The organism is Pseudomonas sp. Xaverov 259 (genome assembly GCF_019352915.1).
In the GTDB taxonomy this organism is placed as follows: domain Bacteria; phylum Pseudomonadota; class Gammaproteobacteria; order Pseudomonadales; family Pseudomonadaceae; genus Aquipseudomonas.
Window position 1 is genome coordinate 226748 of the sequence record NZ_JAAAFV010000040.1, and the last position, 53164, is coordinate 279911.

The 53164-nt window shown below is 61.0% G+C and carries 51 protein-coding genes; 23 read left to right on the forward strand and 28 right to left on the reverse strand.

What is annotated here, in order from left to right:
• Nucleotides 1-711: 711 nt before the first annotated feature.
• Nucleotides 712-1500 carry a helix-turn-helix domain-containing protein gene (locus K0H48_RS18090; protein ID WP_219268531.1) on the reverse strand — a complete coding sequence of 263 codons (789 nt, stop codon included), beginning with the start codon at nt 1498-1500 and terminating at the stop codon, nt 712-714.
• Between the two features lie 85 nt (nt 1501-1585).
• Between K0H48_RS18090 and K0H48_RS18095 the strand changes: the two genes are divergently transcribed.
• The 4 genes from K0H48_RS18095 (at nt 1586) to K0H48_RS18110 (ending at nt 4700) form a co-directional block, all read left to right on the forward strand.
• Complete coding sequence (locus K0H48_RS18095; RefSeq protein ID WP_219268532.1) at nt 1586-2584, forward strand: bile acid:sodium symporter family protein; 999 nt, start codon at nt 1586-1588, stop codon at nt 2582-2584.
• 86 nt (nt 2585-2670) lie between these two features.
• The gene (locus K0H48_RS18100) at nt 2671-3033 is read left to right on the forward strand and encodes a type 1 fimbrial protein (RefSeq protein WP_219268533.1); all 363 of its coding nucleotides are present in this window, start codon (nt 2671-2673) and stop codon (nt 3031-3033) included.
• Between the two features lie 111 nt (nt 3034-3144).
• A complete protein-coding gene (locus K0H48_RS18105) occupies nt 3145-4329 on the forward strand; it encodes a sugar transporter (protein WP_219268534.1) in 1185 nt (394 codons plus the stop codon).
• Nucleotides 4330-4343: 14 nt separating this feature from the next.
• Nucleotides 4344-4700, forward strand: a complete 357-nt coding sequence (locus K0H48_RS18110; protein WP_219268535.1) for a lysozyme inhibitor LprI family protein — start codon at nt 4344-4346, stop codon at nt 4698-4700.
• A gap of 203 nt (nt 4701-4903) precedes the next feature.
• Here the strand turns inward: K0H48_RS18110 and tal are convergent, their stop codons facing one another.
• The 7 genes from tal to K0H48_RS18145 form a co-directional block, all read right to left on the reverse strand.
• Nucleotides 4904-5827, reverse strand: a complete 924-nt coding sequence (gene tal / locus K0H48_RS18115; RefSeq protein ID WP_219268536.1) for a transaldolase — start codon at nt 5825-5827, stop codon at nt 4904-4906.
• A 23-nt stretch (nt 5828-5850) separates the two neighbouring features.
• Nucleotides 5851-6804 carry a sugar-binding transcriptional regulator gene (locus K0H48_RS18120; protein WP_200433604.1) on the reverse strand — a complete coding sequence of 318 codons (954 nt, stop codon included), beginning with the start codon at nt 6802-6804 and terminating at the stop codon, nt 5851-5853.
• A gap of 45 nt (nt 6805-6849) precedes the next feature.
• A complete protein-coding gene (locus tag K0H48_RS18125; RefSeq protein WP_219268537.1) occupies nt 6850-7650 on the reverse strand; it encodes an SDR family oxidoreductase in 801 nt (266 codons plus the stop codon).
• A gap of 20 nt (nt 7651-7670) precedes the next feature.
• Entirely contained in the window at nt 7671-8435 is a 765-nt protein-coding gene (locus tag K0H48_RS18130; protein WP_219268538.1) for an SDR family oxidoreductase, read from the reverse strand.
• A gap of 146 nt (nt 8436-8581) precedes the next feature.
• Nucleotides 8582-10090, reverse strand: a complete 1509-nt coding sequence (locus K0H48_RS18135; RefSeq protein ID WP_219268539.1) for a sugar ABC transporter ATP-binding protein — start codon at nt 10088-10090, stop codon at nt 8582-8584.
• 15 nt (nt 10091-10105) lie between these two features.
• On the reverse strand, nt 10106-11038 hold the full coding sequence (locus tag K0H48_RS18140; protein WP_219268540.1) for a sugar ABC transporter substrate-binding protein: 933 nt from the start codon (nt 11036-11038) through the stop codon (nt 10106-10108).
• A 50-nt stretch (nt 11039-11088) separates the two neighbouring features.
• The gene (locus K0H48_RS18145; RefSeq protein WP_056857913.1) at nt 11089-12093 is read right to left on the reverse strand and encodes an ABC transporter permease; all 1005 of its coding nucleotides are present in this window, start codon (nt 12091-12093) and stop codon (nt 11089-11091) included.
• A gap of 362 nt (nt 12094-12455) precedes the next feature.
• On the opposite strand from K0H48_RS18145, the gene K0H48_RS18150 reads away from it, so the two are divergent.
• From K0H48_RS18150 to K0H48_RS18160, 3 genes are read left to right on the forward strand one after another with little or no spacing between them, the layout of a single operon-like run.
• Nucleotides 12456-13292 (forward strand): transketolase, encoded by an 837-nt coding sequence (locus K0H48_RS18150; protein ID WP_219268541.1) that lies wholly within the window; start codon nt 12456-12458, stop codon nt 13290-13292.
• Nucleotides 13282-14214, forward strand: coding sequence for a transketolase family protein (locus K0H48_RS18155; RefSeq protein WP_219268542.1), 933 nt, complete (start codon nt 13282-13284; stop codon nt 14212-14214). Before K0H48_RS18150 ends, K0H48_RS18155 begins: the two co-directional genes overlap by 11 nt.
• Before the next feature lie 5 nt (nt 14215-14219).
• Complete coding sequence (locus K0H48_RS18160; RefSeq protein ID WP_219268543.1) at nt 14220-15695, forward strand: FGGY family carbohydrate kinase; 1476 nt, start codon at nt 14220-14222, stop codon at nt 15693-15695.
• Nucleotides 15696-15802: 107 nt separating this feature from the next.
• Here the strand turns inward: K0H48_RS18160 and K0H48_RS18165 are convergent, their stop codons facing one another.
• Nucleotides 15803-16747, reverse strand: coding sequence for an aliphatic sulfonate ABC transporter substrate-binding protein (locus K0H48_RS18165; protein WP_219268544.1), 945 nt, complete (start codon nt 16745-16747; stop codon nt 15803-15805).
• Nucleotides 16748-16942: 195 nt separating this feature from the next.
• Between K0H48_RS18165 and K0H48_RS18170 the strand changes: the two genes are divergently transcribed.
• From K0H48_RS18170 to K0H48_RS18190, 5 genes are all read left to right on the forward strand, one after another.
• Nucleotides 16943-18274, forward strand: a complete 1332-nt coding sequence (locus K0H48_RS18170) for an LLM class flavin-dependent oxidoreductase (RefSeq protein WP_219268545.1) — start codon at nt 16943-16945, stop codon at nt 18272-18274.
• Nucleotides 18275-18674: 400 nt separating this feature from the next.
• Nucleotides 18675-19733, forward strand: a complete 1059-nt coding sequence (locus K0H48_RS18175) for an ABC transporter substrate-binding protein (protein WP_219268546.1) — start codon at nt 18675-18677, stop codon at nt 19731-19733.
• Nucleotides 19720-20709 carry an ABC transporter permease gene (locus tag K0H48_RS18180; RefSeq protein ID WP_219268547.1) on the forward strand — a complete coding sequence of 330 codons (990 nt, stop codon included), beginning with the start codon at nt 19720-19722 and terminating at the stop codon, nt 20707-20709. Before K0H48_RS18175 ends, K0H48_RS18180 begins: the two co-directional genes overlap by 14 nt.
• Nucleotides 20703-21491: an ABC transporter ATP-binding protein gene (locus K0H48_RS18185; protein ID WP_219268548.1), complete on the forward strand. Its 789-nt coding sequence runs from the start codon at nt 20703-20705 to the stop codon at nt 21489-21491. The genes K0H48_RS18180 and K0H48_RS18185 overlap by 7 nt, the downstream gene beginning before the upstream one ends.
• A 150-nt stretch (nt 21492-21641) precedes the next feature.
• Nucleotides 21642-22994 (forward strand): Fic family protein, encoded by a 1353-nt coding sequence (locus K0H48_RS18190; protein ID WP_219268549.1) that lies wholly within the window; start codon nt 21642-21644, stop codon nt 22992-22994.
• 6 nt (nt 22995-23000) lie between these two features.
• Here K0H48_RS18190 and K0H48_RS18195 read toward each other — a convergent pair whose 3' ends face one another.
• Nucleotides 23001-23543, reverse strand: a complete 543-nt coding sequence (locus K0H48_RS18195) for an acyl-CoA thioesterase (protein ID WP_219268550.1) — start codon at nt 23541-23543, stop codon at nt 23001-23003.
• A gap of 106 nt (nt 23544-23649) precedes the next feature.
• Between K0H48_RS18195 and K0H48_RS18200 the strand changes: the two genes are divergently transcribed.
• Entirely contained in the window at nt 23650-24606 is a 957-nt protein-coding gene (locus K0H48_RS18200; protein WP_219268551.1) for a GlxA family transcriptional regulator, read from the forward strand.
• Between the two features lies 1 nt (nt 24607).
• On the opposite strand, the gene K0H48_RS18205 is transcribed toward K0H48_RS18200, so the two are convergent.
• Nucleotides 24608-25471 carry a LysR family transcriptional regulator gene (locus K0H48_RS18205; RefSeq protein WP_219268552.1) on the reverse strand — a complete coding sequence of 288 codons (864 nt, stop codon included), beginning with the start codon at nt 25469-25471 and terminating at the stop codon, nt 24608-24610.
• A gap of 102 nt (nt 25472-25573) precedes the next feature.
• Here K0H48_RS18205 and K0H48_RS18210 point away from each other — a divergent pair, with 102 nt between their 5' ends.
• The gene (locus K0H48_RS18210) at nt 25574-26572 is read left to right on the forward strand and encodes a quinone oxidoreductase (RefSeq protein ID WP_219268553.1); all 999 of its coding nucleotides are present in this window, start codon (nt 25574-25576) and stop codon (nt 26570-26572) included.
• Nucleotides 26573-26847: 275 nt separating this feature from the next.
• Here K0H48_RS18210 and K0H48_RS30970 read toward each other — a convergent pair whose 3' ends face one another.
• From K0H48_RS30970 to K0H48_RS18225, 3 genes are all read right to left on the reverse strand, one after another.
• Nucleotides 26848-27156, reverse strand: coding sequence for a hypothetical protein (locus tag K0H48_RS30970; RefSeq protein ID WP_307877375.1), 309 nt, complete (start codon nt 27154-27156; stop codon nt 26848-26850).
• Between the two features lie 145 nt (nt 27157-27301).
• Nucleotides 27302-28024, reverse strand: coding sequence for a pirin family protein (locus K0H48_RS18220; protein ID WP_219268555.1), 723 nt, complete (start codon nt 28022-28024; stop codon nt 27302-27304).
• 83 nt (nt 28025-28107) lie between these two features.
• The gene (locus tag K0H48_RS18225) at nt 28108-28530 is read right to left on the reverse strand and encodes a helix-turn-helix domain-containing protein (protein WP_138453781.1); all 423 of its coding nucleotides are present in this window, start codon (nt 28528-28530) and stop codon (nt 28108-28110) included.
• Nucleotides 28531-28665: 135 nt separating this feature from the next.
• Here K0H48_RS18225 and K0H48_RS18230 point away from each other — a divergent pair, with 135 nt between their 5' ends.
• Both K0H48_RS18230 and K0H48_RS18235 read left to right on the forward strand, forming a co-directional pair.
• Nucleotides 28666-30504 carry an amidohydrolase gene (locus K0H48_RS18230; protein ID WP_219268556.1) on the forward strand — a complete coding sequence of 613 codons (1839 nt, stop codon included), beginning with the start codon at nt 28666-28668 and terminating at the stop codon, nt 30502-30504.
• Between the two features lie 480 nt (nt 30505-30984).
• The gene (locus K0H48_RS18235; RefSeq protein ID WP_219268557.1) at nt 30985-31866 is read left to right on the forward strand and encodes a LysR family transcriptional regulator; all 882 of its coding nucleotides are present in this window, start codon (nt 30985-30987) and stop codon (nt 31864-31866) included.
• Nucleotides 31867-32005: 139 nt separating this feature from the next.
• Here K0H48_RS18235 and K0H48_RS18240 read toward each other — a convergent pair whose 3' ends face one another.
• The 6 genes from K0H48_RS18240 to K0H48_RS18265 form a co-directional block, all read right to left on the reverse strand.
• Nucleotides 32006-32953, reverse strand: coding sequence for a D-isomer specific 2-hydroxyacid dehydrogenase family protein (locus tag K0H48_RS18240; protein WP_219268558.1), 948 nt, complete (start codon nt 32951-32953; stop codon nt 32006-32008).
• A 13-nt stretch (nt 32954-32966) separates the two neighbouring features.
• Complete coding sequence (locus tag K0H48_RS18245; RefSeq protein ID WP_257627020.1) at nt 32967-34223, reverse strand: acyl-CoA dehydrogenase family protein; 1257 nt, start codon at nt 34221-34223, stop codon at nt 32967-32969.
• Nucleotides 34220-35560 (reverse strand): LLM class flavin-dependent oxidoreductase, encoded by a 1341-nt coding sequence (locus tag K0H48_RS18250; protein ID WP_219268559.1) that lies wholly within the window; start codon nt 35558-35560, stop codon nt 34220-34222. The genes K0H48_RS18245 and K0H48_RS18250 overlap by 4 nt, the downstream gene beginning before the upstream one ends.
• A gap of 14 nt (nt 35561-35574) precedes the next feature.
• Nucleotides 35575-36549 (reverse strand): ABC transporter substrate-binding protein, encoded by a 975-nt coding sequence (locus K0H48_RS18255; protein WP_219268560.1) that lies wholly within the window; start codon nt 36547-36549, stop codon nt 35575-35577.
• 98 nt (nt 36550-36647) lie between these two features.
• Nucleotides 36648-38231, reverse strand: a complete 1584-nt coding sequence (locus K0H48_RS18260; protein ID WP_219268561.1) for a rhodanese-related sulfurtransferase — start codon at nt 38229-38231, stop codon at nt 36648-36650.
• Nucleotides 38228-38839 (reverse strand): cysteine dioxygenase, encoded by a 612-nt coding sequence (locus tag K0H48_RS18265; protein WP_219268562.1) that lies wholly within the window; start codon nt 38837-38839, stop codon nt 38228-38230. Before K0H48_RS18265 ends, K0H48_RS18260 begins: the two co-directional genes overlap by 4 nt.
• Nucleotides 38840-39064: 225 nt before the next feature.
• On the opposite strand from K0H48_RS18265, the gene K0H48_RS18270 reads away from it, so the two are divergent.
• Both K0H48_RS18270 and K0H48_RS18275 read left to right on the forward strand, forming a co-directional pair.
• Nucleotides 39065-39970 carry a LysR family transcriptional regulator gene (locus K0H48_RS18270; RefSeq protein ID WP_017137765.1) on the forward strand — a complete coding sequence of 302 codons (906 nt, stop codon included), beginning with the start codon at nt 39065-39067 and terminating at the stop codon, nt 39968-39970.
• Nucleotides 39971-40223: 253 nt separating this feature from the next.
• Nucleotides 40224-41018: a class II aldolase/adducin family protein gene (locus K0H48_RS18275; RefSeq protein WP_219268563.1), complete on the forward strand. Its 795-nt coding sequence runs from the start codon at nt 40224-40226 to the stop codon at nt 41016-41018.
• Between the two features lie 137 nt (nt 41019-41155).
• On the opposite strand, the gene K0H48_RS18280 is transcribed toward K0H48_RS18275, so the two are convergent.
• The 4 genes from K0H48_RS18280 to K0H48_RS18295 form a co-directional block, all read right to left on the reverse strand.
• Nucleotides 41156-42238, reverse strand: a complete 1083-nt coding sequence (locus tag K0H48_RS18280; protein WP_219268564.1) for an LLM class flavin-dependent oxidoreductase — start codon at nt 42236-42238, stop codon at nt 41156-41158.
• 296 nt (nt 42239-42534) lie between these two features.
• Nucleotides 42535-43842, reverse strand: a complete 1308-nt coding sequence (locus K0H48_RS18285; protein WP_219268565.1) for an ATP-binding protein — start codon at nt 43840-43842, stop codon at nt 42535-42537.
• Nucleotides 43839-44579, reverse strand: a complete 741-nt coding sequence (locus K0H48_RS18290; RefSeq protein ID WP_056857883.1) for a response regulator — start codon at nt 44577-44579, stop codon at nt 43839-43841. Before K0H48_RS18290 ends, K0H48_RS18285 begins: the two co-directional genes overlap by 4 nt.
• Before the next feature lie 117 nt (nt 44580-44696).
• The gene (locus tag K0H48_RS18295) at nt 44697-46106 is read right to left on the reverse strand and encodes a PLP-dependent aminotransferase family protein (RefSeq protein WP_219268566.1); all 1410 of its coding nucleotides are present in this window, start codon (nt 46104-46106) and stop codon (nt 44697-44699) included.
• Nucleotides 46107-46264: 158 nt separating this feature from the next.
• Between K0H48_RS18295 and K0H48_RS18300 the strand changes: the two genes are divergently transcribed.
• From K0H48_RS18300 to K0H48_RS18320, 5 genes are all read left to right on the forward strand, one after another.
• A complete protein-coding gene (locus K0H48_RS18300; RefSeq protein WP_016968943.1) occupies nt 46265-46429 on the forward strand; it encodes a rubredoxin in 165 nt (54 codons plus the stop codon).
• A 27-nt stretch (nt 46430-46456) separates the two neighbouring features.
• Entirely contained in the window at nt 46457-47326 is an 870-nt protein-coding gene (locus K0H48_RS18305; RefSeq protein WP_219268567.1) for a sugar phosphate isomerase/epimerase, read from the forward strand.
• Between the two features lie 66 nt (nt 47327-47392).
• The gene (locus K0H48_RS18310) at nt 47393-48025 is read left to right on the forward strand and encodes a LysE family translocator (protein WP_069785848.1); all 633 of its coding nucleotides are present in this window, start codon (nt 47393-47395) and stop codon (nt 48023-48025) included.
• A gap of 80 nt (nt 48026-48105) precedes the next feature.
• Complete coding sequence (locus K0H48_RS18315) at nt 48106-49164, forward strand: diguanylate cyclase (RefSeq protein WP_219268568.1); 1059 nt, start codon at nt 48106-48108, stop codon at nt 49162-49164.
• 47 nt (nt 49165-49211) lie between these two features.
• On the forward strand, nt 49212-50441 hold the full coding sequence (locus K0H48_RS18320) for a M20/M25/M40 family metallo-hydrolase (protein ID WP_219268569.1): 1230 nt from the start codon (nt 49212-49214) through the stop codon (nt 50439-50441).
• A gap of 244 nt (nt 50442-50685) precedes the next feature.
• Here the strand turns inward: K0H48_RS18320 and K0H48_RS18325 are convergent, their stop codons facing one another.
• The 4 genes from K0H48_RS18325 to K0H48_RS18340 form a co-directional block, all read right to left on the reverse strand.
• Nucleotides 50686-51105, reverse strand: coding sequence for a hypothetical protein (locus K0H48_RS18325; protein ID WP_219268570.1), 420 nt, complete (start codon nt 51103-51105; stop codon nt 50686-50688).
• Between the two features lie 191 nt (nt 51106-51296).
• Entirely contained in the window at nt 51297-51713 is a 417-nt protein-coding gene (locus tag K0H48_RS18330; RefSeq protein ID WP_219268571.1) for a hypothetical protein, read from the reverse strand.
• Between the two features lie 205 nt (nt 51714-51918).
• The gene (locus tag K0H48_RS18335) at nt 51919-52317 is read right to left on the reverse strand and encodes a hypothetical protein (protein WP_307877376.1); all 399 of its coding nucleotides are present in this window, start codon (nt 52315-52317) and stop codon (nt 51919-51921) included.
• Between the two features lie 25 nt (nt 52318-52342).
• The coding region (locus K0H48_RS18340; RefSeq protein ID WP_307877377.1) for an RHS repeat-associated core domain-containing protein at nt 52343-53164 on the reverse strand (822 nt) is incomplete at its 5' end.

Genomic DNA, 53164 nt, shown 5'->3' on the forward strand with positions numbered 1-53164 from the left:
ACAGATCAAGATCAAAAGCAGAGCACGGCGGCCTGAAAGCCGACCTGAGTGGTTAGATCAAAAGCTAAAGCGGGTTTAGCGTGCGCCGCCGATCTGCTTTTCTGTGGGAGCTGGCTTGCCTGCGATGCAGACACCTCGGTGTGTCAGGTACACCGAGTTGATGCTATCGCAGGCAAGCCAGCTCCCACCTTTGACCGAGTATGGCTCTGCTGTTGCTGTTGCTGTTGCTGTTGCTGTTGCTGTTGCTGTTGCTGTTGCTGTTGCTGTTGCTGTTGCTGTTGCTGTTGCTCTGGCCCTTACATCCTTTTCGATGACGAAGTCAGCGGTCTTTTGATCTGCGCTTCTGATCTTGATCCGAAATCGCCCCGTCAAACACGATGGCCGTAATTCGACAGGGATTGGGGGGGTAAACCGGCAGGGATGCCGGTTTAGCCGCCCCGCGCCATGGATGGCGCGTGGCGGCGGCCCCCCAAATCACTGGCGGATTGCGGGCATGCCGAGCCACAGCGAGGCACCGAGTGTTGGGGCGAAGATCTTTTGCTTACTTTTGGCTGGGCCGGCATTCCGGTCTTTACAAAAGTGAGCCGCCGTCAGGGCGGAACCCTAAGCCGCCATCATCCACATAAAGGATATGTACTCCGACCAAGCACCCCCGCCAAACCGCCATCGCAGGCAACTCAACCCCCACAGTTGATCGCTGTCATCTGAGCGTCAGCGGAAAAACTCACCCGGCGTAGACTCAAACTGCTGCCGAAACGCATTAATAAACGCCGACGTCGACTCATACCCACACCCCAGCGCCACATCCGTCACCCGCTCGCCTTGCTCCAGCGCGGGCAGGGCGCTGAGCAAACGCAGGCGCTGACGCCAGGCGCGAAACGTCAGCCCGGTGTCACTCAAAAACAACCGGCTCAGGGTCTTTTCACTAACCCCAAGCTTCTGGCTCCAATCTCCCAGGGTGGTCTGCTGCTCCGGGTGCAAATTCAGGCTGCGATAAATCTGCCGCAGCCGTGGGTCATGGGGCAACGGCAGCATCAAATCCACCTGGGGCGCGGCCGCAAGCTGGTCGAGCACCACCTGGGCCAGCCGCCCATCTGGCCCGTCCTCGGCATACTCCACCGGTAACTCGCTGAAACTGCGGATCAACTCGCGCAACAAACTGCTCACCTGCAGCACCTGGCAACGCTCGGCCGCCCAGGCGGTGACGCTGCAATCGAGGTACAGGCTGCGCATTTCGGTGTGCGGTGAACTGAACACCCGGTGCGGCACACCCGCAGGAATCCACACCGCGCGCTGGGGTGGGGCGACGAAACGGCCGACACTGGTCTGGATCTCCAGCACGCCCGAAATCGCATACGACAGCTGCACCCACGGGTGGCTGTGGCGACGGGTCAGCGCGCGGTTGGGCAGCGATTCGGTGCGCCCATACACCGGGCGTGGCAGGCTGGAAAGCCCGGGGACACTGCGTCGGACCGTCTTGTCATGTCCTTTAGGCGGCATTTACTGGCTCATTGGCGTTAGTCGGTAACAAGCGGTTAAGTTAGAGTCGCAGCGATGCTCTTGGCAACCCCTGGAAGATTTGCTTATGACCCGCCCGCGTTTTCTACCTGACAACTTCACCCTGACCCTGATCGCCACGGTGATCCTCGCCTCACTGCTGCCCGCCAGCGGCCAGACCGCCGTGGCCTTCGGCTGGGTGACTAACCTGGCCATCGCGCTGCTGTTTTTCCTGCACGGCGCCAAGCTGTCGCGCCAGGCCATCGTTGCCGGTGCCGGGCACTGGCGCCTGCATTTGCTGGTGTTCAGCCTGACCTTTGTACTGTTCCCATTGCTGGGCCTGGCGCTCAAGCCGCTGCTGTCGCCGCTGATCGGCAAAGACCTGTACATGGGCATGCTGTATCTGTGTGCGCTGCCGGCCACGGTGCAATCGGCGATTGCCTTCACGTCGCTGGCGCGCGGCAACATCCCCGCAGCCATCTGCAGCGCGGCGGCTTCCAGCCTGTTCGGCATCTTCCTCACGCCGTTGCTGGTGACCTTGCTGCTTAACGTGCACGGCGATGGCGGCTCTACGGTCGATGCGATCCTGAAAATCAGCGTGCAACTGTTGTTGCCCTTTGTGGCGGGCCAGATCGCCCGGCGCTGGATTGGCGAGTGGGTGGGGCGTAACAAGTCCTGGCTGAAGTTCGTCGATCAAGGCTCGATTCTGCTGGTGGTGTATGGCGCGTTCAGCGAAGCGGTCAACGAAGGCATCTGGCACCAGATCCCGCTGTGGGAGCTGGGCGGTCTGGTCGTCGCCTGCTGCGTGTTGCTGGCCTTGGTGCTGGTGGCGTCCACCGTGCTGGGCAAGGCGTTCGGCTTCAGTCAGGAAGACCGTATCACCATCTTGTTCTGCGGCTCGAAAAAGAGCCTGGCCACCGGCGTGCCGATGGCCCAGGTGCTGTTCGCCGGGGCGACCATGGGCGTGCTGATTTTGCCGTTGATGCTGTTTCACCAGATCCAGTTGATGGTCTGCGCGGCGCTGGCGCAGCGTTATGCCAAGCGCCCGGAAAGCATCCCCGAGATGATGGGCCAGGTCGATCCGTGATCCAGCGCACACCTTGGCACGATTGACCTCAAGTTAACGCCCGCGCAGACGACTTCCTTATTGATAGCCCAATAAGGAGTGTCGGCATGAACGTTAAAGGTATTTCGCTGTTTACCGGCCTGTTTTGCCTATGGGCGGGAGCCTGTGGTGCCGCGCAGACCATAGGGCAGGGCACCATTCAATTTCGCGGCGCCATCGTCGAACCTGGCTGTGCGACAAATGCGCGCAGTGGCGCGGTGATGGAGTTGACTGGGTGTGCCAGTTCCAATCGTGGCAGTCGCTTCGAGGTGCGCAATGTGGCGCCAGTGGCCAGCGTCAACGCCGCCCATGTAAAGCTGGTGGCAGACAGCGGCGACGGGCGTTATTACAACCAGCGTTACCTGCTGGTGGATGCTGCCGGTAAGCCGATCCAGTCGGGCAACTACGTGATTACCATGACCTCGCCTTAAGCTTTGGGGCGACGATCCGCGTCAACAGCGGGCCAAGAAACCTATAGAATGCTCGGCGGCGGCGCTGTTCTGCGCAGCCGTCGGATCATCGCCAGAGTATCTCGCCCGCCAATGAGCATTTCAGCCGCCACCCCCCAAGCCAATTGGCAACCGGTCATCGCCTTGGCGCTGGCCGCCTTTGTGTTCAATACCACCGAATTCGTGCCCGTGGGGCTGCTCAGCGCCATCGGCGCGAGCTTCGACATGCCCATCGCCAGCGTCGGCTTGATGCTCACCATCTATGCCTGGATCGTTTCGCTGACTTCCTTGCCGGTGATGCTGCTGACGCGTAACGTCGAGCGGCGCAAGTTGCTGATCGTGCTGTTCGGCCTGTTTATCGCCAGCCATATCCTCTCCAGCGTCGCCAACAGTTTTGGCCTGCTGATGGTCAGTCGTATCGGCATCGCCTTGTCCCATGCGCTGTTCTGGTCAATTACCGCGTCCCTGGCCGTGCGCCTGGCACCGGAAGGCAAGCAGGTGCAAGCCCTTGGGTTGTTGGCTACTGGCACCTCTTTGGCGATGGTGTTGGGCATTCCGCTGGGCCGTCTGCTCGGTGAAGCCATGGGCTGGCGCACCACCTTCCTGGTGATCGCCGCGTTTGCCGGCGCCCTGGTGTTCTGGCTGGCGCGCACCTTGCCGCCGCTGCCGAGCCAGAACTCCGGCTCGCTGCGCAGCCTGCCGTTGCTGTTCAAACGCCCGGCACTGGTGGCGCTTTACGTGCTCACCGCCATGACCGTCACCGCGCAATTCACCGCCTACAGCTACATCGAACCCTTCGTTGAAGGCGTGGCCGGTTTGGGCGGCGGTGCCGTGACCCTGATTTTGCTGGTGTTCGGCGGCGCGGGCATCATCGGCTCGCTGCTGTTCAGCCTGGTACACCGTTTCAACCCGCATATCTTCGTGGTCAGCGCAGTGTTCCTGCTCGCGGCCTGCCTGACGCTGATGCTGCCTTTGAGCGGCGCCGAGTCTTACCTGGTGGTACTGAGCATTTTCTGGGGCATGGCCATCATGGGCTTCGGCCTGGCGATGCAATCGAAGGTACTGGTGCTGGCACCCGACGCCACCGACGTGGCCATGGCAATGTTCTCCGGCATCTACAACATCGGCATCGGCGGTGGTGCCCTGATGGGCAGCTGGGTCGGCAGCCACTTCGGCTTCGCCTGGATCGGCGTGGCGGGTGGGGCGTTGGCGGCAGTGGCGTTGATTGGTTATTGCCTGGCGATTCGGCGGTTTGGGACGGGTGTGGTGAGCAACTGAGGAGTAAAAGTCTGATGATCAAACCTGTTGTTTTTGTGCTGCTAACCGGTGTTGGCGGGTTGCTGCTCAGCCCTGCCAGCGTTGCCGCGAGTTTCGACTGCGCCAAGGCCCGGGCGCCTGACGAAATTGCGATCTGCAAGAACGTCAGCCTCAACGACCAGGACGTCACCATGGCGTTGCTCTACGACCTGAACAAGCACTTTATGGCCATGGGCGGGCGCGGTTCATTGATGGACGGGCAAGCCGAGTGGCTCAAGCAGCGGCATGCCTGCGGGGCGAAAGTCAGTTGCCTCAGCGCTGCTTATACGCAGCGGATCGGCATGTTGCGCGGGTTCATTGATGAGCGGGTGATGACGAAAGGGCCGTTCTGAGCCCGCAATCCAGCAGGCAAAAAGCAACCTGTGGGAGCGGGCTTGTTGTGGCGAGCAGGCTTGTCCTGCGTTGGGTGGCGAAGCCGCCCCATTCAGTCGACGCGGTGGCTAGAAAAAGCCGGGGCCGCTCCGCAGCCCAACGAAGGACAAGCCTGCTCGCCACAAGTCCGCTCCCACATCTGACCGTGTGCGGCTTCACATTCCTATAGCGCGGCCAGTACCGCCTCGAGCTTCTCCTGATCCCGCGCAAACTGGCGAATGCCTTCGGCCAGCTTCTCGGTGGCCATCGCATCTTCATTCGACGCCCAGCGGAACTGCGCTTCGGTCAATTGTTGACGCGCTTCGCCTTCTGCGCCCGGCGCCAATTTGCGTTGCAGCACACCGTTATCGTCAGCCAGTTTTTGCAGCAGGTCAGGGCTGATGGTCAGGCGGTCGCAACCGGCCAGTTCTTCGATCTGGCTCAAGGTGCGAAAGCTGGCGCCCATCACCACGGTGTCGATGTTGTTGGCCTTGTAGTAGTTGTAGATACGCGTTACCGACTGCACGCCTGGGTCTTCGGCACCGGTGTAGTCCAGGCCGGTGTTTTTTCGGTACCAGTCGTAGATGCGGCCCACGAACGGCGAGATCAAAAACACCCCGGCATCAGCGCAAGCCTGGGCCTGGGCGAAGGAAAACAGCAGGGTGAGGTTTGTCTGGATACCGGCTTTTTCCAGGCGCTCGGCGGTGCGGATGCCTTCCCAGGTGGAGGCCAGTTTGATCAGCACGCGGTCGCGGCCGACACCGGCCTGGTCGTACAGGGCGATCAGTTGGTTGGCCTTGGCCCACAACGCTTCTTCGTCGAACGACAAACGTGCGTCGACTTCCGTGGAAATACGCCCCGGAATCACTTTGAGAATGCCCGCACCTACCGACACTGCAAAGTGATCGCAGGCCAGGTCCACATTGCCTTTGGACAGGCTCACGGCATTGCGCAGCAGCTCGGCGTATTCCGGGATGGCGGCGGCCTTGAGCAGCAGCGACGGGTTGGTGGTGGCATCCACCGGGCGCAGGCGGCTGATGGCTTCCAGGTCGCCGGTGTCGCAGACCACGGTAGTGAATTGCTTGAGTTGTTCGAGCTTGGACGTCATGAGCGGCAGTCTCCAGAATAGGGTTAGTGGTTGAGGGCCTGGGCGGTGTCGAGGTCGGTGATCAGCACATCGAGGTAGCCGCCCTTGAGCGCGCCGCGAATGGCCTGGACCTTGTTCAGCCCGCCGGCCAGGCCAAGCACGCGTTGGATCGAGCGCAATTTGGGCAGCGCCACCGACACTACAAATTCTTCGTCTTCATCCAGTACCGGGTTGCCCTGGGCATCGAAGTAGCGCAGGCAGATATCACCCACCGCGCCGCGTTCGGCCAGCAGGCGCAGCATGTCTTCGGTGTAGTAGTTGCCGCTGTTGCGCAGCAGTTGCGAGGGCTCCAGGTCGCCAATGCCGACAATCGCCAGGGTGATGCTGTCAAAGCGTTGCAGCACCTCCTTGACCTCTTCCATCTCGACAATGCGCTGCTTGCTTTCCACCGATTGCTCGATGCTCTGCGACGGCAGCAAAAACGCCGGGCAGTTGAGCAGGGTGGCCAGGCGCTGGGTGAGCAAGGTGGCTTCAAACGCGCCTTTGTTGCCGACGCCACCGAGCAGTTGCACCACTTCCTGGGCGCCTTGCTTGCCCGGTTGCGCATGCAGATGGCCGACCATGGCGCGGATGGTGCTGCTCCACGACGAAATGCCGATATGGTCCTGGGGCGACAGGCTGGTCTCCAGGTAATGCGCGGCGGCCGAGCCGATGGCCTGCTTGATGCTTTCGTCGTTGCCCGGCTCGGTGGCTTCAACCACGACCACCTGGCGCACGCCGTAGCGGCGCTGCAACTGGGTTTCCAGCTCCAGGTGCAGGCCTTGCAGGCGCATCACGCTGATCTTCACCACGCCTTCCTGTAGCGCTCGGCGCAGGGCGCGGCTGATAAAGGACTGCGAAAGGTCCAGCTGCGCGGAGATTTCGGACTGCTTGAGCCCTTCTTCGTAATAGAGGCTCGCGATCTTGGTGATCAGGCGCTGTTCTTCGATCTGGCTCATGAAGGCCTCAGTTGATGTTTCAATGCCGGTGAGGATACCAAACCCTTACGACATGATCAGGCCGCCGTCGATATTGATTGCCTGGCCCGTCAGGTACGCCGCGTCATCGGAGGCCAGAAACGCCACCAGCCCGGCCACATCCGAGGGTTTACCGGCGCGGCGCAGGGGGATGTTCTTGACCCATTCGGCCATCAACTCACCTTTGCCATAACGTTTTTCCTCGGTGCTGAGGATCTCGCCCCACACGCGGTCGTTGTAGTCCCACATCTCGCTTTCAATAATGCCGGGGCAGAACGCATTGACCGTGATGTTATGCCGCGCCAGTTCCAGCGCCAGGCTCTGGGTGATGCCGATCACGCCCATTTTGCTCGCGGCGTAGTGCGGCGTGTAGATAAAGCCCTGGCGGCCCTGGCCGGAGGAGGTGTTGATCAGCCGCCCACTGCCTTGCTTGACCATGTATTTGGCGGCTTCACGGCAACCGAGCCACACGCCTGTGGTGTTGACCTGCAGCACCTTGTCGAAGTCGGCGCGGGGCATTTTGTCGTAGTGGTCGATGGTGATGATGCCGGCGTTCTGCACCGATACATCGATGCTGCCAAAACGTGCGTGGCCTTCGCGGTAAAGCGTTTCGATGTCACTTTCGCTGGTTACATCGATGCCCAGGGCGAGGGTGTCGACCTGGTATTCCTTGGCCAATTGCTCGGCGGTGAAGGTCACGCGCTCGAGGTCGTTGGAGGCCAATACCAGGTGGGCGCCTTCCTGGGCGAAGCGCTCGGCAATCCCGGCGCCGATGCCACGGCAGGCACCGGTGATGACTACAGTTTTACCGCTGAATCGTTGCGACATGACAGGCTCCAAAAAGAGGTTTACCAGCAGACAAACCCGCCATCGACCAACAGGTCGACGCCGGTGCAAAACGACGACGCCTGGCTGACCAGAAAGATCGCCGGGCCGACCATTTCGTCCACGCTGGCCATGCGGCCCATGGGCGTGGTCTGTTCAAAGATCTTCACTTGATCGGCAACTTCCGGCCGTGAGTTCATCGGTGTGGCGGTGTAGCCGGGGCTGATGCAGTTGACCCGCAGGCCTTTGTCGGCCCATTCCATCGCCAGGCTTTTGCTCAGGTGGATCACGCCGGCCTTGGAAGTGTTGTAGTGCGCCTGTAGCAGGCCACGGTTGACGATACTGCCGGACATCGAGGCGATATTGACGATGGCGCCTTTGCCACGCGGCAGCATCACGGCGGCCTGGGCCTGGCAGCTCAAGAAGATGCCGGTGAGGTTGATGTCCAGCGTGGCCTGCCAGCGTTGCAGTTCCAGGTCTTCGGCGGCTTGGGCGTTGGCGATGCCGGCGCAATTGACCGCCACGCTCAACTCGCCGAGTTCGCTTTCGGTGCGGGCCACGGCGGCGTCGAGGGTGGCGCGGTCGGTGACCGTGCCGCTCAAGGCCAGGGCGCGACGGCCGAGGGCCTGGATGCGTTCGACGGTGCTGGCAATGCCGGGGCTGCCGGGTAGGTCAAAGCAGGCCACGTCGGCGCCAGCTTCGGCCAGGCCTACAGCGATGGCCTGGCCGATGCCGCTGCCGGCGCCGGTCACAAACGCGACTTGGCCGTGAAGACTAAAAAGTTGCATGCATTACTCCATTCTTGAAATCACAGTACAACCCCTGTGGGAGCTGGCTTGCCTGCGATAGCGGTTGTTCAGTCACATCTGTAGTGGCTGGGCCACCGCTATCGCAGGCAAGCCAGCTCCCACAGTTGATCTCTAGTGTTTGCGGGTTAAGCGGTGGCCATTTCCATCACCGAAACCGGCGTGGCCTCGCCGCGCTCCAGAATCCCCATCTGCCGCCCCCGGCTCATCACCATCACCCGATGGGACAGCCCCAGCACTTCATCCAAATCCGAACTCACCACAATCACCGCCATGCCCTTGGCCGCCAGGTCTGCGATCACTTCATAAATCGCGGCGCGTGCGCCCACGTCGATACCGCGTGTGGGCTCATCGAGGATGAACACCTTGGGGTTGCGCGCCAGCCACTTGGCAATGATCACCTTCTGCTGGTTGCCACCGGACAAACTCGAAATCCGCGACTGCGGCGCACCTTTCACGCCCAGGCGCGCCACCGCCGTGCGCGCAAATTCGCGCAGTGGGGCAGGGAACACCCAGCCGCGCTTGTCGAGCAGGTCGGTGTTGCCATAAATCAGGTTGTCTTCGATGCGATGCTCCACCACCACGCCTTGTTGCTTGCGGTCTTCGGGCACCAGCACCACACCGGCCTGGATCGCTTCGAAGGGCGAGCGCAATTGGCGCACCTCGCCATCGAGTCGCATGTGGCCCTGGATGTCCTGGGCCGCTCCGGCAATGGTGCGTACCAGTTCGGTGCGCCCGGCGCCGACCACTCCGGCAATGCCGAACACCTCACCGGCGCGCACGCTGAAATCAATGTCATGCAGGGCAAACTCACGGCAGCTCAAGCCCTTGACCTGCAACATCACCTGCTCTTTGGGCGCCTGCAACGTGGGGAAAATTCGCTCCAGGCTGCGCCCCACCATTTGCTCCACCAGTTCACGCACCGGCACCTGGGCCGTGGCGTGCAGGGCGATCTGGCGACCGTCGCGCAGCACCAGCACGCGGTCGGCGATGCGTGCAATTTCTTCCAGGCGATGGCTGATATAGATAAATGACACGCCTTCGGCCTTGAGCCGCTCGACCTGTTGAAAGAGCAACTCGGTTTCTTCGCCGCCCAACGCGGCGGTGGGTTCATCCAGGATCAACAGGCGCGCTTTAAGGGTCAGCGCCTTGGCGATTTCCACCAGTTGCTGCGCCGCCACGCTCAGCCCTTCGACCTTGCGCGATGCCGGCACGTTGAGCCCCAGGCGCTCCAACTGGATCTGCGCCTGGGCCTCGATGTACTCGCGGTCGACCCGCCCGTGACGCATGGGCAGGCGGCCGACAAAGATGTTCTCGGCAATCGACAATTGCGGCAGCAGGCGGATTTCCTGGTGGATCAAGCCGATCCCCGCGCCCAAAGCCGCCCCCGGTGAGGCGGGTGCATAGGCCTGGCCCAGCCAGGTCATGCTGCCGCCCGCTTCGGGTTGCACCAGCCCGGCGATAATCGACGACAAGGTGGATTTGCCCGCGCCGTTCTCGCCGAGCAAGGCCAGTACTTCGCCGGGACGGATATCCACGTTGACCTGCGACAGCACCTGCACCGGGCCATAGGCCTTGCTGATGTTGCGCAGGCACAGCACCGCATCGGCTGCTGTGTCCAGAGCTGCTGCTTGCATGGCGACCTCCCAGGTTTACGGGTGCTGTTGCAGGAACGGCGCGACGTTGTCTTTGGTGGTCAGCACGGTGGGCAGCAGTTGCTCCTTGGGCACGGCTTTACCGGCTTTGAGGTCAATCGCCGAGGCCACGGCCAGGCGGCCCATCTTCTGGGTCTGCTGGGTCATGGTGGCGTCCAGCACGCCGCTTTCCACGGCCTTGAGCCCGGCCACGTCACCGTCAAAGCCGACCACCACGACCTTGTGGTCGAGGTTACCGACTTTTACCGCCTGGGCAGCGCCCAAGGCCATGGCGTCGGCGCGGCCGAAGAACACGCTGATATTCGGGTCACGCTGGAGCAGGTCCTGGGCCACGGCAAAGCCTTTGTCCTGGGCCCATTCGGCGGGTTGCTGGGCGACAATCTTGAGGTTCGGGAAGGCTTTAAGGCCCTCTTCAAAGCCTTTGGCGCGGTCGATCTCGGGCGTGGTGCCGAGCTGGCCTTGCAACACGGCGATGCGGCCTTTGCCGTTGGTGATTTTGCCAACGTATTCAGCCAGCGCCTTGGCACCTGCCACGCTGTCGCTGGCGATGAAGGTATCGCCCGGCGCGTCAGGCGCGTTGCGGTCCACAGCGATCACCGGGATGCCCGCCGCCTTGGCGGCTTTTACCGGCACACCCGCAGCAGTGGCGCCGGCCGGGATGTAGATCAGCACGTCGATCTGGCGGGTGATCAGGTCTTCAATCTGGCTGACCTGGGTGGAGGAGTTGCCCTGGGCGTCCACGGTGATCACCTTGATGCCCTTGGCCTTGCCCTCGGCTTCCACCGATTGCTTGATCTGGTTGAAAAAGTCGGCCTGCAGGTTAGCCACGGCCAGGCCGATGGTCAGGTCCTTGGCCCAGGTGGTGCCGGCGGCGGTGAGCGTTGCGGCAGCCAGAGCAGTAGCGATAAGCAGTTTCTTGGGGCTGAACATGTCGGTGACTCCTGGTTTTATTGTTGGAGGGTGTCAACTGTCGAACAGGTTTAACGGGCAGTGCTGGAGCGGCGTCGCAGGGTGTCGATGGTTACGGCGAGGGCGATGACCACGCCGATCACCACTTGTTGAATAAAGGGCGAAACGCCCAGCAGGTTGAGGCCATTGCGCAGCACGCCAATGATCAGCACACCGACCAGGGTGCCGCCGATGCTGCCGACGCCGCCGCTGAGGCTGGCGCCGCCGATCACCACGGCGGCGATGGCGTCCAGTTCCAGGCTCAGCCCGGCGCTCGGTTGCGAAGAGTCCAGGCGCGCAGCCAGGGTTACGGCGGCGATACCGGCCAGCGCACCGCTCACGGCGTACACCCACAGGGTAATTGCGCGCACCTTGATGCCCGACAAGCGCGCCACTTCCGGGCTGCCGCCCATGGCGTAGAGGTTGCGGCCACCGGCACGAAAGCGCAGGAACACCCAGGCAACCACCAGCATCACCAGGAACAAGCCGACGGTTGCCGACAGGAAACCAAAGTGCCGCACGGTGGCCAGGCTGGTGAACCAGTCCGGGTAGCCGACGATCTGCCGGCCTTCGGTAAGAATGTTCGCCAGGCCACGGGCCACCGACATCATAGTCAGCGTGGCAATAAACGGCGGCAGCTTGGCGTAGGTGATCAGCCCGCCGGACACCAGCCCGGCGAGCATGCCGCTGGCAATCGCGATGGGAATCGCAAAGCCCAGCGGCACCGCCTGGTCCTGATACAACCAGCCGAGCATCATCATCGAGAAGGCCAGCACCGAACCTACCGACAAGTCGATGCCGCCGATCACGATCACCGCCGTCATGCCAATCGCCAGGATGCCTAGCACCGTGACCTGATCGAGGATGTTCAGGCCATTACGCAAGGAAAAGAAGAATTCGGAGCTGAAGGAGAAGACCAGCACCAGCAATACCAGGCCGATCAGCGGGCCGCCGATATTACTGGGGAGCAATTTCACCAGCCGCGGGCGGCGGGTCGGCTTGAGATCGGCCGGATGGACAGAGGCTTTGGCGTCCACTTTGTTCTCCTGACTTATTTTTTTTGGAGTTCATTCAGGCGGCTTGAATATTTATGCATGCCTGACTGTTAATTCAGATTCTAGTGACACCGTGTCAAAGTCAAGCGCTTAATTTTTCGTGCAGGCGGTTAAAGCGCTGTTCGCATGGGCCGCAAAGCCACGGTTTAGAGTAGCGCGTGGCGGATTTTGGCCGCTGGTCCGAGGGGTTTTCCCAGCTTTTATTTCATTTTTCCGCCGATCACTCACTTGACCTGCTGGCAGATCGGCGTCTAAATAGAAATATATTGTCAGCGCTGAATAAATATTCAAATGCAGTGCTGAACACTTTCACCCCGCGTGGTCAGCCTCAAAGGAGCCGCTGCATGAATGCCTTCCAGTACGACGCCCACCAGATCAAAGAACAGGCCCGCCTGATCCGGCGCCACGTGATCCGCCTGAACGCCGACTCACCGGCGGGCGGGCATACCGGGGCCGACCTGTCGGAAACCGACATTCTCGCCACCCTGTATTTCCGCATCCTCAACACTGGCCCGGAACGCACCCAGGACCCCGAACGCGATATCTATATCCAGAGCAAAGGCCACGGCGTCGGCGGGTTGTACTGCTGCCTGGCGCAGGCCGGCTACATCCCCACCGACTGGCTGGCGACCTACCAGCACTTCAACTCGCACTTGCCCGGCCACCCGGTACGGCAGAAAACCCCCGGCATCGAGTTGAACACCGGCGCCCTCGGCCACGGCTTGCCGGTGGCGGTGGGGCTGGCGTTGGCGGCGAAGATGTCCGGCAGCAAAAAACGCATTTATGTGCTGACCGGCGACGGCGAGCTGGCCGAGGGTTCGAACTGGGAAGCGGCGATGGCGGCGGCCAAGTACGGGCTGGATAACCTGTTTGTGATCGTCGACAAAAACAAACTGCAACTGGCGGGTTTGACTGCCGAGATCATGCCGCTCGACCCGCTGGACGTGAAATGGGCTGCCTTTGGCTTTCGCGTCAGCGAGTGTGACGGCAATGATGTGAGCCAGTTGATCCCGGCGCTGGAAAGCATGCAGTGCCAAACCGGCGCGCCGCAGGTGCTGATCGCCCACACCATCAAAGGCAAGGGCGTGTCCTTTATCGAAGCCCGCCCCGAATGGCACCACCGCGTGCCCAAGGGTGATGAAATCCACGCAGCATTGGAGGAGTTGAATCATGGCGAGTGAACATCTGGCGAGCGTCATGGTGGAGGCTTTTATTGCTGCGGTAGAGGCGGGCCTCGATGTGGTGCCGGTGGTCAGCGACTCCACCTCCACGGCCAAGATCGGCCCGTTTGTGCAGCGCTTTCCCGAGCGGCTGATTAACGTCGGGATTGCCGAGCAGTCACTGGTCAGCGTCGCGGCGGGCCTGGCGCTCGGCGGCAAGATCGCGGCCACCTGCAATGCGGCGCCGTTTCTGATTTCGCGCGCCAATGAGCAGATCAAGGTCGACGTTTGCTACAACCAGGCCAACGTGAAGATGTTCGGCTTGAACGCAGGCACCAGCTACGGCCCGCTCGCCAGCACACACCACAGCCTCGACGATATCTCGGTGATGCGCGGCTTCGGCAATGTGCAGATTTTCGCCCCGGCCGATGCCATCGAATGCCGCCAGATCGTCGATTACGCGCTGCGCTATCAAGGCCCGGTGTACATCCGCCTCGACGGCAAAGCCTTGCCGGATGTGCATGGCGCTGACTATCAGTTCCAGCCAGGCCAAGTGGATATCCTGCGCCAGGGCTCGGATGTGAGCATCGTCGCCTTGGGCTCGGTTGTGCATGAAGCGGTGGAGGCGGCGGCATTGCTGGCGGAGCAGGGCATTCAGGCGCAGGTGATCAACCTGTCGTCGATCCGGCCGTTGCAGCGCGACGCGTTGCTCAACGCCCTGCGCAATACGCGTGCGGTGGTCAGCGTGGAAGAGCACAACATCAACGGCGGCGTCGGCAGCCTGGTGGCCGAAGTGCTGGCCGAGGCCGGGCTGGGCGTTCCGTTGATCCGCCTGGGCATCGGCGACGGTGAATACGCTGCCGCTGGTGCACGGGAACCCACCCGCGCCTTGCATAACATCGACGCGGCTGGGATTGTGGCGGCAGCCACTCGCGTGCGGTGAACCCAATGACTAACGATAAACCGCTGATCCTGGCAATAGATGAAGGCACCAGCAATGCCAAGGCCGTGCTGGTTAATGAACTCGGGCAGGTGATTGCGCGGGGCTCGCGGCCGCTGAGCATCAGCCATCCGCAGCCTGGGTTCTCCGAGCAGGACCCGCTGCTGATCTGGCAGAACACATTGGCGGCCATTGATGAATGCCTGGCCCAAGTAGATCGGCCGATCACCGCACTGGCTGTCAGTAACCAGCGTGAATCGGTGGTGGCCTGGGATCGACATACCGGTGAACCGCTGTCGCCGTGCATCAGTTGGCAATGCCGACGCTCTACGGCGCTGTGCACTGAGCTGCATGCGCAGGGCCACGAAGCCGTCATCCTTGAGAAAACCGGCCTGGCCCTGGACCCGATGTTCTCGGCCGGCAAGTTTCGCTGGATTCTCGACAACCTGGACAACGGCCACGCCCGCGCCGCTGCCGGTGAAATCTGCCTGGGTACCGTCGATAGTTGGTTGTTGTGGCAACTCAGCGGCGGCCAGGTATTTGCCACCGACTATTCCAACGCGGCGCGCACGCAACTGTTCAACCTGCACACCTGCGCCTGGGACCGGGTTTTGCTGGACCTGTTCGGCATTCCGCTGGCGGCCCTGGCGCCGATCCAGCCCAGCGCCGGCTTTTTCGCCGAAACCGTCGCAGCCGGTGGCTTGCCCGCAGGCATCCCGATCATGGCGATGATCGGCGACTCCCATGCCGCGTTGTACGGGCAGGGCGGCTTTGTACCGGGGCTGGTCAAGGCCACCCTGGGCACCGGCTCATCCTTGATGACGCCCATGAGCGGCCCGATTGCTTCCACCCATGGCCTCTCAACCACCCTGGCGTGGCACGACGGCGCTAAGCCTACGTTCGGCATGGAAGGCAACATCGTGCACACCGGCGCCGCCGTGCAATGGGCCTCGCGGTTGGTGGCGGGTGAGTCGCTGGATGCCCTGGCCGAGCAGGCTGCGCAGTTGCCGGACAATGGCGGCGTGTATTTCGTGCCGGCACTGTCCGGGCTGGGCGCGCCACATTGGCAAGCCGACGCGCGCGGGCTTATTTGCGGCCTGACCGAAGCCACTACCGGCGCGCATCTGGTACGGGCCTCGCTGGAGTCCATCGGCTATCAGATTCGTGATGTGTTCGAGGCGATGCAGCAGGATATCGGCAGCCCGCTCAAGGAGCTTTGGGTGGACGGCGGCGCCACGCGTAACCGCTGGCTGATGCAGTTTCTGGCCAACCTGCTGCAACGCCCGGTGGTGCGCAGTTTGTCACCGGAGGTCTCGGCACTCGGTGCTGCGCACCTGGCGGGCAGGGCGCTCGGAATTTGGGCCAGCGACGAGGCGCTGGCAGCACTGGAGCGCCAGCGTGAGCGGTTTGAGCCGCTGGCGGATGGGCAAATGTCAGCGCGTTACGCCGACTGGAAAAAAGCCCTGGCCCGCACCCTGCTCTAAAGACCGATCGAGATCAAACTGTGGGAGCTGGCTTGCCTGCGATAGCGATCTGTCAGCCACCACCGCTATCGCAGGCAAGCCAGCTCCCACCTGAACCGCGCCGGCCTTCACGGCTTCCAGGTATCCACATCCTTGGCGTCCACCGCCTTGGGCAACAACCCCGCCTTGAAGAACGCATCCGCAATCTTCTGCTGCTCACCCAACTGCTCCACCGTCACCGGCTGCACCTGATAACTGCGGTGCGCATTGGCGGCTTCCACCGTGGCCACATCCAGGTTGCCCCACAGCGGGCCGAGCACTTTGGCCGCGTCCTGCGGGTTAGTTTTCACCCACTGGCCAGCCTTTTCCAACTGCTCATACACCACCTTCAAAACCTCGGGATGCGCCTTGGCGTAAGGCGTGCCGGTCAGGTAGTAGCGCTTGTAGCTGGCAAGGCCCGCACCGTCGGCCAGCGTGCGCGTTGGCAATTGTCGCTGCACGCTGGTGAGGAAGGGTTCCCAGGTGACCCAGGCATCCACCTTGTTGTTTTCGAAGGCAGCGCGACCATCAGCCGGAGACAAATAGGCGGGTTCAATGTCCGCAAACGCCAGGCCGGCTTTAGCCAGGGCAGCGATCAACAAATAGTGGGTGCCGGCCGCTTTGGTCACCGCGATTTTCTTGCCTTTCAAATCCGCCAGCTGCTGAATCGGCGAGTCCTTGCGCACCACGATGGCCTGGGCCGACGGTGAGGGCGCTTCTTGGGCGAAATAGGTGAGTTTGGCCTGGGCTGCCTGGGCGAAGATCGGCACGGTGTCGGCCACGTCCGCGCTGATGTCCACGTTGCCCACGTTCAGCGCTTCAAGCAGCGGCAGGCCGCTGGGAAATTCGTGCCAGCTCACGTCAATATTGTCGGCCTTGAGGGCTTTTTCCAGGGTGCCCTGGGTTTTCAGCAAGGTGATCAGGGTTGAGGATTTCTGGTAACCGATGCGCACGGTTTCCTGGGCCTCGGCACTCACCGCGACGGAAAAAGCCAATAACCCGATAACAGCGGCGAGGGGACGACGAATAGACATGGCGCGCTCGATCTTCAGCGAAATAGCGCCAAGCTTAAAGTTATGAAAAGCATTCGATAAATACTCTTTCGATCTGAGCTTAGGGCGCTTTTTGCAGCGTCCGACCAATCGGGCATAACCATAGAGTTATATGATTCTTTCATAATTACTCGTGATTAATATAATCAAAAGCAAATTCACCCGCGAAGACGCTTTATGACCACACGCCGCCAGATCCATTTGTCAGCCTTCCTGTTAAGCGGCCCGGTGGTGCACAGCCACGCGGTGTGGCGCCACCCGCAAACCGTCGGAAATTACCTCGACCCCGAGTACTACACGCGCATCGCCAAGGTCGTGGAAGAAGGGCTGTTCGACTTCCTGTTCTTCGCCGACCGCCTGGCCGTGGGCGACCAGATGGGCGGCTCCCGTGAGTTCGCCTTGCGCTACGGCGCCCAGGACGCCACGCGCCTCGACCCATTGCCGATCCTCTCGTACCTGGTTGGCCAGACCAGCAAGCTTGGGCTGGGCGCGACCCGTTCCACCACCTATTACGAACCGGCGCATATTGCCCGCGAATTTGCCACCTTGGACCACCTGTCCAAGGGCCGCGCGGCGTGGAATATCGTCACATCGATGAATGACAGCGAAGGGCGCCTGTTCGGTAAGGCCAAGCACCTGGAGCACGACCTGCGCTACGACCGCGCCGATGAGTTCGTCGAGGTCGCGCTGAAGCTCTGGAACAGTTGGGGCAAGGACGCGCTCAAGCTCGACCGCGAAAGCGGCGTGCTTGCCGACCCGGCATTGATTACCTCGGTGCAACACCAGGGCGAGTGGTTCCGGGTCGAAGGCCCGCTGAATATCCCGCGCTCGCCCCAGGGCCGGCCGGTGCTGATCCAGGCCGGGTCTTCCGGGCGTGGTCGGCGCTTTGGCGCGCGGTGGGCCGAGGCGATTTTTACCATTCACCCGCACCTGGCGGCCATGCGCGCCTTTCGCGATGACGTGCGCGCCCAGGTGGTGCAACAAGGCCGCGCCGCCGACAGCTGCAAAATACTCACGGCGGTGATGCCGTTTATTGGTGGCAGCGAAGCCGAAGCCCGCGCCAAGCGCGACCAGCACAACGCCCTGGCGCGGCCGGAGTTGGGGCTGGTAACGCTGGCTTCGCAATTGAATGTGGACCTGTCGCCGTTCCCGTTGTCGGCCACCCTGGCCGAGGTGGCGCAATCGCCGCTGATCCACGCGGCGGCCGCTGAAAAACTGCTGATGCAAGGCTCTGAACTGACCCTGGAACAACTCGGCCGGATCTTCGCCAGCAGCGTGCGCGTGCCGCAACTGGTGGGCACCGGCGCGCAGATCGCCGACCAATTGGCCGAGCTGTTCGAGCAAGGCGGTTGCGACGGCTTTGTGATTTCGCCGGGGTACTTGCCGGGCTCATTCACCGAGTTTGTCGAGAGCGTGATTCCGCACTTGCAGCGCAAGGGCTTGTTCCGCACCGCGTACGAAGGCTCGACGCTGCGTGAACACCTCGGTCTGGCGGATCTCACGCACTGAATGCACTGAATGTGGGAGCTGGCTTGCCTGTGATAGCCATAGGTATCTACACAACCGGTTAGGCTGTTGTGGCGAGCAGGCTTGTCGAATCGTCGCACCGCCTGCGTTGGGCTGCGAAGCGGCCCCAGTACAGGCACTGCAATTTTTCTGAAAGAACTCAGCGTCTGGTTTTGGGGCTGCTCCGCAGCCCAACGCAGGCGGTTCGACGATTCGACAAGCCTGCTCGCCACAGGAGAAATTGGCTGCCTTCAAAAGTTGTGTAGATACCTATGCTGCGATAGCGGTGGGTCAGTTTGCATCGTTGTTGACTGACACTGCGCAATCGCAGGCAAGCCAGCTCCCACATTCGGACCGTGGTGGTTTTTTTATTGGGTATATCAATTTAAAAAGGGAATTACGCATGGCTGCTTTTGATCACTTGACCCGTCGCCACTTGCTTGGCATGGCCGGTATTTCCCTGGCCAGCCTGGCGCTGCCAAGCCTGGGCTTTGCGGCCGACGAGCACGCCGGGCACGGTACGCCCGCGGAACCTGCAGGCACCGGCGAGTTCATCCGCCTCGACGCGCCGCGCAAGCTCAAGCTGGCGGTCAACCTCAACGCTGTGTGCCTGGCGCCGGTGGTGATCGCCCACGGGCAGGGCTTCTTCACCAAACATAACCTCGAAGTGGAGCTGGTCAACTTCGGCAACTCCACCGAAGTACTGCTCGAAGCCATCGCCACCGGCAAGGCAGATGCCGGTATCGGCATGGCGCTGCGTTGGCTCAAGGCGCTGGAACAAGGCTTTGACGTCAAGCTCACGGCCGGCACCCACGGCGGTTGCTTGCGCTTGCTGAGTGCGGCGAACGGTGGCGTGAATAAGCTCGAAGACCTCAAGGGCAAGGCTATCGGCGTCACCGACATGGCCAGCCCCGACCGTAACTTCTTCTCGATCCTGCTGAAAAAGCACGGCGTCGACCCGGTGCGCGACGTCGAATGGCGCCTGTACCCGGCCGACCTGCTGGGCACCGCGCTGGAGCGTGGCGAAGTACAGGCGGTGAGTGGCAGTGACCCGTTCATGTACCGCCTGATCAAGTCCGGCGTGGCGCGGGAATTGTCCACCAACCTGGTGGAGGAATACGCCAACCTCAGCTGCTGCGTGGTCGGCGTCACCGGCAAGCTGGTACGTGAAGACAAACGCGTGGTCGCGGCGCTGACCCAGGCGATTCTGGAGGCCCACGACTATTCCGTGCAGCACCCCGAAGAAGTCGCCAAAGGCTTCCAGGCCTATGCGCTGAATACCACGACTGAAGAAGTGCAGGCGATTCTGCACGACCACACCCACGGTCACCATGCGGTCGGCGCGGCATTGACGCAGGAAATCACCACCTATGTCACCGACCTGAAAACCGTCGAGGTGATCAGCAAAGGCACCGACCCGGTGGAGTTTGCCAAGGAGATCACCGCTGATGTCTTCAGTTGATGCAACTACCCTGAACCCAAGCCTGGCATTCAAGGCTGGCTGGCAGGGCGCAACGGTGGTGGCTGCCTGGGTGGCCGCGGCGCTGTTGATCAGCTATTGGCCCAATGCCGTGCGCCATTGGCCAATGACCCAAGGGCTGGCCAATGTGTGCGTGGCGGTGGCAGCGTTGTTTATCCTGTTGAGCTTGCTGGGCCTGCGTTATTCGCGACTCGGCCAGCGCCTGAAAAACGCCGGGCCTTGGCTGATTGCCTTACCCGTGTTGCTGGGTCTCTGGGAGCTGCTCACGGCCAAGCTGGCGCTGCTGCCGGTGCCGTTTTTCGCGCCGCCCCAGGCCTTGCTTGCGGTGTATGTCGAAGACTATGCGCGCCTGGCCGACAGCCTGCTGCATTCGGCCTTGCTGCTGGGTTCGGGCGTGGCGCTGGGGGCGGCTACCGGGTTTGTCGCGGGCGTCTCCATCGGCTGGTCCACACGCATCGGCTACTGGTTGCACCCGGTGCTGCGCATCCTCGGGCCGGTGCCGTCGACGGCGTTGCTGCCGCTGTGTTTTTTCCTGTTTCCCAGCAGTTGGAGCGCGAGTGTTTTCCTGATCGCCCTGGCCACCTGGTTTCCGGTCACGGTGCTGACCTGGTCCGGTGTGGCGAGTGTCGATAAAGCCTATTACGACGTGGCGCGCACCTTGGGTGCCAGGCCGGGCTTCCTGATTTTCAAAGTGGCGATTCCCGCCGCGCTGCCCCATGTATTCGTCGGCCTGTTCATGGGCCTGGGCGCCTCGTTTTCGACCTTGGTGGTGGCCGAAATGATGGGGGTCAAATCCGGCATCGGCTGGTACTTGCAATGGGCCCAGGGTTGGGCCGCTTACGCGAACATGTACGCGGCCTTGTTGATCATGGCGCTGGCGTGTTCGGGGTTGATCACCGGCTTGTTCCTGGTGCGTGACCGCTTGTTGGCCTGGCAGAAAGGAGCGATGAAATGGTAGCGCTGGCACAGGCAGTACAGCCCTCGGCAGGGCTGGCGCTGCGGATTGAAAACCTCAGCCATGGCTTTGCACTGGACGGCCAGCATTTGCCGGTATTGGAGCGGGTTTCCCTGGAGGTGGCGCCAGGGGAATTCGTGGCGTTGCTGGGGCCTTCGGGCTGCGGCAAATCCACCTTGCTGCGCCTGGTGGCCGGGTTGGAACCGGCTGACTCCGGCCGTTTGCTCGCCGACGGGCAAGCCATCACCGGCCCGGACCCAAGCCGCGTGGTGGTGTTTCAGGACCCAACCCTGTACCCGTGGCGCCGCGTATGGGACAACGTAGCGCTGGGTTTGGAAGCCCAAGGCCTGCTCAAGACCCATTCGGCCAAGGTCGACCAGGCCCTGGAAAAAGTCGGCCTCAGCCCGTTTGCGCGCGCCTATCCTCGGCAACTCTCCGGTGGTATGGCCCAGCGCGTGGCGTTGGCCCGTGCGCTGGTCAACCAGCCACGGCTGCTGATCCTGGATGAGCCCTTGGGCAAGCTGGACTCGTTGACGCGCATCACCATGCAAAAGGAGCTAATCGATCTGTGGCAGCGCCAGGGCTACACGGCGCTGCTGGTGACCCACGACGTGGAAGAGGCCTTGCTGCTGGCCAACCGCGTGATCGTGTTCAGCGACCGCCCGGCGAAGATCCAGGCGCAGTTGACCATCGATCGGCCTTATCCTCGGCATCGCGATGATGCCTATCTGGTGGATTTGCGCCGACAGATACTGGGGTTGTTGGGGTTGGGGGAGAGCTGGTAGTTGTCAGTCTGATCGTTCCCACGCTCTGCGTGGGAACGCCGCTTGGGGCGCTCCGCGTCCCGCACCCCCACAGTCTGACTGCATAGTCCTTGACACCGCCAACCCCAACGCGCAAGGATCAACTCAATTTTAGAGAATTGAGTTTCAGCAATGGCGAGAATCCATAAGCCAACCGAATTCGCCGACTTGTTAAAGCAATACGGCTTGGAGGTGTTCGAGCTGGCGCGCCTTTACAAAGCGGTCGACGACAAAGGTCGGTACTTGCACTGGGATGAATTTCGTCGATATCCCGCGCCGGGCATCAATAAAGACGCCGCTTGGGCCGCGATCAAAATGTCGCGGGCCTGCGCCAGCAAGACCCTCGAACTGCGTAGCGAGTGCGGCAGCCCATTTTTTGTGTGTGCCACGGATTTCTGTGACGCGGTCGTTCACGCCGTAGAGTCGCTGACGTCCAGATTGGGCGGGGCGGCGGCGTCGTCTCCGCAGTACCGGGATAACACCCGCTACCTGGTTGACGCCTTGATGATGGAGGAAGCCATTTCCAGCGCCCAACTGGAGGGCGCGGCGACAACCCGCAAGATCGCCAAGGACATGTTGGCCAAGGAACGCCCGCCTCAAGATGATGATGAGCGGATGATCCTGAATAACTATCAGCTGATGAAGCATGCCAAATACAACAAGGACGAAAGCCTGTCGCTCGGGTTGATCTGCGAGTTTCATGGCATTGCCACGGCGGGCATTGATGAAGCGCATGTTCATCCGGGAGCCATCAGGGACGAAGACGATGTTTTTGTCGGCGGTGCGGGCAATGACATTGTGCATCAGCCGCCCAAGGCAGTCCTGCTGCCAGCCAGGCTTGAAGCGCTCTGCCGGTTTGCCAATGAGCGGCATGATGGGCAGGAGGGCAGGCACTTTATCCACCCGGTGGTCAAAGCCATCATCCTGCATTTTATGCTGGGCTATGAGCATCCTTTCAGGGACGGGAACGGGCGAACCGCACGCGCCTTTTTTTATTGGTTCATGCTCAAAAGTGGTTACTGGCCATTTGAATATATTTCTATCAGCACGCTGCTTAAAGAGGCGCCAATGCAATATGGGCGCTCCTATGTCTACACGGAAACTGACGCCTTTGACCTGACCTATTTCGTGATTTATCAATTGCACGTCATCGAGCGGGCGATGCAGGCGTTCATGATGCATTTCGAGGCCAAAAGGAAAGAGGCCACCGCGCTGATGGGCTGGCTGGATACGCTTGAATTGAAAGATGCACTCAATTATCGGCAGGGGCATTTTCTGAAAAAGGTGCTGCAACACCCAGGGCGTACCTTCACGCCCAAGGAGATCACCCATGACTATGACGTTTCGGAAAATACTGCGCGTAAGGACCTGGAGAAGTTGGTCGGCATGAAGGTGCTGTTCAAGGTCCAGGAAGACAAAAGCTTCCTGTACCTGGCCAGGAATGACGCCGAAGCCAACCTGAAGAAACTCGCATCCAAGGCCTAGGTGCGCTCAAACCTGCTCCTCCGCCCGCAACTGCACGCTCATCTCATCACAACTGTTTGCCCAGTCGCTCAGCCACTGAGGCATGGGCGGTGACGCTTCGGCCAAGCCGAGTTCGCGCACGAAGTCGGCCGGGGGCAAGGTGCCTTTGGCACTGCGGAACAGGCCGCGCATCACCACCACGCCCACCACTCGGCCCCGGCTGATAAAGCGGTGCTCCATCAGGCTCCATTTGTGGTCCCAGCCGAGCATGCGCGTGTGTACCTCGAACACTTCAAAGAGCTTCAGCTCGCGGCGGAACTTGCCCCAGGTGTCGCCCACAATCGGCAACGCCTTATTGCGCAGGGCCACGCGAAAAGCGCCGGTACGCAGCACAAAATCCATCCGCGCAACGTCTGCCAGGGTGAAATACCGGCCATTGGTGACATGCCGGTTGATATCCAGGTCCAGCGGCCACACCCGCATGCGCACCACCGTGGTGTCCAAACCCTGCACGGGCTTGCGCCAGGGCCGACGGAACAACATGAACAGCAATCGAAACCAGAGATTCATACACGTGCCAGGCAGTTGATCGGAAGCCGCACTGTACGGGGGCAGAATCGGCTAAGGTAGGTGCGCAAATGACTTATTACATGCGAAAAACGCAAACAGGCTTTTTATGCACATTACCTTGCTCCTGGCCGATGATTGCTCCGCCGCCAACGCCACCTTGGTGCTGGAAATGCTCGGCGCCGCCAATCTGTTTGCCGACAGCCCACCCTTTGAGGTTGTGGTGGTCTCCCTTGACGGCCAGCCCGTCACTACCGGGGGCGGGCTGCAGATACAGGTGGCGTGCGCGGCGGCGCAGGTGCGCCGCACCGACCTGATCCTGATTCCCGGTTTCCTGTTTACCCTCAAGCAGGCCTTGCCCACCTTTCATGCCTACGGCCCGTGGCTGCGCGCGCAATATGCCCAGGGCGCGGTGCTGGCATCGATGTGTACCGCAGCTTTTTTGCTGGCGGAAACCGGCCTGTTGCAAGGCCTGCATGCCACCACCCACTGGGCGTTTACCGAGTTGTTCCGGCGCCGTTACCCCGACGTGACCCTGGAGGACACGCAGATCCTGTGTGAAGAAAACCGTGTGATCACCAGCGGTGGCGCCAGCGCCGCGATGGACCTGATGCTGCACCTTATCCGCCGCTTCGGCTCACCGGAACTGGCACATACCTGTGGCAAATACCTGTTGATCGACGGCGTGCGTACCGAGCAGTCGGTGTACGCCCTGTGGTCGCTGCCCAAGAACCACGGCGACGGCGAGATCCTGCGGGTGCAGCATTGGCTGGAGCAGCACTTTGCCCAGGCGTTGGTGATTGACGACGTGGCGCTGCGCTTTGGCTTTGGCGTGCGCAATTTCAAGCGACGTTTCAAGGAGGCGACCGGCTATACGCCCATTGGTTACGTGCAAACCCTGCGCCTGGAGCGGGCCAAGCAGATGCTGGAGTCCACGCGCATGACCCTCGAAAGCATCACCTACGCGGTCGGTTATGAAGACAGCAATTCGTTTCGCCGCCTGTTCCAGCAGCGCGTGGGCATGTTGCCAGCGGCGTATCGCAAGAAATTTCTCGCCACGGCCTGAATCAGCGACGTAGTTGCGCCTGCGCTTCAATACATTCCACCAGAAACTCCATCACCACTTTCACCGACGGTGAGCGGCGCATATCCGGGTACACCGTCAGCCAGATATCACGCACCGGGCCATCGCTGGGCGTGGGCAACCGCGTCAACAGCGGGTCGGCATCGCCCACCAAGGTGGGCAGTACCACTGCGCCGACCTGCGCGCGGGCGGCCATTTGCTGGGTGATCAACTCGCTGGCGGCAAACACGATAGGGCGTGGGCCGCGCAGTTGGTGCAGCCAGGCTTGCTGGGGCAGGTGGTCGCGGCTGGCGTCGTAGGCGATGAAGGTCCATTGGGCTGCCGGCAGGTGTTCGAGCGCAGGCGCGGCGTACAAGCCGAAGCGCACCACGCCGACCTTGCGCCGCACCAGGGCTTCTTCGTCGGGGCGCAGGGTGCGCAAGGCGATGTCGGCTTCGCCTTTGTCCAGCGCGGCCAAATGGGTGGACGGCATCAGTACCAGGTTTAACTGCGGATACTGGCTGCGCAACCGCGCAAGCTGGGGCGCAATGCAATGGTTGGCGATGGAAGGCGGGCAGCTGACGCGCACTGTGCCGGCCAGTTCGATGGAGGCCACGCGCGACAAGCGCATCACCTGCGTGGCCATATCGCCCATGCCCGCCGCTACTTGCGCCAAGGCCAAACCTTGCGCCGTGAGCGGGCGGCTGCGGGGCAGGCGGTCCACCAGTTTTACGCCCAGGGCTTTTTCCAGCGCATCGACCCGGCGCCCGACGGTGGCGTGCTCCACCTGCAACTCGCGGGCGGCGGCCGACAGTGACTGGGTGCGCGCCAGCACGGTGAAGTAGTAAAGGTCCTGCCAATCGAACATCGGGTTATTTCCGCACGGAGGCTGGGAAAGATTGGGGAATATTCCAACCGAATAAACCCTTTTACCATGGCCGCTTCCCAGTGCAAACGGAGTTGTTCCCTGATGAAAGCCATCACCCTGCAAGCCTACGGCGGCCCCGACGTCGCCCAACTGCGCCATGATGTGGCCAAACCCCAAGTCACGGCCGGGCATGTGCTGGTCAAGGTGGCCTGCGCCGGGATTAATTTCATGGATATTCATACGCGCCAGGGCAAATACGCCGCGTCGGTGACCTACCCGGTGCACTTGCCCTGCACCTTGGGTATGGAAGGCGCCGGCGTGGTGGTTGAGGTCGGCCCCGGCGTGAGCCATCTGGCGGTGGGCGACCGCGTGGCCTGGTGCATTGCCTGGGGCGCTTATGCCGAATACGCCAACGTGCCCGCCGACAAAGTCGCGCAGATTCCGACTGCCATCGGCTTTGATCAGGCCGCAGCCGCGATGTTTCAGGGTTGCACCGCGCACTATCTGATTGAGGATGTGGCGCGCTTGCAGGCGGGCAGCAGCTGCCTGATTCACGCGGCGTCCGGCAGCATCGGCCAGTTGCTGGTGCAGATGGCGCGGAGGTTGGGTGCGACGGTGTTCACCACCGGCAGCAGTGCCGAAAAATGCGCGATTGCCCGGCAACGCGGTGCTCACCAGGCCTGGACCTATGACGGCTTTGCCGATCAGGTGCTGCAAGCCACGGATGGCCGCGGGGTGGATGTGGTGTTTGACTCAGTCGGCAAAACCACCTTGCGCGAGAGTTTCCGCGCTTGCCGCACGCGGGGTTTGATCGTCAACTACGGCAACGTGTCGGGCTCACTGACCGACCTGGACCCGATTGAATTGGGCGAGGCGGGCTCGCTGCTTTTGACCCGACCACGCCTGGCCGACCATATGGCCGACGGGGCGACCGTGCAGCGGCGTGCCAATGCGGTGTTCGCGGCGATGCTGGAAGGGTCGTTAAGCGTGGAGATTGAGGGCCATTACCGCCTGGAGACGGTGCAACAGGTACACGCACGCATCGAGGCGCGCCAGCAGATCGGCAAGGCGGTGTTGTGGGTGGACCGTGATCTGCACTGATTGGTGTGTTGAGCAGGCTTAGTGTGGTGAGCAAGCTTGTTGTGGCGAGCAGGCTTGCCCTGCGTTGGGCTGCGAAGCGGCCCCAGTGCGGCTAATGCGATTTTTCGGTTAAACCGCGTGTTCAGGTTTCAGGGCCGCTGCGCGCCCCAACGCAGGGCAAGCCTGCTCGCCACAACAGCCCATTAACCAGAAGTCGGGTGGGTACATGGCCAGATCGCAGGCGAAAAAAAACCGGCTGATCAGGCCGGTTTGGGGTACCTCACCAACAGCGAGGGTTATACGTGATTGCTCTGCAGACGATCCGCACCACCTTCAGCCAGGCCACGTTCCTGCAGACGATCCGCACCACCTTCAGCCAGGCCACGTTCTTGCAGGCGATCCGCACCGCCTTCGGCCAGGCCGCGTTCCTGCAAACGATCAGCACCGCCTTCGGCTATACGGCGTTCCTGCAGACGGTCAGAACCGTTTTCGGCTACGTGGCTGCCTTGCAGGCGATCCGCGCCGCCTTCAGCGACAACTGGTTGGGCAAAAGCGTTGGCAGCCAGTACCGAGAAAGCGAGGCTAAGCAAGAGTTGGCGTTTCATGATGGTGTGCTCCGAGAGTTGTAGTTGGGTGTTGCCGGGTATGGGTTTGATGGTACGCGTTGGATTTTTTAAGAGAACTTCATTGCGCTGATGGTGACTATCGACGCCAGCGATGGCCCGTTTTGGCGGGCCATCGTGCAAGCGCTCAAGGCATCTGCGGCAGTTCCTGAGGGCGCAGGTCAAACACCAGCACCTCGGCGTCTTCGCCATGGCTCAGACGGATCTGGCGTTCATTGCGCAGCCGTGCGCCGTCGCCTTCCTGCAAGCGTTGGCCATTGAGTTCAACGCTGCCGCGGGCCACATGCACGTACACATGGCGGTCCACCGGCACGTCCAGGGTGGCGGCTTCGTCGCCGTTGAACAGCCCGGCATACACCCGTGCATCCTGGCGAACGTTCAGCGAGCCATCCGTGCCTTCCGGCGAGATGATCAGTTGCAAGCGCCCACGTTTTTGCGCCGCGCTGAAGTGCTCCTGCTGATAGCGCGGCTCGGCGCCGACCACATTCGGCACGATCCAGATTTGCAGGAAGTGCACGCCATGGCTCTGGCTGTGGTTGAACTCGCTGTGGGCCACGCCGCTGCCGGCGCTCATCAGTTGCACGTCGCCAGGGCGAATCACCGAGCCGGTGCCCAGGGTGTCCTTGTGTTCCAGGGCGCCTTCGAGCACATAGGAGAAAATCTCCATGTCGCGGTGCGGGTGCTGGCCGAAGCCTTTACCGGCGGCGACGCGGTCATCGTTGATCACCAGAAGGTCGGAAAAACCCTGCTCCTTGGCATCCCAGTAGTTGGCAAACGAGAAGGTGTGGAACGACTTCAACCAACCGTGATTGGCGGCGCCGCGTTCTGAGGCTTTGCGAAGGGTCAGCATGGGGTGTTCTCCTCAAGGGAAGCCGGGCTGCAAGGTGCAGGGCTTCGGTGTGAGGAGAAGCTTACTGTTTAGCGGGGAGTTGATTAAGACGCTGCAATCTGAATGACTGTCTCTTTGCAGTTGACGATTGCCAGCTGCGCCGCCCGTAGGCGATGGCGATAGCTCAGTTGGCGTTTGCGCCAGGCCAACGGGTTCAGCCCTTCACTGCGGCTGAACTGGTGACAGAAGTGCGCCTGGTCGCAGAACCCGCATTCCTGGCTGATCTGCGTCAGGCTCAGAGCAGAGCCGGTGATCAGCAGCTTGGCCTGCTGGATACGTTGCTGGCGAATCCATTCCTGCGGCGCCACGCCCGTGGTGCGTTTGAAGGCGCGGGAAAAATGACTGCGCGACAGTTCGCAGGCGCGGGCCAGTTCAGTCACCTCCAGCGGCTCTGCCAGGTTGGCGAGGATCAGCTGCTTGACCTTCTGTTCCCGCTCGGAGCACAACGTTGCGCCTGGTTGAGCCATGATCAATACCCGTGGACAGCGTGACGGAGAGTGAAAACCCAGTGTAGAGCACATACGTGCAATTTTTCGCTACAGCGTCGTCGCACACTGGGCCCAACGCTCTTGCCGCCAGGCGGCCTCTGTCAAGGAAACCCTATGAACGCCGATCTGATTCTGTTCAACGGCCAGTTCCACACGGTCGACCGTGAAAACCCGCATGCCACTGCCGTCGCCATCCACAAGGGTCGCTTTGTAGCGGTCGGCACCGACGGCGAGGCCATGGCCCTGCGCGGCAGCGGTACCCAGGTCATCGACCTCAAGGGCCGCACCGTGATCCCAGGCCTTAACGACTCGCACCTGCACCTGATTCGTGGCGGGCTGAATTACAACCTCGAATTGCGCTGGGAAGGTGTGCCGTCCCTGGCCGATGCGTTGCGCATGCTCAAGGACCAGGCGGACCGCACCCCGACGCCGCAATGGGTGCGCGTGGTGGGTGGCTGGAACGAATTCCAGTTCGCTGAAAAACGTATGCCGACCTTGGACGAACTCAACCAGGCCGCGCCGGACACGCCGGTATTCGTGCTGCACCTGTATGACCGCGCCTTGCTCAACCGCGCCGCCCTGCGGGTGGCCGGCTACACCAAGGAGACACCGAACCCGCCCGGTGGCGAGATCGTGCGTGACAGCCATGGCAACCCCACCGGCATGCTGGTGGCGCGGCCCAACGCGATGATCCTTTATGCAACCTTGGCCAAAGGGCCGAAATTGCCGCTGGAATATCAGGTCAACTCGACGCGTCAGTTTATGCGTGAACTCAATCGCCTGGGCCTTACCAGTGCCATTGATGCCGGCGGTGGTTTCCAGAATTATCCCGATGATTATGCGGTGATCGAGCAACTGGCCAAGGACCAACAGCTGACGGTGCGCATCGCCTACAACCTGTTCACCCAGAAGCCCAAGGAAGAACTCAGCGACTTCAAACACTGGACCGGCAGCGTCACGCTGCATCAGGGCGATGATTACCTGCGTCACAACGGCGCCGGTGAGATGCTGGTGTTTTCGGCGGCGGATTTCGAAGACTTCCTTGAGCCACGCCCCGACCTGCCGTTGACCATGGAGCAGGAACTGGAACCGGTGGTGCGCCATTTGGTTGAGCAGCGCTGGCCGTTCCGGCTGCACGCCACGTACGACGAATCCATTTCGCGCATGCTCGATGTGTTCGAGAAGGTCAATCGCGACATTCCATTCAACGGTCTGCCGTGGTTCTTCGACCACGCCGAAACCATTACGCCACACAATATCGAGCGTGTACGTGCCTTGGGCGGAGGTATTGCGATTCAGGATCGCATGGCGTTCCAGGGTGAGTATTTTGTCGAGCGTTACGGCGCCAAGGCAGCCGAGGCCACGCCGCCGATCAAGCGCATGCTGGCCGAAGGCGTGCCGGTGGGGGCGGGCACGGACGCGACGCGGGTATCGAGCTACAACCCGTGGACCTCGCTGTACTGGATGGTCAGTGGGCGCACGGTGGGAGGGTTGGAACTGCATGCCGAAGGGTTGCCGCGTCTCACTGCGCTGGAACTGTTTACCCACGGCAGCGCTTGGTTCTCGTCGGAGCAGGGCAAGAAGGGCCAGATCAAGGTTGGGCAACTGGCGGATGTGGCGGCGTTGTCGGCGGACTTTTTCAGTGTTGATGAAGAGGCGATCAAGTGGATTGAGTCGGTGTTGACGGTGGTGGGCGGCAAGGTGGTGTATGGCGCTGGCGACTTTGAAGATTTCGCGCCGCCGCAGGTGCCGGTGTTGCCGGACTGGTCGCCGGTGGTCAAGGTGCCGGGGCATTGGCGGCCGAGTTCGCCGTTACAGGCGCAGGTGCATCAATGCAGTGGGCCTTGTGGTGTGCATGCCCATGGGCATGAGAAGGCGCGGCTTTCGAGCGTTCCAGTCAGCGACTTTCAGGGGTTTTGGGGGGCGTTTGGGTGTTCGTGTTTTGCCTTTTGATTGCTTATGTTGGTGTGTGAGTGGTTGAAGCAAAAGCCAGATCAAGTGCAAGGCAAAAGCCTGTCTACCTGATGCAACGCGGTCTAAATGTGGGAGCGGGCTTGCTCGCGAATGCGGTGTATCAGTGACAGATGAATTGACTGATCCACCGCATTCGCGAGCAAGCCCGCTCCCACAGTTGACCACATGCAGTTTTGAATATGAGGTCGGCTGCGGATTTTCATGCACTGAAGAGCTCCCACCTTTGACCGAGTATGGCTCTGCTGTTGCTGTTGGGGCGAAGGCCCTTTGCTAGCTTTTGGGTCTTTCCAAAAGTGAGCCGCCGTAAGGGTGGAACCCTATGTGGCCGTTACCGCAGCAACGGATACGCACCCAGCGCTCCTGCAACCCCCCCAGATCTCATCCCTCTCACCGGCATTTGCTTTGCGGTTTGGCGACTGCCAGGCTATAAACCAGCCAAATGTCCACCGAGAAGCGACAATGAACCCCTTCGAAGACATGCGCCTGTTTTGCCAGGTCATGGAGTCCGGCAGCTTCACCGCCGCCGCCGAGCAACTGGGCTTGTCCAAACAATTCGTCAGCCGCCGCCTGATCCAGCTGGAAGACCGCTTGGGCGTGCGCCTGCTCAACCGCTCCACGCGTCGATTGGACGTTACGCCACTGGGCCAGAGTTATTACGAGTCGGCCTTGCGCCTGCTCGCTGAAGTCGAGCAAGTGGAGCAGGGCATCGCCGGCCAGAACAGCGAACCACGGGGTACGATCCGGCTCAGCGCGCCGTTGTCGTTTGCCATGGCCCATCTGGGCTGCCTGCTGCCGCAGTTCCTGCAACGTCACCCGCAGGTGTCGGTGGAAGTCGACTTGAGTGATCGTCCGGTGGACCTGATCGGCGAGGGCTACGACCTGGTCTTGCGCATCGGCACGCTGGAAGACTCGACCCTGATTGCCCGGCGCATCGCCAGCGTGCAGCGGGTGTATTGCGCCAGCCCCGACTACCTGGCCTTGCGCGGCACGCCGCTCAAGCCCGAAGACCTGGCCGACCACGACTGCTTGCCCTATGGCCATGGCCGTCAGGTGCAATGGCGTTTCAAAGGCAAGTTGCAGGCGCTCAACGTCAGTGGGCGCATGCGCGTGAACAATGGCGAATTGCTGCGCGACACTGCGATCGCCGGATTAGGCGTCACCTACCTGCCGACCTTTATCGTTGCCGAGGCGCTGAAAGACGGGCGCTTGGTAACCCTGCTGGAAGACTTCGCCCCCGAAGCCCTGACCTTGTCGGCGGTGTACCCGCAGCACCGGCAAAGTTCGCGGCCAGTGCAGGCGCTGGTGGAGTTTTTGCGCGAGCGCCTGGCTAGCGGTTGCTGACCCACACGCATCTATTGTGAAGACTGGCTTATGTGGGAGCTGGCTTGCCTGCGATAGCATCACCTTGGTGTGACTGACACACCGAGGTGACTGCATCGCAGGCAAGCCAGCTCCCACACAAGCCAGCTCCCACACACATTCAAGGGTCGACAAGATTGGCCAACGTCGAACCCTGCACATACCGCTGCAGATTCGCCAGGAACGTATCGGCAATCTCCTGCTGGCTGTTGGTCGAAATCGCCGAGGTGTGCGGCGACAACCGCACCCGTGCATGGCTGTACAGCGGGTGCCCTGGCGGCAGTGGCTCAGGTTCGGTCACATCCAGCGAGGCCAGGCCGACCTGACCGTTATCCAAGGCTTCCAGCAGCGCTTCCTGATCCAGCAAGCCACCGCGCGCGATATTGATCAGGTGCAATCCCGGCTTGGCGCTGCCGAGCACATCCCGGTCGACAATATGCCGCGTGGCCTCGGTGAGCGGCGCCGCCAGCACCAGGTGGTCGGCGCGGGCGAACAGGTCGTGAATATCCTTGGCGGCCTCAACATGTTCCACCTCAAAGGGCGCCTGGCTCTGGCGCAGCGCAACCACGTTGATCCCCAGGGCCAGGGCTTTTTGCGCCAGGCTTTTGCCGATCGCACCAAAGCCCAGAATGCCCAATGTGGTGCCCTTGAGCGGGCGCAACGCGGTGAAATTCCACTGGGCATCCTTCACCCAAATATCCGGCAAATGCTTGGCCGCCGCAAAGATCGCCGCCAGGGCGAACTCGGCAAGGTTATCGGCCGCGCTGCCCCGTGAAGTGGTCACCGGCGGGCCGTTGAACAGCCATTGTGGGTAGAAGTCGATGCCCGACGACACCAGATGCACCCACTGCGCGCCATACGGCCAGCCTGGCGGCGGAGTATCGGGCGCGGTGTAGCCGCGCACATTGATAGGGCGCAGCAGCAGGATATTGGCCTGGGGCGGCAGGTCGCTGGGCACACCGGCCGGCACGCCAATGACCTGGGCCTGGGGGTGGATCGAGGCAAGGCGTTGGCGCAATACCTGGTTGTAATCTTCGTCCAGCTGGCTGGCGATAATCACCTGACTCATAAGCGTTCCTTATTCATTGTTGCGCACGTTGCGCGAACACCGCTTTACCCACACCTTGCAGCACCGCGTCGTTCTGCGGCGTATGCACGCGGCTGCACAGCACGTCGCGGTAATGCCGTTGCAGCGGGCTATGGCGCGACAGGCCAGGGTTGCCCGAGGCTTCGATGGCCAGCTCCACGGCGCGGATCGCATTGCCGGTCACCAGGTATTTAAGCTGCGCCGCATTGGCGGCTGGCGTGTGGCCTTGGTCGGCGGCATCGAGCAGGCTGCGGTTGGCAAACAGCAGGGTGTCGATATGGCCGACGGTTTCCTGAAAACGCGGCAAGCTCGACAGCGCGGCGCCTAGGTTGGACGGCTTGCGTTCTTCCAGCCAGTGCACCAGCCAATCCCGAGCGGCCTGGGCCACGGCGTCGTACACCGACGACAGCAGCACCGACATCCACAGGAACCCATCGCCATCCAGCTCCGGTTGTGGTGCGCTCCAGGGGCTGACGCTGACGGCATGGTCCAGCGGCACCAGGACGTTATCGAGCACCACTTCGTGGCTGCAAGTGGCGCGCATGCCCAGGTGGTCCCAGGTGTCGATGATGCTCACGCCGGGGCTGTTTTTCGGCACCAGCCATGCGCCCACCAGCGGGTCGGCATCATCACTGCGTGCCCACACGCTGAACCAGCTCAGGCCATGGCTGCCGGTGGAGTAAATTTTGCGGCCGCTGATGCGCCAGCCTTCGGCGGTGCGCACCGCCGTGGTCGCCGGCAGCCCGCCACGGGCTGGGGTGCCCAGGTCGGGTTCGACGCGCAGGGCGTTGATCAACGCACCGTTGCGCACGGCGTCTTCGGCGACTTGCACGCGCAGGTGCTGCGGCCAGGTTTTGCTGTCTTGCAGGCGGGTGTGTTGCAGGTACTGCATCACCAGAATCAGCGCGGTCGAAGGCTCGCCCTTGGCAATCGCGCTGATAGCCTTGCGCGCCTGCGGCAAGCTGGCGCCACCACCACCCAGGGCCTTGGGCACGGTGAGGGCGACCAGGCCACGTTCATGCAGCCGCTTGAAGTTGGCGTGGGGGAAGGCCCCGCTTTGGTCATACAGGTGCGCGGTGCTGGCCAGCTCGGCGCTGAGGCGTTCGAGCAGGGCGTCGAACTGCGCCGAACCTTGTGGGAGCTGGCTTGCCTGCGATGGCGGTGGATCAGCCACCCGCAATGCAGGCCCAGAGACCGCTATCGCAGGCAAGCCAGCTCCCACATTGGCTAATCGGTTGAGAGGCTCACTCATGCCAGCGCTTCCTGTTGCACTTCAACTTCGCTGTAACGGTTGGCCGGCACCTCCAGCCCCAGGTTATCGCGCAAGGTCTGGCCGCTGTACTCGCTGCGAAACAGCCCGCGTTGCTGCAGCACCGGCACCACTAGTTCGGTGAAGTACTGCAAGCCATCGGGCAGCACCGAGTTGATGATGAAGCCGTCGCTGGCGCCGGACTCGAACCAGGTTTGAATCGCATCGGCGACCTGCTCCGGGGTACCGACAAAATCGCGCTTGGGACGCGAAAAGCGCAAGGCCACTTCGCGCAGGGTCAAGCCTTCGTCCCTGGCCAGTTGCTTGATACGGTCGGAACCGCCTTTCTGGCTGTTGCTGCCCAGGTCGCCAAGCTCCGGGAACGGTGCGTCCAGCGGGTATTGGCTGAAGTCGTGGTCGTTGAAGGGGCGGCCCAGCGCCACAATCGCATCTTCGACGGTGACCAGGTCCACGGCCTGTTGATAGCGACTCTCCACCTCGGCGGCATCGCGCCCGACAATCGGGCGGATGCCCGGCAAAATCGCCAGGCTGCCCGCATCACGGCCAAAGCCCTTGGCGCGGCGTTTTAAGTCAGCCGAGTAAGCCTTGCCTTCTTCGAGCGTCTCCACATGCACAAAAATCGCATCGGAATGCTCAGCGGCAAAGTTGCGCCCATCCTCAGAGGTGCCCGCCTGGAAAATCACTGGCTGGCCCTGACGCGAACGGGCGATGTTCAGCGGGCCTTTGACCGAGAAAAATTCACCCTTGTGGTTCAGCGCATGCAGTTTGTTGGGGGTGAAAAACTCGCCGCTCTGCTTGTTATAGGCAAAGGCGTCGTCTTCCCAGGAATCCCACAGGCCCTTGACCACGTTCAAGTGTTCCTTGGCGATGCGGTAGCGCACGGCGTGGGGCGGGTGCTCGGCCTTGCCGAAGTTGTCGGCGGTGCCGCTCAGCCAGGAGGTGACCACGTTCCAGCCGGCGCGGCCGCCGCTGATATGGTCCAAAGAGGCGAACTGGCGCGCCACCTGGTAGGGCTCGGTGTAGCTGACAGTCACGGTGGCGACCAGGCCGATATGGCTGGTCAACGCGGCGAGGGCCGAGAGAATGGTCAGCGGCTCGAAACGGTTGAGGTAATGCGGGCTGGATTTGGCGTGAATGTGCAGGCTGTCGGCGATAAACACGAAGTCGAACTTGGCCGCCTCGGCCAGTTCAGTTTGTTGTTTATAGAAGCCAACGTTCGTACTGGCATTCGGTTGCGCCTGCGGATGGCGCCATTCACCCCAGCCGTGACCGACACCGTGGACCATAGCGCCCAGTTTCAGATGACGTGGCGTGCTCATATGCGGCTCCTTGCTTAGCGCGATGCTTGGGAAGTGGGAAAACGTTCGGCGTTAAAACTCGTGTCGAAACCCTGGGACACGTCGATGCGCTTGGGCAGCAGGCCTTCTTGCTGATAGGTGTCGGCGGTGGCTTGCAGGCCCTTGATCACGCTGCCGTCAATCACCACGGGATTCAGTTGCGTGTCTTTGGCCACCTCCAGGTGTACCGCCAAGGGCAGGCCGGTAATTTTGGCTTGGGCAGCGGCGTATTCATCCGGGTGTTTGTTGGCCCAGGCGTAGGCACGGTCGACGCGGGCTACGAAGTCATCCAGTTGCGGGCGTTTGTTGGCGATGGCCTGGCTGGTGGCGGCGAAGTACAGGTGGTTGCTCAGTAACGCCTTACCGCTGACCAGAACCCGGGCGTGGCTTTGTGAGGTGACCACCGTGGTGTAGGGGTCCCACGTGGCCCAGGCATCGACGGTGCCGTTATCGAGTACCAGCCGGGATTCGGCAGGCAGCAGAAAAATGAATTGCACATCCTTGGTCGTCAGGCCCGCGCTGGCCAAGGCCCTGATCGCCAGGTAGTGCCCGATGGAGCCGCGCCCGGTGACGATTTTCTTGCCCTTGAGGTCGGCGGCCGTCTGGATCGGCGAGTCCTTGGGCACCACCAGGGCAGTGGTGTTGCGCCCTTCGGCGTGGATGATGCTGACCACCTTGAGCGCGGCCCCGGCGCCCAAGGCGAACACATACGGTGCATCGCCGAGGGCGCCAATATCGACGGCACCTGCGTTCAGGGCTTCGCCCAGCGGCGAGGCGGAAGGGAACTCTGACCACTGGATTTGATAGGGCACGTTTTGGGTTTCGCCGGAGGCTTCCAGCAGCGCCTTGATCGTGGATTTCTGGTTGGCCACCCGCAGCGGTTGCAGGTCGGCGGCGTGTGCAGTGCTGAGCAGGCCGAGGACCAGGGCGCTGCTCAGCAGAAGGTGTTTGAAGGGCGTGCTAAAGACCATGATGGATAAATCCCAGGCAAATTGAAAAAGTGTGGGTTACCTCCGCCTGGCAAGGGGTCGGTGTGGCCTGCCCCGGTGTGGGCAGGCGTGAAGGTGGTTCAGATCACGTAGAAACCGTGGGTGCCATCGCGCGCCAGTTGGTCGACCAGGCCGAATTCCCAGTCCAGGTACGCTTGCATGGCTTCCTTCGGGCTGTCGGTGCCTTCGTACGGGCGGCGATAGCGATCGATACGCGGTGACGCGAGATGGGTCTCGCCTTCTTCCAGCGGCAGTTTTTCGGCGATCCAGTTAAGCGTGCCCCCTTGCAGCAGGAACACCGGCTTGCCGGTGATGGCTTCGACTTCGGCGACCGCCAGGCGCGCCAGTTGGCTGGTGCCGCAGGTCAGCACATAACGTTCGGCAGGCGGCACTTTGGTCAGGGCCTGGGGCAATTGCGCGCGCAAGGCCCAGAAGGCACCGGGGATATGGCGTTTGACGTAGTTGACGCTGGGGGTGAAATCCAGCACCGCCGTGTCGCCATGGGGCAGCCACTCGGCAAGGGTGTGGGGGCTGATCAGTTCGGCCTGCAAGGGCGCCGGCACCGGCGCGACCCAGGCGCCTTGTTCGCTGAAGTTCGCGGGTTGTAGGTCGTCCAGCACATGCACCTCCCAGCCCAATTGCGCGAGCCATGAGGCGGACATATTGGCCCGCACGCCGTCGTCATCGGCCAGCACCAAGCGCGCTCCGCGCACGCTGGCCACATGGTCGGTTTCCTGCACCAGTTGGCCGCCCGGTGTGGCGCGCGCGCCCGGCAAGTGGCCGGCTTCGAATTCTTCCGGCGTGCGTACATCGAACAGGTAGGTGGTGCGGGTCGGCTCCTGCTGCCAGCGTTGCAGGTCGTTAAGTGTGGCGCGGCCGACGCGTGCTTTGTCGGCGACGCGGCGCGCGTCTGCGGCGGCGATTTGACGGTGTTCTTCCGAGGTCGGTGCAAAGCGGCGCGCTTGGCCATGGGCGAGTTTCTGCCCGGCCAGGGTCCAGCCGATGGTGCCGTTGCGCAGTGCCGACACCGGGTTGGCGATGCCTGAGTTGATCAGCGACTGGGTGCCGATAATGCTGCGGGTGCGCCCGGCGCAGTTGACGATGATGCGGGTGGCCGGGTCCGGCGCCAGTTCACGCGCGCGCAGCACCAATTCGGCTCCCGGCACACTGATGCCGGTGGGAATGCTCATGGTCTGGTATTCGTCGAAGCGGCGCGCGTCGAGCACCACCACATCGGCCTGGCTGTCGAGCAGGGCCTGCACTTCTTCGGCGGCCAAAGACGGCGTGTGGCGCTCGCTCTCAACCAGCTCGCCGAAGGCTTTGCTCGGCACATTCACGTCGATAAACAGCTCGCCACCGGCGCGACGCCAACCGTCCAGGCCGCTTTCGAGCAGGCTGACCTGGGTGTAGCCCAACGCAACCAGGCGTGCGGCGGCGCGTTCGGCCAACCCTTCGCCATTGTCGTAGACCGTCACTTGGGTATCGCGACGGGGAATACGCGCATACACCTCCAGCTCCAGCTTGGACAGTGGGATATTCGCAGCGAACAGCGGGTGCGACTCGGCAAAGGGCGCTTCTTCGCGCACGTCGACCAAGGCGACTTCTTCACGGTCCAACAGGGCCTGGCGAATCTGGGCGAAGCTGCGGTTCGGTACGGTGGTCATAGGGCAGGGCTCTTTTCTTTGGACAAATCCCAGATGTTCGGGAGGTAGGCGTTGGAATAACCGGAGATAAACAGTTTCTCGCTGCCGTCGGGCTGATACACCGCGCGGCGCACGGCACCAATATTGGCGCCGTATACATGAATGCTGATCGACACCTGGTCACTGTGGGCATTGCTGACCTGGTGGATATCACCGACCTTGGGCGACACCGCCTCAACCTGGCCGGGCAGCAGTTGAACCGGTGTGCCTTCGGCCACCAGGCTGCCATCGGGCGCGCGTTCAAAACCCTGGGAAAACTCCGCACCGCGCAACATGCCGATCAGGCCCCACACCCGATGGTCGTGAATCGGCGTGCGCTGGCCCGGCCCCCACACGAAGCTGACGATGCTGAAACGCTGGCGCGAATCGGCATGCAGCAGAAATTGCTGATAGCGCTCTGGATCAGGTTGGGCGTACTCGTCGGGGAGCCAGTCGTCATGGCTGACCAGTTGCGCCAACAGCTTGCCGCCACGGTGCAGCAGGTCGCCTTCGCGTGGGTTGCCGTCAATCAGCTCGGCCAGGGCGCCTATAAAGGCTCTGAGTCTTTCGGGGTGTTGAGCCTGGGTCATGGCAGTTCCATCAATACTTTTATTGGGATGGCGTGATGGGTTTATATAAGCATAATGTTTATAGTTAATATGCTATTTTTTAATGATTAGCTTATAGCTTTAGGTAATTTAGAACCGGTCTGAATAGCGTTAGACGTTATCGATCACAGCGCAGGCTATCCAGACAGCCGTGTGACAACTATGCTTGCCACACATCTTAATGATTGTTCTCTATGTGCGGCCCAAATGAAAATTGACGATATCGATGCCTTTGTCGAAGTGATTCGTTGCCAGTCCATCAGCCACGCCGCCGAGTCGTTGCAGTTGACTCAGCCGGCCATCACCCGCCGCGTGCAGAACTTCGAGCAGGCGCTGGGCGTGGAGCTGTTCGACCGCAACACCAAGCCGCTCAAACCTACGCTGATCGGCACGCGGGTGTATGAGCAATGTCGGCTGATCCTGCGCGAGATGGATGCCCTGCGCGAGCTGGTGGCCACGGATGCGCCGCCCACCGGCGTGTTGCGCCTGGGTGTGCCGCAGACCATCGGCGATGTGGTGCTGCTGGATGCGCTCAAGCACTTGCGCAGCGAATACCCCGACTTGCGCGCCCAGGTCGCCACGGGTTGGGGCAGCCAATTGGTCGGCAAGATCGAGCGCGGCGAGCTGGATGCGGCGGTGGCGTTGTTCCCGGCGGGCAAGATCTTCCCGGACAACATTGTCGGTGAGTCCATCGGCAAGATGGAGTTGGTGGTGGTGTGTGCCAAGGCACAACTGCCGAAAAAGCCGTGCAAGCTGGCTGATGTGTATCAGGGCGGCTGGATTCTCAACCCGGATGGCTGTGGTTTTCGTGCCGGTTTGCAGCGCACCTTGTCCGACCAGGGCCTGGCGCTGCGGGTGAACCTGGAAACCTTCGGCACCGAGTTGCAACTGGGCCTGGTGGCGGACGGCCTGGGCCTGGGTCTGGTGCCGCGCCCGCTGCTGGAACGCAGTGCACACCTTGAGCAATTGGCGGTGGTGCCGCTCAAGGACTTCAAGCCGGTGATGGATTTGTGGCTGATCTACCCGCACTTCCTGGGCAACCTGCAAGGGCCGGTGGATGCCTTTGGGACGCTGGTGGCGGCCTCTTTACACAAGATTCGTAATGCTGCGTGAGCCTGAGGGGCTGCAGGCTGATCGTTCCCACGCTCTGCGTGGGAATGCCTCCTGTGACGCTCTGCGTCACGCTTTGGGACGCGGAGCGTCCAGGGCTGAATTCCCACGCGGAGCGTGGGAACTATCTATGTGGTAGTCGGTTATTTTTATAAAAAAAAATAATAATTAGCTTAGATTAAAATGTGCTTTTTATTATTTTTGGCCATCCCCTAGGCTGACTGGAAGTCCTTAAGGCCATCCAGGAAGTTTTGCCATGAGCAGCGTCACCTCGATTTCCAGCGTTTCCAGCAACGTCCGCCAGCGCGTCACGCCAGAAGAGTGGGAGGTGCGCGTCAAGCTGGCGGCGGCCTATCGACTGGCGGCGTTGTACAAGTGGACCGACCATATCTACACGCACTTTTCTGCCCGTGTGCCGGGGCCGGATGAGCATTTCCTGATCAACGCCTACGGGTTGTTGTTCGATGAAATCAACGCCTCCAACCTGGTCAAGGTCGACCTCGACGGCACGATTGTCGACGACCCGACCGGCCTGGGTATCAACTACGCAGGTTACGTGATCCACAGCGCCATCCACGGCGCGCGTCATGACCTGCAAGCGGTGCTGCACACCCACACCCGCGACGGCATTGCGGTGTCGGCGCAGAAAGATGGCTTGCTGCCGGTCTCCCAGCACTCCATTGCGTTCTCCGGGCGCGTGGCTTACCACGGTTATGAAGGCGTGGCGCTGGACCTGGATGAGCGCGAGCGGCTGGTGGCCGACCTGGGCGACAAGAGTGTGATGATCTTGCGCAACCATGGGCTGTTGACCGCAGGCGTCAGCGTGGAACACGCCTTCCAGCAACTGCAAGGGCTGGAGCGCGCGTGCAATATCCAGATCGCGGCGCAGGCGGGCGGCAATGCAGAGCTTATCTTCCCGCCGGCAGAGGTGGTGGCCAAGGTGGAGGAGCAGGCCAAGGTGTTCAGCAATGGCGCAGGGCCGGGTGTGGTGCGGCATTGGAATGCGTTGATTCGGCAGTTGGAGCGCACGGATAGCGATTACAAAAACTGAATTTGAAACCACTGAAGATCAAAAATGTGGGAGCGGGCTTGCTCGCGAATGCGGCGTGTCAGTCAACGCAAATATTGACTGATCCACCGCATTCGCGAGCAAGCCCGCTCCCACATGGGTTGTGTGGTGTTCTTTAATCAGGCGACCTGTTTGGCCTGTTCACGCTCGGCGACCAACTGGCGGGTCAGTGGGATCAGCCGCTTGCCGTAGTCGATCGCATCATTGAGCGGGTCGAACCCGCGTATCAGGAAGGTGGTGATACCTAGGTCGTAGTAATCGAGCAACGCCTCTGCGACTTGTTCGGCGGTGCCGACCAATGACGTGGAATTGCCCTGCGCGCCCAGCAACCCGGCAATCCCGGTCCACAGGCGCTTGTCCAGCCGCGAGCCCTGCGCTGCCGCTGCGAGCAAGCGGCGCGAGCCTTCGTTGGGTGGTTCGCGGCGCACAAAACCGTGCTTTTCGGCCAGTGCCGTCGCCTGCTGCAAGATCGTCTCGGCACGCGCCCAGGCCAGCTCTTCGGTTTGCGCGAGGATCGGCCGCAACGACAAGCTGAAGCGAATTGTGCGCCCGTGCTTGGCCGCTTCTGCACGCACCTGGGTCACCACTTCGCGCACTTGCTCGTAGGTTTCACCCCACAACGCATACACGTCGGCATGCTTGCCGGCCACCGCAATCGCGGCCGCTGAAGAACCGCCGAAGTACAGCGGGATATGCGGCTGCTGTGGCGATTTCACCGTCGAGTGCGCGCCTTCGACCTGATAGTAGGTGCCGCTGAAGTCGAAGGGCTGTTCGCTGGTCCATTCCTGGCGCACCACGCTCAAGTATTCGTCGGTACGTGCGTAGCGTTCGTCCTTGCCGATATGGCTGCCATCGGCGCGCAGTTCACGGTCATCGCCGCCGGTGATGATATGCACGGCTGTGCGCCCACCGTTGAACACGTCCAGGGTCGCGAACTGGCGTGCGGCCAAGGTCGGCTGGGCAAAACCTGGGCGATGGGCGATCAGGAACTGCAGTTTTTGGGTCACGCTGGCAGCGTGCGCGGCGATCAGCGTGCTGTCCGGGCTGTTGGAGTGAAACGCCACTAGCGCGCGGTCGAAACCTGCTTCTTCGTGGGCGCGGGCCACGGTTTCGACGTAGTCCGGTTGCAGGGTAGGGCCGCTACGCGGGTGAATCTCGGAAGCGTGATGGCCGCCGATGTAACCGATAAATTCGATGCTCATGGTCTGTCCTTGTCGATTGTGCGATTAACACCTCCTCCGGGCGTGGGGTCGGTCACTCGGGTCAAAAGTAAGGGCAGTGGCGGGGTCTGTAAAATGCCTGTTGGTTCTAACCTAATTATTAAAAAACAGAATTATCATGCGTAAATGTTATTAAAGATGTGCATTCAATGTGGCGAGCAGGCTTGCCCTGCGTTGGGCTGCGCAGCGGCCCCTTCTAGCTGACTTACCGCGCCGTCTGAATTGGGGCGGCTTCGCCACCCAACGCAGGGCAAGCCTGCTCGCCACGGAGCAGTGCGCTAAAGACTCAACCGAATCTCGGCACACAAGCCGCCCTCGACCCGATTACTCAAGGTCAGCGAGCCGCCGATCGCCACCGCCAGTTGCTGGGCAATCGCCAACCCCAGCCCGGTGCCGCCGGTGCCGCGGTTGCGTGAGCTTTCTACCCGGTAGAAAGGCTGCATGACCTGCGCCAGTTCGTCTTCGGCAATCCCCGGGCCTGGGTCCAGCACCTTGATCGACAGCTCGCCCTTGGCTGTCGAACCGACTTCCAGCTCGGCGCTGCCCGCGAATTTAAGGGCGTTGTCCACCAGGTTCACCAACACGCGGCGCAGTGCGTGCGGGCGGGTGTCGAGGATCATTGCGCTTTTGCCGTGCAGGCTGACTTGCTTTTGCATGTCCTGATAGTCAAACACCAGGCTGTCGAGAAAGGCGTCCAGGTCAATGCGGTGGCTGGCTTCGGTGGCGCCATGAACGCTGCGCGCATACGCCACGCCCTCACGCACCAGGTGCTCCATTTCGCTCAGGTCGTTCCACAGTTTGTCGCGGTCGGCACTGTCATCCATAAACTCGGCGCGCAGTTTCATGCGGGTGATCGGCGTTTGCAGGTCATGGGAAATCGCCGCGAGGATCTGCATGCGCTCCTTGAGGTATTCGGCGATGCGCTGTTGCATGGCATTGAACGCCGCTGCGGCATGCGCGACTTCACTCGGGCCGCTTTCGTCCAGGGGCGTGGGATGGGCATTCGGGTCGAGGGTTTCAACCGCACGCGCCAGACGCGTCAGCGGGCGCACGGCCAGGCGCACCGCGACCCAGGTGCAGCCAAGCAACAGCGCCAGTTGCAGCACTAGCACCACCGGCAACCAATAGGCCACGGGCAGGGCGGCGGGGCGTACATCGAGGGTGATCGGGTTGCCATCGGCCAGGGTCAGGTGTACCTGAAAGTGTTTCTGGATGCCGGGAATATCGCGGAAGATCAGGGCGTAGTGCTCGCCCAGCGCGTCCGCAATCGAGGTGGCCGCCATGGGCACGTCTTTGCTGCTCATCGGTTCACCGGCCTCGCCGGCGTTGAGCAAGTACCGGTAATTCTGCCGGTCGATACGCGCCAGCCAACCGGCGCGCTCGTTGGCGGGCAGGCGGTCGAGGATGGCCACCGAGGTGGACACGTCGTTTTCCAGGTTGCCGAGCATCACCGTGCGCGCACTGATATAGCGCTCATAGAACTGCGCACTGAACGACAACCCATGGGCACACACCAGGCTGATCAAAAAGATCAGTGACAGCTGGGACGCCAGTGTGCGCGGCCAACCGAACCGCCATGGCTTCATTGCTCGGCCCCGAGGATTTGCACCGGCAGTGAAAACACATAACCCTCACTGCGCACGGTCTTGATATAGGCCGGTTCGCGGGCGTCATCCAGCAGACGTTGGCGCAAGCGGCTCACCAGCAGGTCGATGGAACGATCGAACAGGTCGGCATCACGCCCCTGGGTCAGGTTCAGCAATTGGTCGCGATTCAGCACGCGTTGCGGGTGGTCGAGAAACACCCGCAACAGGCGGTATTCGGCGCCGCTGAGGGCCACCAGGGTGTCGTCTTCGTCGAGCAGGTGGCGGGCGGTGGTGTCCAGGCGCCAGCGACCAAAGCGGATCAGCCGCCCGGTTTCACTCACCACCAGGTTGGGCGGCAGCATGCGGGTGCGGCGCAGCACCGCGTTGATGCGCGCAAGCAATTCACGCGCGGCGAACGGCTTGACCAGGTAATCATCGGCGCCCATTTCCAGGCCGATGATGCGGTCGGTTTCGTCGTTGCGCGCGGTGAGCATCAGCACTGGCGTGGCTTTGTGCTTGCCCACCCGCAGTTCGCGGCACAGCTGCAAGCCGTCATCGCCGGGCATCATGATATCCAGCACGATCAGGTCCACGGGCGTGGTGTCGAGGAAGCTGCGCATCTGGCGGCCATCGGCAACCACAGTGGTGCGCATGCCGTTTTTCTTCAGGTAATTGCCCACCAGCTCGCGGATTTCCCGGTCGTCATCGACGATCAGGATGTGATCGACATGATCCATGCTGCCTTCCTCGTTAAATGCTCTTGGACGGCAGTCTAGCCATCGCCGCAGGCTTTGCCTTGTGCCCTTTGTATTGCAGTGTATCTGGCGACAACGAGATACACAGCGAAGCAAAAATCAGTGGCGCACGGCCTTGAGCAACAGTGCCTCGAACACCCGCTGGGCGCGCGGTTCGTCCGTGTGGGCGACATTAAAACGCATCGAATTGAGGTGCGCCGGGTCGTAGCCGAACAGCGCGCCCGGCGCCAACACCAGGCTGCGTTTCAGCGCTTCCTGGGCCAGCAGTTCACCGTTTACGCCCTTGGGCAGGCGCGCCCAGATAAACATCCCGCCTTCAAAAGCCATCGGCAACTCGCAGCCGCAGCGCTTGAGCCATTGCTCGACGCGCCCGCCAGACTCCATCAACCGCTGGACCATACGTTTGCGGTGCTTGGCATAGCTGCCTTCGCTGAGCATGCGATAGACGATCTGCTCGAACAGCTCCGAGGTCACGCCGCCGCTCATCAACTTCATGTTGGTGAGGTTGGCGGCCAATTGCGGCGCGGCCACCACGTAGCTCACGCGGGTGTTGGCGCTGAGGATCTTGGAGAACCCGGAAAGGTAGGTGACCTGATCCAGCCCGGCGAGGGCGGCCAGGCGCGGCGGCGGGTTGGGGTGCAGGTCGCCGTAGAGGTCGTCCTCGACGATATGGCAATGGTACTGCTGGGTCAGTTGCAGCAGGCGAAACGCCTGGCCGGGACTGAAGGAATGGCCGGTGGGGTTATGCAGCACGCTGGTGGTCAGGTACAGGCTGGGGCGGTGCTCGGCCAGCAGCTGTTCCAGCGCGGCAAAATCAAAACCGTCGGGGCGCCGCTCGATGGTCACCACTTTGACCCCGTGCAGGGCCAGGTTGGCGTGGAAGTTGAAATAACAGGGCGCGTCCAGCAGCACCGTGTCGCCGGGGCGCGCGAGCAGGCGCATAAGCATGTCCAGGCCCTGCACGGTGTTGGGCGTGGTGATGATTTGCTCCACCGGCACCGACAGGCCTTCGCCGTGCAGCTTCTGTTGCAGGGCCTGGCGCAGCGGCAGCAGCCCGGCCGGCGTGCCCAGGCCGGCAATGCGCAGTGACGGCGCACGCACCACGCTGCGCATCGTTTGGCGGATGGCCTCGCCGTTCAACCAGTCCTCCGGCAAGTGCCCGCCACCGGGGCGCAGCTCGCCGCTGGCGGTAACCAGCGGGCGGCGCAGCACGCTGAGCAGGTCCTGGGGCAGCAGGTCGACCCAGGTCGCGGCGGCCGGGCGCGCGGTTTCCATCGCCACAAAATAGCCGCGGCCCTGGCTGGAGGTCAGCAGGTGGCGCCCGCGCAGGCGGTCCAGTGCTTCGTTGAGGGTGAACTTGCTGACGCCCAGGGTCTGGGTCAGTTCGCGCACCGACGGCAACTTGCTGCCGGGTGCCCATTCACCGCCCTCGATGGCCTCGCTGAAGGCGTCGACGATCTGCTGGACCTTGGGCGTGCCTTCCACAAAAGCGATGGCCGATACAAACATAAACCTTCCTTGTCTTTGCCGGTGCTTTTACCGGTGAAGTTAGGCTGGATTAGGCACCACTTTACCTGCCTTGTGCAATGACGCTGCCCTAGACTGCGCGCCATCTCGCCGGAAACCGGCGAAGTTTCTTACACGCGAGCAATGGATTTCGCATTCTCATGAAGACTTATATGTGCGCACCCTGCGGTTTTATGTACGTAGAAGAATTGGGTATTCCGGAGGACGGAATCCCGGCAGGCACCCCTTGGGAAGAGGTGCCGGAAGACTGGACATGCCCTGACTGCGGCGTGACCAAGGCCGACTTTATGGCCATTGAACTTTAATCCTCCATCAACGAAAGGAATCGCTCCATGGAAAGCAAACTGATCAACCCCACCGTGCCGTTCTGCACGGGCGTGGCACACCAGAAATACCTCGGCGCCGAAAAAGGCCTGCAAACCGCTATCGAAGGCGACTGCACCCATTGGTACATCGACGGCAGCCTGTTCGGCGAGATGGTCGACGACTGGACCGATGCGCGCATTGAGAGCCTGCAGGCGCAAATTGCCGCCACCGGCGTCAAGCCGATCTTCCACGGCAACTTCAAGGCGCCGCTGGGCAGTGACGTCGAGGCGTTCCGCGCGGCGGCGGTGGACTACGTGAAAAAAGAGATCGACATTGCCAGCCGCCTGGGTGCGCCGTTGATCATTCACGGCGGCTGCATCGTCGAGCCGAAAATGGTGCTGATGGCCAAAAAGGTGGCGCTGGAGCACTACCTCAAGTCGGTACAGGAACTGGCGAGCTATGCCGAGGCAAAGGGCACGGATATCTACCTGGAGAACCTGTCCAACTACGTCAACTATCGGCCGTTCCACTACATCTTCACCCACGAAGCCGAGTACGCCTTTGTGTTCGAGCGCCTGCAGGCCCACAGCAACGTGTACTTCTTCCTGGATGCGGGCCACGCCAACATCGAGAACGGCCTGCCGGCCGAAGTGGTGCGCAAGTATCACCACTTGATCAAGGGCATTTCCTTCAGCAACAACAATGGCGTGCAGGATCAGCACTTTGGCATTCATGACGGCAACTGTGATTACGCCGATGTGGTGCAGGCCATCGTTGAAACCAACTGGAAGGGCCTGGTGGCGTTCGAAACCCGCAACCAGACCGCCAAGGCCGCGTTGGCCGACCTGGCGCTGATGTACCGCGAATCCCTGACCACTGAAATTGCCGTCGCCTGACAGGCCCAGGGGCGCGTGCTTTAAGCGCGCCCCGTTGTTGTTTTTATCACTTCAAGGTTCCGGCCCATGACAAGTGCGTTAACGCTGTCTTCGTTTCTCTACTTCTTGCTGTTTTGCGCCACCATGACTTTCAGCCCCGGCCCCATGACCCTGTTGCTGCTAAGCCTGGGCTTGAAGGATGGCTTGCGCAGTTCGATCCCGGCGCAGATCGGCGCCAGTGTGTCCTACCTGATTTCCATCCTGATCTTTGCCGTGGGCTTTTCGGAATTGATCAAAGGCAACCTCGCCATTACCCAGACCATCCAGTTTGTCGGCGTGGCCTATATTTTGTACCTGGCCTACAAGCAGTGGACCAGCAGCGGCGTGTCGATCAAGCAGGGCGGCGCGGTGGAAGGCTCGCGCAGTCTGTTCGGCAAGGGCTTGCTCACCGGGTTTTCCAACCCCAAAACCATCATCATGTTCAGCGCCGTGTTCCCGCAGTTTGCAGGTGCAGGCGAACACAGCTCGGCGGCGGATATCGCGATCCTCGGGCTGACGTTTCTGACCCTGCAGTTTGCCAGCGGCTGCCTGTACTGCTATTTCGGCCAGCGCATCAAGCACGTGCTGGAAAACCCCAAGCGCCGGGTACTGTTGCAACGGGTCACTGCGGTGCTGCTATTGGGCGTCGCGTTGATGTTGGCGCGCGGGTTTTCGCACTGAAGTATTAGCTGGTAAGCAGTAGTGGCGCTTTGACGTTGCCCTGATAGACTCCAGGCACTCATCCAGGATTACACCCCACCATGCCAGCCGTCGGAGGAAATGGACTTCCGCTCGCTTCGCGCCTGTTCAAATCGCGGCTCTTGGGGCTGACGCTGGGTTTTGTCTGCGTGGTATTTGGCATGTACCCCTTGCACCCGTCGCTGTGGGTGTGGGCCTGGATGCTGATCAACGCCTTTGTCTGGCCGCACCTGGCCTACCAGTTGTCGCGCCGGGCGAGCAACTCACTGCGTAGCGAACGGCGTAATTTACTCTTCGATTCGTTTTGCGGCGGCTTCTGGGTCGGTGCCATGCACTTCAACCCGCTGCCCAGCGTGACCACGCTGTCGATGATGACCATGAACAACGTCGCCATCGGCGGGCCGCGCTTTATGCTCGCCGGCTGGGTGGCGCAGGGGCTGGGCATCGGCGCCGCGCTGTTGGTGTTCGCGCCGGCGTTTGTCGCGGTGACCAGCGAGACGCAGCTGTACGCGTGCCTGCCGATCCTGATGCTCTATCCGCTGGCGCTGGGCTGGATCTGCTACCGCCAGGCCGTGACCCTGGCCCGCCATAAACGCGAGTTGCTGGCCTTGAGCCGCACCGACAGCCTGTCCGGCCTGCTCAATCACGGTGCCTGGAAGGACCACCTGGAAATCGAGTTCCAGCGTTGCCGCCGTGAACAGGTGGGCGCGGCCATTGCGCTGATCGACATCGACCATTTCAAGACCATCAACGACACCTACGGCCACGTCACCGGCGACATCGTGCTGCGCCAACTCAGCAAGGTGTTGCGCCAGAACCTGCGCGCGTCCGACCTGGCCGGGCGCTATGGCGGCGACGAGTTCTGTGTGATTTTGCCGGGCATGCCACTCAATCGCGCCACCGAAGTGATGGACGCTTTGCGTGATCGCTTCAGTGCGCTGGCCTATGCGCAAGACCCGACCCTGCGTGCCAGTTTGAGCATTGGCTTGGCGCCGTACCAGCCGGCGCACGCCGATTCCACCAGTTGGCTCAACGACGCCGACCAGGCGCTGTATGAAGCCAAAAGCAGTGGCCGCAACCGCGTCAGCTCCGTGCAGGGCAGTTGGTTACGCTCGGTTTAGTGGGGTAGGGTAGCGCAGCACTTCCCCACAACAACAAGGATCGGTCCATGCTCTTCACCTTCTCCCGTACCCTTCTGGCCGCCACCCTGGCCCTGACCTTCGCCGTGCCGGCCTACAGCGCCGAACCCCACAAACAAATCCAGGCGGATGCCGAACAGTACAAGGCCGAGGCGCTGAAACTGCTCGAGCGCCTGGTGAATATCGACTCAGGTTCAGGCTACGAGCCGGGCCTGACTCAAGTGCGCGACATCGCCGTGGATGAGCTCAAACAGCTCGGTTTCAGCATTGAACTGGTGCCGGACAAAGCCGCCAACAATAGCCATGTGATCGCAACCCTCAAGGGCACCGGCAAAGCCAAGATCCTGTTGATGGCGCACATGGACACCGTGTTCAAGGAAGGCTCGGCCGCCGAGCGCCCGTTCCATATCAAGGATGGCCGCGCCTATGGCCCCGGCGTGATGGATGACAAGGGCGGCATCGTCGCCGGCATCTACGCGCTCAAAGTCCTGAAAAACCAGGGCTTCAAGGACTACGCACAAATCACCTTCCTGCTCGACGCCAGCGAAGAAACCGGCTCAGAAGCCGCCTCCGAACTGATCCGCAAAACCGCCAAGGCCAACGACGTAACCTTGAACCTGGAACCCGGCCGCCCAGCCGACGGCCTGGTGGTATGGCGCAAAGGCAGCGCCACTGCGGTGGTCGAAGTCAAAGGCAAAGCCGCCCACGCCGGCGTCGCCCCCGAACTGGGCCGCAACGCCGCCATGGAAGCTGCGCACCAGATCCTGCAGTTGGGCAAACTCGGCGATGAAGAGAAGAAAACCACCATCAACTTCACCGTGATCGAGGCAGGCGACCGCACCAACGTCATCCCCGACCAAGCCACCGCCAAAGCCGACGTGCGCGCCGCGCTGCCGGAAGAATTTGATCGGATCGAAAAAGACCTGGCGCGGGTGTCAGCCAATAAGTTGATCCCGGACACCGAAGTGAAAACCAGCCTGCTGCGCGGCCTGCCGCCGATGCCACAGACGCCCGAGTCGGACAAATTGGTCGCGATTGCCCAGGGAATCTACGGCGAACTGGGCCGCAAACTGACCATTGAAGGCAGCGGCGGGGCCGCAGATGCGAGCTTGTCGGCCGGGGTCGGGACGCCGACGTTGGATGGGTTTGGGATTGTCGGTGGGAATATTCATACGCCGGAGGAATATGCCGAGGTGGAGAGCGTGGCCCCACGGGTTTATTTGTTGAGTCGGATGATTATGGAGCTGTCGAAGCGGTGAGAGGCTTGCAGGGCTCACTCAATAGGTGAGCCTTCCTGTTCGCAAACTTATTATTTGGGTGAGCAGGCTTGTTGTGGCGAGCAGGCTTGTCCTGCGTTGGGCTGCGCAGCAGCCCCAAAACAGACGACACTGGTTTACGCGGGTATCTCGTTTTTTGCTCCTATTGGGGCTGCTTCGCAGCCCAACGCAGGGCAAGCCTGCTCGCCACAGTGGTGGGGGTGTTTCAGTGGTGTAGGTGGTGTTTTCACCATGTTGATGGGTCTTCAAGGCTGGCTTTTTGGAGGTCGTCTTTCCATACCTCGTTAGCTAATCGATAAATATCTGCGAAGAAATCACGGGGGGTCACTATTTCTGTTTCGTCCCAGGCCATCGTTGAATATTCATCTGGGTCATCTTCAAAATAAGAATTGAAGTCAAAGTTTTCTGTATTTAAAGCGGCGGACAAGTGCTCCATTAATTTGTATCGGTGGCGATAGGAAAGCTTGTTGTATGGGTCCAGGCAATATTTGAGAGTTAGATTTTCTCTATCTTTTTCGTTGTTTGGGTCATAGGCGTGAAGCTCTGCCCCTTTAGTATCTTCTCTGTCGTAAATGTCAAAGATTCCTACGAAATAATATAAGCTCGCGTCGAAAAGTATGTGGTCGGAAGATGGGTGGAATAGCATTTTTATTCCTTGATAGGAGATAGGGTAAAGGGCGTACCGTCTTCACGAAATTTCATCTCGGCACCATTCATAGAAGGATTGAACGTTGGGTTGTGCGGATCCTTTTTGTTCGGTCTGTAGCCTCGCCCCGGTGGCCCCTTTCATGTGGCTAGCAGGCTTGCCCCAGTGATTCAGCGAGGTATGTGGTGTTTTCACCATGTTGATGGGGCTTCCAGGCTGGCTTTTTGGAGGTCATTTTTCCAAGCAATGTGAGCGAGCTGGTAGATCTCATCTAGAAAATCCTTGGGGTTCTCAAGCTCATACCATTCGGCCCTTGGCCATGAGGCTGCTTCGTCTTCGTTGATTTCGAATAAGCTCTGGAAGTCATAGGTTTTGTCGTTCAGACATTCTTTTAGGTATTGAATTAACGCGTATTTATGCCTGTAGGAAAGATAGTCCAAGCTCAGGGCGTAGGTTTTTATGAGCTTTTCTCTGTCTCCTTTTTCATTTGGATTGTATTTTTCAAGCTCTTCACCAAGCTCTTGCTCTCGGTCATAAACATCAAACACGCCTATAAACCATTTGAGGCTCGGATTGAAGGGCTCATTTAAGAACGGGTCTTTCAACATTACTTTTTCTCGGCAGGGAATGCGGTGAATGGCCTGGTGTTATCTTTTTTGTCGAATTTCACCTCGGCACCATTCATAGAAGGATTGAACGTAGGGGTGTGCGGATCCTTCGTGTCTGGCCTGTAGCCCCGCCCCGGTGGCACTTTTCATGTGGCGAGCAGGCTTGCCACAGTGATCAGGACGTTCAGTGAAGTAGGTGGCGCTTTCACCATGTTGATTGGTCTTCCAGGCCGGCTTTTTGGAGGTCGTCTTTCCATACCTCGTTGGCTAATCGGTAAATATCTGCGAAGAAACCGCGGGGGTTTACTATTTGTGTTTCGTCCCAGGCCATCGTTATGTACTCGTCATAATCACTCTCAAATTCTTTAGTGAAGTTAAAATCAGGCGAATCTAGAGCATCCTTGAGCGCCGATATCAATACGAAGCGATGTCTGTAAGAAAGATACATGAGGTCTTTTAAAATGAATTCGATAATGATTGTTTCTCTCTGTTTTTCATCGTTTGGATCATATTTCCACAGTGCTTCGCCGACGGTGTCTTCAAGGTCGTAAATCGATAACGCTCCTAATATATGAGAAATGCTGGGAGCGTAGGGTATGTCCATGAAGGGAGACTTCAACATTGGTTGCTCACTTAGGAAATGCGGTGAATGGTCGAGTTGGGTTGTTTTTATCAAATCTGATTTCAGCTCTATCCATGTTTTCTATATATTTTGGGTTTTTTGGGTTTTTGCTGTTAGGTTTGTAACCTCGACCTGCTCCAGGCAATTCAACTATAACCACAGGATTGCCCTGCTTATCGAAACCTGTCGGTGATGGCGAATTGCTTTGCATTTTACCTAGGGCCTTGTTTATAGCGTGGAGTTGCATTTTCCAAGTTTTAAATTGAGAGCTTGAATTTATCGGCTCTTTCTTGCCCGTGGTTGGGTTTGTACCGTCTATAGAGCGTTGTTTTAGAGCATGGTCTGGTATTTCGGGGCCGTGCTTTTCAGTGGCATGCATATTGTATTTTTTTTCCCAGTTCAACACTCTCTGCTTGGCATTCGACTCTGTTAGTTCACCTATTCTTGCCTGTCGTTCAGCTCTCGCCAGGTGAGGCAGAGCAGGTACTCCGTCATCAACGTTTGGTTTGGGTGGTTCTATAGTCGCGCTGGGTTTGCATCCACCGCTACCAGGACAATTACTCAGCCCTAGCGGATCCACCCACCCCGTAGGGTTCGGCACATACCTGTACGCATTAATCCCACCCGCCAGCTTCACCGGGTCCGGCGTCAGGTAACGACCAATATCTGGATTGTAGTAGCGATGGCGGTTGTAGTGCAGCCCGCTTTCCGCATCGAAATATTGGCCCTGAAAACGCAACGGATTGTCGATTTTTCTGACGTCTAGGCGGGCGATTTCACCGTAGGCGCGGTAGTGCGCGGACCAGACGATTTCGCCTTCGGGGTTTGT

What these genes read in the sequence shown, in the direction of transcription:
- K0H48_RS18090 (WP_219268531.1), bottom strand. Translation starts at nt 1,500, where the DNA reads ATGCCGCCTAAAGGACATGACAAGACGGTCCGACGCAGTGTCCCCGGG.
- K0H48_RS18095 (WP_219268532.1), top strand. Translation starts at nt 1,586, where the DNA reads ATGACCCGCCCGCGTTTTCTACCTGACAACTTCACCCTGACCCTGATC.
- K0H48_RS18100 (WP_219268533.1), top strand. Translation starts at nt 2,671, where the DNA reads ATGAACGTTAAAGGTATTTCGCTGTTTACCGGCCTGTTTTGCCTATGG.
- K0H48_RS18105 (WP_219268534.1), top strand. Translation starts at nt 3,145, where the DNA reads ATGAGCATTTCAGCCGCCACCCCCCAAGCCAATTGGCAACCGGTCATC.
- K0H48_RS18110 (WP_219268535.1), top strand. Translation starts at nt 4,344, where the DNA reads ATGATCAAACCTGTTGTTTTTGTGCTGCTAACCGGTGTTGGCGGGTTG.
- tal (WP_219268536.1), bottom strand. Translation starts at nt 5,827, where the DNA reads ATGACGTCCAAGCTCGAACAACTCAAGCAATTCACTACCGTGGTCTGC.
- K0H48_RS18120 (WP_200433604.1), bottom strand. Translation starts at nt 6,804, where the DNA reads ATGAGCCAGATCGAAGAACAGCGCCTGATCACCAAGATCGCGAGCCTC.
- K0H48_RS18125 (WP_219268537.1), bottom strand. Translation starts at nt 7,650, where the DNA reads ATGTCGCAACGATTCAGCGGTAAAACTGTAGTCATCACCGGTGCCTGC.
- K0H48_RS18130 (WP_219268538.1), bottom strand. Translation starts at nt 8,435, where the DNA reads ATGCAACTTTTTAGTCTTCACGGCCAAGTCGCGTTTGTGACCGGCGCC.
- K0H48_RS18135 (WP_219268539.1), bottom strand. Translation starts at nt 10,090, where the DNA reads ATGCAAGCAGCAGCTCTGGACACAGCAGCCGATGCGGTGCTGTGCCTG.
- K0H48_RS18140 (WP_219268540.1), bottom strand. Translation starts at nt 11,038, where the DNA reads ATGTTCAGCCCCAAGAAACTGCTTATCGCTACTGCTCTGGCTGCCGCA.
- K0H48_RS18150 (WP_219268541.1), top strand. Translation starts at nt 12,456, where the DNA reads ATGAATGCCTTCCAGTACGACGCCCACCAGATCAAAGAACAGGCCCGC.
- K0H48_RS18155 (WP_219268542.1), top strand. Translation starts at nt 13,282, where the DNA reads ATGGCGAGTGAACATCTGGCGAGCGTCATGGTGGAGGCTTTTATTGCT.
- K0H48_RS18160 (WP_219268543.1), top strand. Translation starts at nt 14,220, where the DNA reads ATGACTAACGATAAACCGCTGATCCTGGCAATAGATGAAGGCACCAGC.
- K0H48_RS18165 (WP_219268544.1), bottom strand. Translation starts at nt 16,747, where the DNA reads ATGTCTATTCGTCGTCCCCTCGCCGCTGTTATCGGGTTATTGGCTTTT.
- K0H48_RS18170 (WP_219268545.1), top strand. Translation starts at nt 16,943, where the DNA reads ATGACCACACGCCGCCAGATCCATTTGTCAGCCTTCCTGTTAAGCGGC.
- K0H48_RS18175 (WP_219268546.1), top strand. Translation starts at nt 18,675, where the DNA reads ATGGCTGCTTTTGATCACTTGACCCGTCGCCACTTGCTTGGCATGGCC.
- K0H48_RS18180 (WP_219268547.1), top strand. Translation starts at nt 19,720, where the DNA reads ATGTCTTCAGTTGATGCAACTACCCTGAACCCAAGCCTGGCATTCAAG.
- K0H48_RS18185 (WP_219268548.1), top strand. Translation starts at nt 20,703, where the DNA reads ATGGTAGCGCTGGCACAGGCAGTACAGCCCTCGGCAGGGCTGGCGCTG.
- K0H48_RS18190 (WP_219268549.1), top strand. Translation starts at nt 21,642, where the DNA reads ATGGCGAGAATCCATAAGCCAACCGAATTCGCCGACTTGTTAAAGCAA.
- K0H48_RS18195 (WP_219268550.1), bottom strand. Translation starts at nt 23,543, where the DNA reads ATGAATCTCTGGTTTCGATTGCTGTTCATGTTGTTCCGTCGGCCCTGG.
- K0H48_RS18200 (WP_219268551.1), top strand. Translation starts at nt 23,650, where the DNA reads ATGCACATTACCTTGCTCCTGGCCGATGATTGCTCCGCCGCCAACGCC.
- K0H48_RS18205 (WP_219268552.1), bottom strand. Translation starts at nt 25,471, where the DNA reads ATGTTCGATTGGCAGGACCTTTACTACTTCACCGTGCTGGCGCGCACC.
- K0H48_RS18210 (WP_219268553.1), top strand. Translation starts at nt 25,574, where the DNA reads ATGAAAGCCATCACCCTGCAAGCCTACGGCGGCCCCGACGTCGCCCAA.
- K0H48_RS30970 (WP_307877375.1), bottom strand. Translation starts at nt 27,156, where the DNA reads ATGAAACGCCAACTCTTGCTTAGCCTCGCTTTCTCGGTACTGGCTGCC.
- K0H48_RS18220 (WP_219268555.1), bottom strand. Translation starts at nt 28,024, where the DNA reads ATGCTGACCCTTCGCAAAGCCTCAGAACGCGGCGCCGCCAATCACGGT.
- K0H48_RS18225 (WP_138453781.1), bottom strand. Translation starts at nt 28,530, where the DNA reads ATGGCTCAACCAGGCGCAACGTTGTGCTCCGAGCGGGAACAGAAGGTC.
- K0H48_RS18230 (WP_219268556.1), top strand. Translation starts at nt 28,666, where the DNA reads ATGAACGCCGATCTGATTCTGTTCAACGGCCAGTTCCACACGGTCGAC.
- K0H48_RS18235 (WP_219268557.1), top strand. Translation starts at nt 30,985, where the DNA reads ATGAACCCCTTCGAAGACATGCGCCTGTTTTGCCAGGTCATGGAGTCC.
- K0H48_RS18240 (WP_219268558.1), bottom strand. Translation starts at nt 32,953, where the DNA reads ATGAGTCAGGTGATTATCGCCAGCCAGCTGGACGAAGATTACAACCAG.
- K0H48_RS18245 (WP_257627020.1), bottom strand. Translation starts at nt 34,223, where the DNA reads ATGAGTGAGCCTCTCAACCGATTAGCCAATGTGGGAGCTGGCTTGCCT.
- K0H48_RS18250 (WP_219268559.1), bottom strand. Translation starts at nt 35,560, where the DNA reads ATGAGCACGCCACGTCATCTGAAACTGGGCGCTATGGTCCACGGTGTC.
- K0H48_RS18255 (WP_219268560.1), bottom strand. Translation starts at nt 36,549, where the DNA reads ATGGTCTTTAGCACGCCCTTCAAACACCTTCTGCTGAGCAGCGCCCTG.
- K0H48_RS18260 (WP_219268561.1), bottom strand. Translation starts at nt 38,231, where the DNA reads ATGACCACCGTACCGAACCGCAGCTTCGCCCAGATTCGCCAGGCCCTG.
- K0H48_RS18265 (WP_219268562.1), bottom strand. Translation starts at nt 38,839, where the DNA reads ATGACCCAGGCTCAACACCCCGAAAGACTCAGAGCCTTTATAGGCGCC.
- K0H48_RS18270 (WP_017137765.1), top strand. Translation starts at nt 39,065, where the DNA reads ATGAAAATTGACGATATCGATGCCTTTGTCGAAGTGATTCGTTGCCAG.
- K0H48_RS18275 (WP_219268563.1), top strand. Translation starts at nt 40,224, where the DNA reads ATGAGCAGCGTCACCTCGATTTCCAGCGTTTCCAGCAACGTCCGCCAG.
- K0H48_RS18280 (WP_219268564.1), bottom strand. Translation starts at nt 42,238, where the DNA reads ATGAGCATCGAATTTATCGGTTACATCGGCGGCCATCACGCTTCCGAG.
- K0H48_RS18285 (WP_219268565.1), bottom strand. Translation starts at nt 43,842, where the DNA reads ATGAAGCCATGGCGGTTCGGTTGGCCGCGCACACTGGCGTCCCAGCTG.
- K0H48_RS18290 (WP_056857883.1), bottom strand. Translation starts at nt 44,579, where the DNA reads ATGGATCATGTCGATCACATCCTGATCGTCGATGACGACCGGGAAATC.
- K0H48_RS18295 (WP_219268566.1), bottom strand. Translation starts at nt 46,106, where the DNA reads ATGTTTGTATCGGCCATCGCTTTTGTGGAAGGCACGCCCAAGGTCCAG.
- K0H48_RS18300 (WP_016968943.1), top strand. Translation starts at nt 46,265, where the DNA reads ATGAAGACTTATATGTGCGCACCCTGCGGTTTTATGTACGTAGAAGAA.
- K0H48_RS18305 (WP_219268567.1), top strand. Translation starts at nt 46,457, where the DNA reads ATGGAAAGCAAACTGATCAACCCCACCGTGCCGTTCTGCACGGGCGTG.
- K0H48_RS18310 (WP_069785848.1), top strand. Translation starts at nt 47,393, where the DNA reads ATGACAAGTGCGTTAACGCTGTCTTCGTTTCTCTACTTCTTGCTGTTT.
- K0H48_RS18315 (WP_219268568.1), top strand. Translation starts at nt 48,106, where the DNA reads ATGCCAGCCGTCGGAGGAAATGGACTTCCGCTCGCTTCGCGCCTGTTC.
- K0H48_RS18320 (WP_219268569.1), top strand. Translation starts at nt 49,212, where the DNA reads ATGCTCTTCACCTTCTCCCGTACCCTTCTGGCCGCCACCCTGGCCCTG.
- K0H48_RS18325 (WP_219268570.1), bottom strand. Translation starts at nt 51,105, where the DNA reads ATGCTATTCCACCCATCTTCCGACCACATACTTTTCGACGCGAGCTTA.
- K0H48_RS18330 (WP_219268571.1), bottom strand. Translation starts at nt 51,713, where the DNA reads ATGTTGAAAGACCCGTTCTTAAATGAGCCCTTCAATCCGAGCCTCAAA.
- K0H48_RS18335 (WP_307877376.1), bottom strand. Translation starts at nt 52,317, where the DNA reads ATGGACATACCCTACGCTCCCAGCATTTCTCATATATTAGGAGCGTTA.